The organism is Bacillus sp. R45 (assembly GCF_021729365.1).
In the GTDB taxonomy this organism is placed as follows: domain Bacteria; phylum Bacillota; class Bacilli; order Bacillales; family Bacillaceae; genus Bacillus; species Bacillus velezensis.
The window spans coordinates 37,501-95,171 of record NZ_CP091421.1; the positions used below are offsets into that span (position 1 = coordinate 37,501).

Genomic DNA, 57,671 nt, shown 5'->3' on the forward strand with positions numbered 1-57,671 from the left:
GGTAAACCCCGATGATCTGCAGGTAAAGAACAAAGGGTTTTTCGCCCGGCTGTTTAAAAGGGTATCCGGATCTGTGCAGGAAGTGCTTTCGAAATATCAAAAGACAAGTGTGCAGATTGACCGTATCAGCAGAAGGCTGGAACATTCTAAAAATGTGCTGTTGAGTGACAATAAATGGTTAGATCAGCTGTACGTCCAAAATAAACAATACTTTTCTGATTTAACTATGTATATAGCAGCGGGTGAATTAAAATTAGATGAGCTGAAAACAAAGCTTATTCCCGAAGTGGCAAGAAAAGCCGAATTACGAAAACACAATCAAATGGCCGCGCAGGAAGTGAATGATCTTCGCCAGTTTGCCGACCGTCTGGATAAGAGGGTGCATGATCTGCTGCTGAGCAGGCAGATTACGCTTCAGAGTGCGCCGCAAATCCGTCTGATTCAAAACACGAATCAGGCACTGGCAGAGAAAATTCAGTCCTCCATTGTTACGGCTATTCCTTTATGGAAGAATCAAGTCGCCATCGCGCTGACGCTTATGAGGCAGCGGAGTGCGGCAGATGTGCAGCAGAAGGCGGCGGATACGACAAATCAATTGCTGCTGAAAAACGCCGAACTTCTGAAAACAAGCACAGTCGAGACGGCCAAAGCCAATGAGCGCGGGCTTGTTGAGGCAGACACCCTCAAAAAAGTGCAGGAAAGCTTAGTCAGCACACTTGAAGAAATCATGTCTATTCAAGAAGAAGGCAGGATGAAACGCAGGCGTGCCGAGGAGGAGCTTGTTATCATGGAGGGCGATTTAAAAAAGAAACTGCTTGATATGAAGTCCGGCCGGGATAATGGCTAGATGGCAAAAAGTCTTAGCTTTAAGTTGGCTCGCAGGCACGATATAATAAGAAAGACAGGCAAAGGATTTGTTTAAAAATGGACACACCTTTATATACAGCGCTGATGAAGCATGCGCACCGAAATACGTATTCTTTTCATGTTCCGGGACATCACAATGGAGATGTCTTTTTTGATGAAGCGAAATCTGTATATCAATCTCTTTTATCTATTGATATGACTGAGATCACGGGTCTTGATGACTTGCATCACCCGACAGGGGTCATTAAGGAAGCGCAGGATTTGGTGAGCAGATTGTACGGCTCTCAGGAAAGCTTCTTTCTCGTCAACGGAACGACCGCCGGCAATCTGGCGATGATTTTAGCTGTTTGTGAACCGGGTGAACCCATTCTGATCCAGCGTAATTGTCACAAGTCTGTTTTCCATGCGGTGGCATTGGCCGGAGCCAAGCCGGTTTATTTGGCGCCGGAAATCGATGAAAACATGCATGTGCCGGCACATGTATCCCTTTCAGTCATCGAAAAAGCGCTGGCGTCATATCCGAACGCGAAAGGACTTGTTTTGACCAATCCGACTTATTACGGACACGCCGCCGATTTGACTGCGGCAGTTAAAAAAGCCCATTCATACGGTGTTCCTGTGCTGGTGGATGAGGCTCATGGAGCTCACTTTGTGTTAGGGCAGCCTTTCCCGCCTTCATCATTGGCTATGGGGGCGGACGCCGTTGTTCAATCGGCTCACAAAACGCTTCCTGCTATGACGATGGGATCTTACTTTCATTTAAACAGCACCCGAATTGACAGAGATCGATTAACTTATTATGTAAGCAGTTTGCAAAGCAGCAGCCCGTCATACCCGATTATGGCATCTTTAGATACGGCGCGTGCTTATGTGCAGGATATTGCTGAAAAAGGGACACTTCCCGTCCATATGGAGCACATTGAGAAAATCAAACGAAGGTTCGCATCAATTTCTTCTATTGAAATAATCGAGCCTTCCGGATATGGGCTGCGGGCGGACCCGTTAAAATTAATACTTCGGTCAAAGCTCGGACATTCCGGCTATTCATTACAACGCATTTTGGAGAGTGAGGGCATTGTTGCCGAGCTGGCTGACGAGTACCAAGTATTGCTCGTACTGTCGATAGGCGGCCGGCGGATGATAGAACAGGCAGCCGTAAGAAACATACAGCAGAAACTGGAGAATACACCGCCCGATAAATTGCCGGATGCCGTGAATTGGACATTTCCGTCCATTTCGACACTTGAATATCCGCAAAATGAGATGCGGAAGTTTACAAAAGAGCCTGCAGATATAAATAAGGCGGCCGGGCGCTTGCATGCGGGGAACATTATTCCTTATCCGCCGGGAATTCCGCTGATCATGGACGGCGAACGGATAACAGAAGAGATCGTACAGAAGCTTTCCCGTTTAATCGGCATGGACGCGCATATTCAAGGCTTGTTAAACGGGGAACAATTACTTGTCTATATAGAAGAGGAGAAATCATGAGCGGTTTATTTATAACATTTGAAGGTCCTGAAGGTGCAGGGAAAACGACTGTGCTTCAGGAACTGAAAGAGATTCTGTCGGCAGAGGGGCTCCCGGTGACAGCGACAAGAGAACCGGGCGGCATCGACATTGCGGAACAGATCAGAGAAGTGATCTTAAATAAAAACAATACACTGATGGATGCAAAAACGGAGGCGCTGCTTTACGCCGCGGCGAGAAGACAGCATTTAACCGAAAAGGTGCAGCCTGCATTGAAAGAAGGGCGCATTGTGCTGTGTGATCGTTTCATCGACAGTTCGCTGGCTTATCAAGGCTATGCGAGAGGGCTCGGCATTGATGAAGTTCTTTCTATCAACCAGTTTGCAATCGGCGATACGATGCCTGATGTCACCATCTATTTTTCTATTGAGCCTGAAGAAGGGTTGAAACGGATTACGTCGAATGATTCAAGAGAAAAGAATCGTCTCGATCTTGAGGCTCTGCACTTTCACACGAAAGTACGGGAAGGATACCAAAAGGTTATGCAGCGTTTTCCGGAAAGATTCCATACAATCGACGCATCGAAAAAGAAGGAACTCGTCATTCAGGACGCACTTCAAGTGATAAATGAAGCATTGAAAAAAATTCAGTTGTGACCTGTTTCTCATAAGTTGCTATAATGAATGTAACGACAATGTTCTTTCCAACCTAAAGGGGGCCTAGAGAATGAAATTAATAGTGGCAGTGGTGCAGGATCAGGACAGCAACAGGCTTTTGAAAGTATTAACCGACCACAACTTCAGGGTGACGAAGCTTGCGACAACAGGCGGATTCCTTAAATCAGGCAATACGACGTTTATGATCGGGGTGGAAGATATCCGTGTCGATAAAGCGCTCAGCCTCATTAAAGAGAATGGCTGTAAACGTGATCAGATGATTGCCCCGGTATCCCCGATGGGCGGGAATGCGGATTCCTACGTTCCATATCCCGTCGAAGTGGAAGTCGGCGGAGCGACGGTCTTTGTCCTCCCGGTCGATGAATTTCATCAATTTTAAGGATTTGACGACGTGAAAATAAATTCTGACTTACGTACATTTATTGAGAAAAAGCAGCAGCCTGCTTATAAAGCGGCAGAGCTTTCCGGAACGTTTAAAAGTTCAATGGACAGCCAAAGCAGCAAGCTGAAATTTGATCAGCTGAGCAGGTTCTTAACGGATATAGAAACGTTCGGGAAAAGGCTGACGAAGTCGAGAAACTTCAAAGACTTAGCGAAGTTCAAAGGATTGGTAAAACGTTTTGTAAAAGAGGCCGTAGACAGCGGATTATCGCATGAGACGGAGAAAAGCTTTGACCTGTACGGCAGCAGCCGGACCCTGGGGCTTGTGAAAGAAATAGATGAAAAACTGCTTCAGCTGACGGAAGAAATGTTAGATCAGGAAAAACCGGCAATTGATTTGCTGGATCGAATCGGAGAAATAAAAGGTTTATTGATTAACCTTTACACATAGAGAGTGATACAATGGCAATATCATGGAAGGAAATGACCGGGCAGCAGCCCAGAGTGATGCGGCTTTTGCATAACAGCATTGAAAAGAAAAGGCTTTCTCACGCATATCTGTTTGAAGGCAAAAAAGGTACGGGCAAATTGGATGCCGCACTGCTTCTCGCAAAAAGCTTTTTCTGCCTTGAAGACGGGACTGAGCCTTGCGGAGAGTGCCGGAACTGTAAGCGTATCGAATCCGGAAACCATCCCGACCTGCATGTGGTTCAGCCCGACGGATTATCCATTAAAAAGGCTCAGATCCAATCGCTTCAGGAAGAGTTTTCCAAAACGGGGCTGGAATCGCATAAAAAGCTGTACATTATATCCCATGCGGATCAAATGACCACAAATGCGGCAAACAGTCTGCTGAAGTTTTTAGAGGAGCCGAGTCAAGACACCATCGCAATTCTGATTACTGAGCAGCTCCACCGAATACTGGATACCATCGTTTCGAGATGTCAGGTTCTCCCGTTCCAGCCGCTTCAGCCGAAAGCCATAGAAGAAAGACTGATTGAACAGGAAGTGAGCCCTCACATGGCCCGGCTCTTAGCAAATATGACAAATAATATTGCGGAAGCAGTCGAATTAAGTCGAAATGATGAGTTTGCAGAGTCCAGAGCGAAAGTGATAAAATTGTATGAAGTCTTACATCAGCGGAAAGGACATGCCTTTTTCTTCATTCAGGATCAGTGGGTGCCCTTTTTCAAAGAAAAAACCCATCAAGAAATGGGTCTTGATATGCTCTTATTGATATACCGTGATGTATTATCCATCCAAATTGGAAATGAAGATAAACTGATTTATCAAGACTTATTCCAATCAATAAAACAGCATGCGCTGCAATTTACACAACAAAGCGTTACGAACCAAATTCTCGCTGTTTTAGAAGCAAAAAAACGGCTTCATTCCAATGTGAATGTGCAGGGATTAATGGAGCACTTGGTGTTAACGTTGCAGGAGGGATAAGCTTGTACAACGTAATAGGCGTCCGCTTTAAAAAAGCGGGGAAAATTTATTATTTTGATCCGAACGGATTTGATATAGAACAAGACAGCTGCGTCATTGTTGAAACCGTAAGAGGTGTAGAATACGGGCAGGTTGTCATCGCAAATAAACAAGTGGACGAGCATGATGTTGTGCTTCCGCTTCGAAAGGTTATTCGCGTTGCTGATGAACGCGATCTTCTCATTGTAGAAGAAAACAAACAGGAGGCCCTGTCCGCTTTTGAAGTCTGTCAGAAAAAAGTGGCTGACCACGGCTTAGATATGAAGCTGGTTGATGTTGAATTTACGTTTGACCGCAATAAAGTCATTTTTTACTTTACGGCAGACGGACGGGTTGATTTCAGGGAATTGGTCAAAGACTTGGCTTCTATCTTTAAAACGAGAATCGAATTGCGCCAAATCGGGGTAAGGGACGAGGCGAAAATGCTCGGCGGTATCGGACCATGCGGGAGAATGCTTTGCTGCTCCACGTTCCTCGGTGATTTTGAACCGGTGTCCATCAAAATGGCGAAGGATCAAAATTTATCGTTGAACCCAACGAAGATTTCCGGTCTGTGCGGCCGTTTGATGTGCTGTTTGAAGTATGAAAATGATGAGTATGAGACGGCAAAAGAACAGCTGCCGGATTTAGGCGAAATGATTACGACGGCAAACGGCCCCGCAAAGGTTGTCGGTCTTAATATTCTGGAACGGGTGCTTCAGGTGGAACTGAAGAATCGTGAAAAAGTGATAGAATATACTTGGGAAGAGCTCTTGGAAGAGGGCGTCGTATCCGCACAAACCACAGATTAACGAGGTGTGGAACCTTGGATAAAAAAGAGTTATTTGATACTGTCATAAACCTGGAGGAACAAATCGGTTCGCTGTACCGTCAGCTGGGTGACTTAAAGCAGCATATCGGCGAAATGATTGAAGAGAATCACCATCTTCAGCTTGAAAATAAGCATTTGCGTAAGCGGCTTGATGACACGACGGAGCAAATTGAGAAGTTCAAAGCCGATCAGAAAGAAACAAAAACACAGAAGGCAGAGCAGAGTGATATAGGAGAAGGGTACGACAATCTGGCCCGGCTGTATCAAGAAGGCTTTCATATTTGCAACGTCCATTATGGGAGCGTCCGCAAGGGAGATTGCCTTTTTTGTCTGTCCTTCTTAAATAAAAAATAAGGAAAAGGCTTCCGCTGATGTCGGAAGCCTTTTTCAAAGAGTGCCGAAAGGAATAAGATTATGGTTTCATTACGTGATGATGAAAGATTGGATTACTTATTAGCAGAGGATATGAAAATAGTACAGAGTCCGACGGTTTTCGCTTTTTCATTAGATGCCGTGCTGCTGTCTAAGTTTGCATACGTTCCGATTCAAAAGGGGAACATTGTTGATTTATGCACGGGGAACGGCATTGTGCCGCTTTTGCTCAGCACAAGGTCAAAAGCCGATATCACCGGAGTTGAAATTCAGGAACGCTTGTATGATATGGCGCTTCGAAGCGTGGAATACAACGGGCTGGGCGGTCAGATCAGTCTCATTCATGATGATCTGAAAAATATGCCGGAAAGACTCGGACATAATAAATATGATGTTGTCACCTGCAATCCGCCTTATTTTAAAACACCGAAAGAGGCGGAGCAGAACCTGAACGAGCATCTCAGAATCGCAAGGCACGAAATCCTTTGCACGCTTGAAGATGTGATTTCCGTCAGCAGCAAACTGCTGAAGCAAGGAGGAAAAGCGGCTCTCGTTCATCGGCCGGGGAGGCTTCTGGAAATCTTTGAACTAATGAAAGCATACCGAATAGAACCGAAACGGGTTCAGTTTATTTATCCGAAACAAGGTAAAGAAGCGAATACCATTTTGGTTGAAGGAATTAAAGGCGGCCGCCCTGATCTCAAAATTCTTCCCCCGCTCTTTGTATATAATGAACAAAATGAATATACGAAAGAGATCCGCACGATTTTATATGGAGACAAATAGTCATTTCTTTTATGTGCTGCTGTGCAATGACAACAGTCTGTATGCCGGTTATACAAATGATCTGCAAAAACGGCTGAAAACCCACAATGAGGGAAAGGGCGCGAAATATACAAGGGCGAGAAGGCCGGTTTCGTTATGCCATGCGGAATCATTTGAAACAAAACGGGAAGCGATGCAGGCGGAATACCGTTTTAAGCAGCTGACCCGAAAGAAAAAAGAGCAATATATAGAAGAAAAACGACGCAGCAAGGAGGCTGTATATGTTAAGACGTCAGATGAGTTTTAACGGAAAATCTGAAATGGGGACTCTGTACCTTGTTCCTACACCGATCGGCAATTTGGAGGACATGACCTTTCGTGCAGTAGAGACGCTGAAATCGGCCGATGTCATAGCTGCCGAAGATACGAGACAGACGAAAAAGCTGTGCCATGTTTATGACATAGAAACATCTCTCATCAGCTATCATGAACATAATAAAGAAAGCAGCGGCCATAAAATCATTGAATGGCTGAAAAGCGGAAAGAATGTGGCATTGGTCAGTGATGCCGGTATGCCGACAATTTCCGACCCGGGGGCTGAGATTGTGAGAGATTTCACCCAAATCGGCGGATATGTCGTGCCGCTTCCGGGTGCAAATGCGGCATTAACCGCGCTGACTGCATCAGGGATCACCCCGCAGCCGTTTTTCTTCTACGGATTCTTAAACAGACAAAAAAAAGAAAAGAAGAAAGAACTCGAAATCCTGCAAAAACGGCAGGAAACGATGATATTTTACGAAGCGCCGCACAGATTAAAAGAAACATTAACAGCAATGCATGACGTTTTGGGTAATCGAACCATCGCCGTCACGAGGGAATTAACGAAAAAGTATGAGGAATTCATCAGAGGAACCATCGCCGAGGTGCTTGAATGGGCAAATGAAGATCAAATCCGCGGTGAGTTTTGTCTCGTTGTCGAAGGCAATCAAGGCGCTGAACCGGACGAAGAGGAAAAGCCTTGGTGGGCGGAGCTTTCTGAGAAAGAACATGTGGAGCATTACATAAATGAAGGATCTTCTTCCAAACAGGCCATAAAACAAACAGCGGTAGATCGGGACGTACCGAAACGCGAGATTTATGACGCTTATCACATTCAATCATAAAAAAAACCGTTCTTGTGTCATAACAAGAACGGTTTTTGTATGAAATAGCTTATTTTTGGTTTTGAAGCTGGTTTTGAATTTCAGAGATGATTTGCTCAGCGCCTTCTTTGCTGAGTACCAATTTGCCGCCGGCAAGTTTAAGGTTATCATCAGAAACTTCACCAGTTACTTGGCAAGTCATGTTTGGTTTATATTTTTTAAGGATGATTTTTTCATCATCAACATAAATTTCAAGAGCGTCTTTTTCTGCGATGCCCAGTGTACGGCGAAGTTCGATAGGGATAACGACGCGTCCAAGTTCATCAACTTTACGTACGATACCAGTAGATTTCATTAACAGTCTCCTCCCGAGAGATAATTATTTGTAGTTTATATTTTTCTTCGTCATTATTCGACAAAATTCCTTACATTCCTAGCATAACAAGGTTTCCAATAATCGTCAATCTTTTTGTTTGCTATTGTTTGTAAGAATTAGTTCTTATAGTAAGTAAAGCCTTGGAAATCCTGAAATAACAGGCTTTTTGACTGCTTTTTCGAACCTATTATCCTACTGAAAATCCTTTTAAATCAAGACTTTCGAACCAAGATGTTTTATATTAGTAGATTATATACGACAAATTTCGACATGTTAAGACTTTTTTTAATTTCAATAAAAATTTTTAATTTTATTTACTCTTTTACGCGCAGTACGTATATATCCTTGATCTTAAAGGCTAAGATGGTATCATAGATAGAGGACAAATATCAATATTGTATATCAAATAAAACCGCTCTCGTCCTTTGGGCGTGAGCTTTTCGACATTCTGAATGGGAGGTTGCAACATGCCGCAAGACAATAATACTTTTTATATTACGACCCCGATATATTATCCGAGCGGAAAATTACATATCGGCCATGCTTATACTACCGTGGCCGGCGATGCGATGGCGCGTTACAAAAGATTAAAAGGATTTGACGTACGCTACTTAACCGGAACGGATGAGCACGGACAGAAAATCCAGCAGAAAGCGGAGGAAGAGAATATCACGCCTCAAGCTTATGTGGATCGCGCAGTTGCTGAAATCCAAAAGCTATGGAAGCAGCTCGACATTTCTCACGATGATTTCATCCGGACGACGGAAAGCCGGCACAAAGAAATTATCGAGAAAGTGTTTCAAAAACTTCTTGATAATGGTGACATTTACCTGGATGAGTATGAGGGCTGGTACAGCATCCCTGATGAAACATTCTATACGGAAACACAGCTGGTGGATGTGGAACGAAATGAGAAGGGTGAGGTTGTCGGCGGAAAAAGCCCTGACAGCGGCCACCCGGTCGAATTAATCAAAGAGGAGTCATACTTCTTCCGCATGAGCAAATATGCAGACCGCCTGCTGAAGTTTTATGAGGAAAATCCTTCTTTCATCCAGCCTGAATCACGCAAAAATGAAATGATTAACAACTTCATTAAACCGGGGCTTGAAGATTTGGCCGTTTCCAGAACGACGTTCGACTGGGGCGTAAAAGTACCGGGAAATCCGAAGCATGTCGTGTATGTATGGATTGACGCACTGTTCAACTATATTACAGCGCTCGGTTACGATACGGAAAATGATGAGCTTTACAAAAAGTACTGGCCGGCTGACGTCCACCTTGTCGGTAAAGAAATTGTCCGTTTTCATACCATTTACTGGCCGATTATGCTGATGGCGCTTGATCTCCCGCTGCCTAAGCAAGTATTCGCGCATGGCTGGTTATTGATGAAAGACGGAAAAATGTCGAAATCAAAAGGAAATGTCGTTGATCCGGTAACGTTAATTGAACGCTACGGCTTGGATGAACTTCGCTATTACCTGCTTCGCGAAGTACCGTTCGGTTCAGACGGTGTCTTTACGCCGGAAGGTTTCGTAGAACGGATTAATTATGACTTGGCGAACGACTTAGGAAACCTTCTGAATCGTACAGTCGCAATGATCCAAAAATATTTTGACGGCGAGATTGGTTCATATGAAGGAAATGTGACCGATTTTGATTCAGAGCTTTCTTCCGTAGCAGGTGAAACGGTTAAAGCTTATGAAAAGGCAATGGAAAACATGGAGTTTTCAGTCGCTTTATCAACGCTATGGCAATTAATCAGCCGTACGAACAAATATATTGATGAAACTGCTCCGTGGGTGCTTGCTAAAGATCAGGAAAAAGAAAAAGAATTACGTTCTGTCATGTATCATTTAGCTGAATCATTGCGTATTTCGGCCGTATTGCTACAGCCTTTCTTGACGCAGACGCCTGAAAAAATGTTTGCCCAGCTCGGAGTTGAGGATCAGTCTCTTAAAGCTTGGGACAGCATTCAGACATTCGGCCAATTGAAGAATGTGAAAGTGAAAAAAGGGGAACCGCTTTTCCCTCGTCTTGAAGCTGAAGAAGAAGTAGCTTACATCAAGCAAAAAATGCAAGGAACTGCTCCTGCTAAAGAAGAAAAGGCGGAAGAGCCGCAAGAAGCAGAGCGTCTTCCTGAAATTACGTTTGATCAATTTATGGATACAGAACTTCGCGTCGCAGAAGTCTTGTCCGCAGAACCGGTGAAAAAAGCAGATCGGCTGCTGAAATTGCAAATTGATCTGGGCTTTGAACAGCGCCAAGTTGTATCAGGTATCGCGAAGCATTACACACCGGATCAGCTTGTGGGAATGAAGATCATCTGTGTAACGAATTTAAAACCGGTAAAACTGAGAGGCGAGCTTTCTCAAGGAATGATACTGGCGGGAGAATCGGACGGCGTTCTCAAAGTTGTAGCTGTCGACCAGTCATTACCGAAAGGCACTCGAATTAAATAATAGGGGCAAAAGGTGTTTCACGTGTAACATTCCGTCGAACACCTTTTGTTTTTCAACAAGAAAGGAGTTTTTATGATGCTTTTTGATACACATGCGCACTTAAATGCCGAGCAATTTGACACAGACTTAGAGGAAGTCATTGCGCGTGCAAAGGCTGAAAAAGTTGAACGAATTGTCGTTGTCGGATTCGACAAACCCACTATCACGCGTGCGATGGAGCTGATTGAGGAATATGACTTTATATACGCTGCGATCGGCTGGCATCCGGTAGACGCAATTGACATGACAGAGGAAGATTTATCATGGATTAAGGAACTGTCCTCTCACGAAAAAGTCGTGGCGATCGGAGAGATGGGCCTTGATTACCACTGGGATAAATCACCAAAAGACATTCAGAAAGAAGTATTCCGGAAACAAATCGCTCTCGCCAAAGAAGTGAACCTTCCAATTATCATTCATAATCGTGATGCAACGGAAGATGTTGTCACAATTTTGAAAGAAGAGGGAGCGGAAGAAGTCGGCGGCATTATGCACTGCTTTACGGGGAGCACGGAGGTTGCACGGCAGTGTATGGATATGAATTTCTATATTTCATTCGGCGGACCGGTTACCTTCAAAAATGCGAAGAAACCAAAAGAAGTAGCAAAGGAAATTCCGAATGACCGTTTGCTGATTGAAACGGACTGTCCTTTCCTGACACCGCATCCTTTCCGCGGCAAACGAAATGAGCCAAGCTACGTAAAATATGTTGCTGAACAGCTCGCTGAATTAAAAGGGCTGACATATGAAGAAATTGCCTCAATTACAACCGAAAACGCAAAAAGACTTTTCCGCATGAACTGACAGAATGCGCTGTCATAACGTGTAAAAGTTTGTCCGATTCAGTGGATATGTAAAACGGTTCTACAAGCTTCCTTCTCCTCATAAGATAGGTTGTCGATATGTCTCTCTTCCTTTTTTTGCTTTGTTTTTGCATAATGAGGGATACGCTGAAGGTTTTTCATCTTCAAGATGGGAGGGTTGACAGCATTTTAGATACTCTATATAATCTCTCCGAGGAGAAGGAGGCGTTTTTCATCACACAAAAAATGAAAAAACTGTTTTCCGTAAAGCTTGGTAAAAGCAAGGTTATTCTGATTGCAGCTATTATTCTGCTGGGCGGAACCGGGACTGCATACGGGGCACATGAGCTCTCAAAACAATCAGTTTCTGTTTCCATCAACGGCAAGAAAAAGCAAATACGCACTCATGCAAAAACGGTTGGGGAACTTCTGGAAGATTTACATATAGAGACGAGAAATGAAGACCGGATTACCCCGTCTAAGCAGACAGCATTGGCAGACAACATGAATGTCGTGTATGATGCTGCAAAGCAGATCCGTGTGACAAGAGGCGGAGAAGAAAAGACTTTATGGTCAACGGCAAAAACAGTCGGCGCATTTCTGAACGAACAGCATACACCTGTGAATCAGCACGATAAAATAGATCCAGCAGCAGATACGAAAGTGACAAACGGCATGAAAGTCACGGTCGACCCGGCTTTTCAGGTCACTGTAAATGATGCGGGAAAGAAAAAGAAAATATGGACGACTTCGACTACGGTCGCTGACTTTTTAACGCAGCATAAGATGGACATGAAAGACGAAGATAAAGTAAAACCGGCATTACACGAAAAGCTCACAAAAAATCAGGCCGGCATACAAATCACTCGTATCGAAAAAGTCACCGATGTAGTTGAGGAAAAAATAGCGTATCAAGTGAAAGAAAAAGAAGATGCGTCTCTCGACAGCGGGAAAGAAAAGATCGTTCAAAAAGGAAAAGAAGGCAAACTTAAAAAGCATTTTCATGTTGTCAAAGAAAATGGAAAAGAAGTATCAAGAAAGCTTGTCAAAGAAGAAACATCTGAAAAAAGCAAAGATCAGATCATTGCGGTCGGCACAAAGCGGCACAGTCCCAAGATTGAGCAGCTCAGTGCACCTGTGAAGGCATCTTCGGGCGAAACCGGATCTTCCGGTAAAGTGATTACCGTGTCTTCCACGGCTTATACCGCAAGCTGCAGCGGCTGTTCCGGCCAAACGGCTACAGGCGTTAACCTGACAAGCAATCCGAATGCCAAAGTCATTGCGGTAGACCCAAGCGTCATCCCGCTCGGCACAAGAGTCCACGTAGACGGATACGGGGATGCCGTGGCCGCTGATACAGGCTCAGCCATTAAAGGAAGACGGATTGATGTCTTTTTCCCTGAAAAATCTTCAGCTTACCGCTGGGGAAAGAAACAGGTCAAAATAAAAATCTTAAATTAATTCCGATTCATTCAGAGGGTTTTGCGCCCTCTGTTTTTTTCGTTATAATAGGTAAAGTGTATTTTCAGTATATTAGACGTGACATGCAAGCAAAGGTTTCGTTTTGGATATAAAAAGTTTTTTTGGAGGAAGTAATGAAAATTAAAGAAATTATTGTAGTCGAGGGACGCGATGACACTGCGCGCATAAAACTTGCCGTTGATGCGGATACGATCGAGACAAACGGTTCCGCAATCGGAGACGAAGTCATCAGGCAGATTCGGCTGGCGCAGGAAACGAGAGGGGTCATCGTGCTGACGGACCCGGATTTTCCGGGGGAGAAGATCCGGAAATCCATTTCTGAAGCAGTACCCGGCTGTAAACACGCATTTCTGCCCAAACATCTTGCCAAACCGAAAAACAAGCGCGGCATTGGCGTTGAGCACGCATCCATTGAAAGCATCAGAGCATGTCTGGAAAATGTGCATGAAGAGATGGAGGCAAAGCCGAGTGAGATTTCAGCTGAAGATGTCATACAGGCCGGTCTGATCGGCGGAACGGCTGCCAAAAGACGGCGCGAACGATTGGGTGACCTGCTGAAGATCGGCTATACAAACGGCAAGCAGCTTCAAAAACGGCTGCAAATGTTTCAAATCAAAAGAAGTGATTTTATTGATGCGCTCGATGCTATGAGGCAGGAGGAACAGGATGAACAATAAAGATATCGCGACACCTATCAGAACGAAGGAAATTCTGAAAAAGTACGGTTTCTCTTTTAAAAAGAGTCTGGGACAGAATTTCTTAATTGATACAAATATATTGGACAGAATTGTGGACCATGCGGAAATTACGGATCGGACCGGAGTCATTGAAATCGGACCCGGAATCGGCGCGCTGACAGAGCAGCTTGCCAAACGGGCGAAAAAGGTCGTCGCGTTTGAAATTGATCAGCGTCTGCTGCCCATTCTCAATGATACGCTGTCTCCGTATGACAATGTAACGATTATTCATCAAGATGTGCTGAAAGCAGACGTCAAATCCGTCATTGAAGAGCAGTTTCAGGATTGTGATGAAATTATGGTGACGGCGAATCTCCCATATTATGTGACGACGCCGATCATCATGAAGCTTTTGGAAGAACATCTTCCGTTAAAAGGAATTGTCGTAATGCTGCAAAAAGAGGTCGCTGAGCGGATGGCCGCTGATCCTTCCTCTAAGGAGTACGGATCGCTTTCCATTGCGGTTCAGTTCTATACGGAGGCCAAAACCGTCATGACCGTACCGAAAACGGTGTTTGTGCCTCAGCCTAATGTCGATTCCGCCGTCATCCGTCTCTTGCTTCGTGACGGCCCGGCGGTTGACGTCGATAATGAACCGTTTTTCTTCCAGCTGATTAAAGCAAGCTTCGCACAGCGCCGGAAAACCTTGCTGAACAACCTTGTGAACAATCTTCCGGGCGGAAAAGAGAAAAAAGCTCAAATTGAAGAAGTTCTTCAAGAAACGAATATTGATGGAAAGCGGCGCGGTGAATCCCTGTCCATAGAAGAATTTGCGCTCTTGTCCAACGGATTGCATAAAGCCCTTTTCTAAGAGGGCTTTTTGTTTTGCGTCACCACTTGGACTGCCGCTACATAGGCTAGAGGAGAACCTTATTCATTCAACTGCAAGAAAAGCTTGAAACATCAAGCGCCGCAGCGGAAAGAGGTTTTGCCAAGACTTCTTTCATGATGAGGCTTAGTCTATTTGTGGAGTGGGTAACGTGCAATTTCAAATAGGAGATATGGTAGCCAGGAAATCCTATCAAATGGATGTTTTATTTCGCATTATCGGTATAGAGCAAACAAGCAACGGAAATTCAATTGCCATCCTGCATGGTGACGAAGTCAGATTGATTGCGGATGCTGATTTTTCTGATTTGGAGCCTGTCAGAAAAGACGAACAGGCCATGAGAAAGAAAAGAGATGAAAGCAGGATGAATGAATCTCTCGAGCTGCTCCGCCAGGATTATAAGCTGCTTCGGGAAAAACAGGAGTATTACGCGACAAATCAATATCAGCATCAGGAGCACTACTTTCATATGCCCGGAAAGGTATTGCATCTGGACGGCGATGAGGCCTATTTGAAAAAGTGCCTGAACTTTTATGAAAAAATCGGTGTGCCGGTATACGGAATTCATTGCCATGAGAAAAAAATGCCGGCGTCAATTGACGAGCTGCTTGATAAATACAGGCCGGATATTTTAGTCATCACCGGCCATGATGCATATTCCAAGCATAAGGGAGGCGTGAACGATTTAAGCGCCTACAGGCATTCCAAACACTTTGTCGAAACCGTTCAGAGAGCGAGGCGTAAAGTCCCTCATTTGGATCAGCTGGTCATATTCGCGGGGGCGTGCCAATCTCATTTTGAGTCTTTAATCAGAGCGGGCGCGAATTTCGCAAGTTCGCCGTCACGCGTCAATATTCATGCGCTTGACCCGGTATATATTGTCGCGAAAATCAGCTTCACTCCGTTTATGGAGCGGATCAATGTATGGGATGTTCTGAGAAATACGCTGACGAGAGAGAAAGGGCTGGGAGGAATTGAAACGAAGGGTGTGCTGCGTGTCGGTATGCCGTATAAATCAAATGGATGAGTGATAAAACCCGCATATATTTCGCTATGCGGGTTAATTATTTTACATATTGATACATAAATTTCCGGAACTTGTGAAAAATAACGCAGAAATCAATAGAATTTTGTCAAAATAATTTTGTTGACAATGACTTATTAACGTTGATATAATTTAAATTTTATTTGACAAAATTGGGCTCTTGTTGTACAATAAATGTAGTGAGGTGGATGCAATGGCGAAGACGTTGTCCGATATAAAAAGATCGCTTGATGGGAATTTAGGTAAACGGCTTACGTTAAAAGCAAACGGCGGCCGCCGAAAAACGATTGAGCGTTCGGGCATTTTAGCTGAGACGTACCCTTCTGTTTTTGTGATACAACTAGATCAAGACGAGAATTCGTTTGAAAGAGTTTCATACAGTTATGCTGATATTCTGACTGAGACTGTTGAATTGACATTCAATGACGATGCGGCAAGCTCAGTAGCATTTTAATGGGCAGTGAACCTTTTGTTTACTGCTTTTTGTTTTGCCTTCTAAAGCTCTTCTAATTATTCCCTCGAAAGTTTCAGCCGATTAAACGGAAGCTATAGGTGTCACATGTTTTATCGTGGCGTGCACGAATGGTGATCAATTCTATAAAAGGGGTTGTTTCGTTTGGGCAGACGTCGTGGAGTTATGTCAGATGAGTTCAAATATGAGCTGGCGAAGGACCTTGGTTTTTACGATACGGTGAAAAACGAGGGCTGGGGAGGCATTCGGGCGCGTGACGCCGGGAATATGGTAAAGCGCGCGATCGAGATTGCCGAACAGCAGATGGCGGCTCAGAACCAAAATAACCGATAATGCAGTGGCCCGGGGGACAATCCGTTCCCCGGTTTTTTCTATCGGCTGTCAAAACCGGCGTCAATTTCGGATAAGTACCTCCGGGTCTCCAAATGTGATACAATGTTCATACTTATGTTTAGATGGAGAAGTAGGTGAAAGCTATGCGTATTTTAGAAAAAGCGCCGGCCAAAATCAATCTGTCCCTCGATGTGACGAGTAAACGCCCGGATGGTTATCACGAAGTGGAGATGATCATGACGACAATTGATTTGGCAGATCGGATTGAACTGACAGAACTGCCCGAAAACGTTATCAGAGTGGCGTCGCATAATCGCTTTGTTCCGGATGATCAAAGGAATCTGGCTTATCAGGCAGCCAAACTGCTTAAAGAACGGTTTCAAGTTAAAAAAGGCGTTTCGATTATGATTACAAAGGTGATCCCTGTAGCGGCAGGGCTTGCCGGCGGAAGCAGCGATGCGGCAGCTACGCTCAGAGGGCTGAACAGGCTTTGGGATTTAAAGCTTTCTGTCGAAGAGCTTGCAGAGCTTGGAGCTGAAATCGGTTCAGACGTGTCCTTCTGTGTATACGGAGGCACTGCCCTGGCAACCGGACGCGGTGAGAAGATCAGGCACATCAGTGCTCCGCCTCATTGCTGGGTCATGCTCGCCAAACCGACGATCGGGGTATCGACTGCCGAAGTGTACCGCCGGCTGAACTTACAGCAGGTTCGGCATCCTGATGTGCAGGCGATGATTGACGCGATTGAAGAAAAAAGCTTCCAAAAGGTATGCGGACAATTAGGAAACGTGTTGGAGTCGGTTACGCTCAGCCTCCATCCCGAGGTGGCGATGATTAAAAATCAAATGAAACGCTTCGGCGCTGATGCGGTGTTAATGAGCGGAAGCGGACCGACTGTATTCGGTTTGGTTCAATACGAATCAAAGGTGCAGCGGATTTATAACGGGTTAAGAGGTTTCTGTGATCAAGTGTACGCGGTGCGGATGATCGGCGAACAGAATGCTCTTGATTAAATCCGTATGTTAAGTTATATTATTTTTAAATTATTCGGATTTTGGGGGTAAGTTCATGAAGTTTCGTCGCAGCGGCAGATTGGTGGACTTAACAAATTATTTGTTAACCCATCCGCATGAATTAATACCGTTAACGTTTTTCTCAGAACGGTATCAATCAGCAAAGTCATCAATCAGTGAAGATTTAACGATTATTAAACAGACCTTTGAACAGCAAGGCATTGGGACGCTGCTTACAGTGCCGGGAGCTGCCGGAGGCGTCAAATACATTCCGAAAGTGAAACAGGCTGAAGCAGAAGCGTTTATACAGGAGCTGGGACAGTCTTTAGTAAATCCTGAGCGTATCCTTCCGGGCGGTTATGTATATTTAACGGATATCTTAGGAAAACCATCTGTCCTCTCTCATGTAGGCAGGCTTTTTGCTTCCGTTTTTGCGGAGCGGGAGATTGATGTGGTGATGACCGTTGCGACAAAAGGAATCCCTCTTGCTTACGCAGCGGCCAGTTATCTGAACGTTCCGGTTGTCATCGTGCGAAAGGACAATAAAGTGACTGAAGGCTCCACGGTGAGCATCAATTATGTATCAGGGTCGTCTAACCGCATTCAAACAATGTCGCTTGCGAAAAGAAGTTTGGCTACGGGTTCGAACGTTTTGATTATTGACGACTTTATGAAAGCCGGCGGCACCATTAACGGCATGATCAGCCTGCTTGATGAGTTTAATGCAAACGTCGCGGGGATAGGCGTCTTGGTTGAAGCCGAGGGAGTGAATGAACGGCTTGTCGATGAATACATGTCACTGCTCACGCTTTCAACCATCAATATGAAAGACAAAACGATTGAGATTCAAAACGGCAATTTTCTGCGATTTTTTAAAGAACAGCATTTAAAGAATGGGGAGACAGAAAAATGACTAAAGCAATCCATACGAAACACGCGCCGGCAGCGATCGGGCCATATTCACAGGGAATCATCGTAAACAACATGTTTTACAGCTCAGGCCAGATTCCTCTTACTGCTGAAGGAGAAATGGTAAACGGTGATATCACAGAACAAACGCATCAGGTGTTCAGCAATTTAAAAGCTGTGCTGAAAGAAGCGGGCGCTTCTCTCGAGACGGTTGTCAAAGCAACGGTATTTATTGCTGATATGGAGCAGTTTGCGGAAGTGAATGAAGTGTACGGACAATACTTTGATGTACATAAGCCGGCAAGGTCTTGTGTGGAAGTGGCGAGACTGCCGAAAGACGCTCTCGTGGAAATTGAAGTCATTGCGCTGGTAAAATCTTAAATCTCAGAAAAGTGGTTCCGGTCTCCGGGATCACTTTTTTTATGCAGTATATGATCCCCAAATATGGTTTATCACCTAATTGTGTATGTATATCCTATATTTTCAAAAAAACTTTTTGAAACGTGCAGGAATTTAAAAAGAATCGTGGAATTGTTAGACTAATGCTTTTATATAGGGAAAAGGTGGTGAACTACTGTGGAAGTTACTGACGTAAGATTACGCCGCGTGAATACCGATGGTCGCATGAGAGCGATTGCATCCATCACGCTGGATCACGAATTTGTCGTACATGATATTCGTGTGATTGATGGAAACAATGGTCTTTTCGTTGCGATGCCGAGTAAACGCACCCCTGATGGAGAATTCCGCGATATTGCTCATCCTATTAATTCCAGCACGCGGGGCAAGATCCAGGATGCTGTTTTAAATGAGTATCATCGTTTGGGTGATTCTGAAGCATTAGAATATGAAGAAGCCGGGGCTTCTTAAACATAACAAAATGTAAGGACTGCTGATAAAGGCTGACACAAGGCCTTTTCCGGCAGTCCTTTTTTAAATCTGATTTTTCAGTAATAAAGCGATTACATAGAAAATTCTTGCACTTTTTGATGTCTTCTTGAAATCAACAGCTATTTAGGATATATTTTTCTATGGATAAAAGGGATATTGGAGGCCATTAAATGGATAAGCGGTTTGCAGTGATTTTAGCTGCCGGAAAAGGAACGAGAATGAAATCGAAGCTCTATAAGGTCCTTCATCCGGTATGCGGAAAGCCTATGGTAGAGCACGTCGCAGACGAAGCTCTGAAATTATCTTTAGCGAAGCTTGTCACCATCGTAGGACACGGCGCCGAAGATGTGAAGAAGCAGCTCGGACAGAAAAGCGATTACGCTCTCCAAGCAGAACAGCTCGGTACGGCTCATGCGGTCAAGCAGGCAAAACCATTTCTTCACGGAGAAAAGGGTGTCACGATCGTTATTTGCGGCGATACACCGCTTCTGACGGCGGAGACGATGGAAGCCATGCTGAATGAACATACAGACAAAGGTGCAAAAGCCACGGTGTTAACGGCCGTTGCCGACGATCCCGCCGGATACGGAAGAATCATCCGCAGTGAAGACGGCGCCGTTCAAAAAATCGTGGAGCACAAGGATGCTTCGGAGCAAGAACGTCTTGTGAAAGAAATCAACACGGGAACGTACTGTTTTGATAACGAGGCTCTTTTTCGTGTCATCGAACAGGTTTCGAATGAAAATGCCCAAGGCGAGTATTATCTGCCGGATGTGATCGAAATCCTCAAAGACGAAGGCGAAACTGTTGCCGCTTACCAGACTGGTAACTTCCAAGAGACGCTCGGAGTGAATGATAGAGTCGCTCTTTCTCAGGCTGAAATGTATATGAAAGAGCGTATTAACAAACGGCATATGCAGAACGGAGTCACTTTAATCGATCCGATGAATACGTACATCTCACCTGACGCGCGTATCGGACAAGATACAGTTATTTATCCCGGAACTGTGTTAAAGGGACAAGCTGAAATCGGCGATGAATGTGTCATCGGCCCTCACACTGAGATAGAGGACAGTTCAATCGGCAGCCGCACTGTGATTAAACAATCCGTTGTCAACCGCAGCAAAGTTGGGAATGATGTAAATATCGGTCCTTTTGCTCACATCAGACCCGATTCCGCAATCGGCAATGAAGTGAAGATCGGAAACTTTGTTGAAATCAAGAAAACACAATTCGGCGACCGAAGCAAAGCATCTCATTTAAGCTATATCGGTGATGCCGAAGTGGGCACGGATGTGAATCTGGGCTGCGGCTCCATCACGGTCAATTATGATGGGAAGAAAAAATATTTAACCAAGATTGAAGACGGCGCTTTTATAGGCTGCAACTCCAATCTGGTCGCTCCTGTCACAGTGGGAGAAGGCGCGTATGTCGCTGCGGGTTCAACCGTAACTGAAGATGTGCCGGGCGAAGCGCTTGCCATTGCCAGAGCAAGACAAGTAAATAAAGAAGATTATGTGAAAAATATTCATAAAAAATAATCCTAAAATCGGAGGTTTACCATGTCTAACGAATACGGAGATAAGAATTTAAAGATTTTTTCTTTGAATTCAAATCCAGAACTTGCAAAAGAAATCGCGGATAATGTAGGGGTTCAATTAGGAAAGTGCTCTGTTACAAGATTCAGTGACGGAGAGGTCCAGATCAACATAGAAGAAAGTATTCGCGGCTGTGATTGCTATATCATTCAGTCTACAAGTGCGCCGGTTAATGAGCACATTATGGAATTGCTGATTATGGTTGACGCTCTAAAGCGCGCTTCCGCGAAAACAATCAACATTGTGATTCCGTACTACGGTTATGCGCGCCAGGACAGAAAAGCAAGATCACGTGAACCGATTACGGCAAAACTTTTTGCAAACCTGCTTGAAACAGCGGGTGCGACACGCGTGATTGCGCTTGATTTACACGCGCCGCAAATTCAAGGTTTCTTTGATATTCCGATTGACCACTTAATGGGTGTTCCGATTTTAGGCCATTACTTTGAAGGTAAAGACTTGAAAGATATCGTTATTGTTTCTCCTGACCACGGCGGTGTGACGCGCGCCCGCAAACTTGCGGACCGTCTGAAAGCGCCGATCGCGATTATCGACAAACGCCGTCCTAGACCGAATGAGGTAGAAGTGATGAACATCGTCGGTAACGTGGAAGGAAAAACAGCGATTCTGATCGATGATATTATTGATACGGCCGGCACAATCACACTTGCCGCTAACGCGCTGGTTGAAAACGGAGCTGCAGAAGTGTATGCATGCTGTACGCACCCTGTATTGTCAGGCCCTGCCGTTGAGCGGATCAATAACTCTAAAATCAAGGAGCTTGTCGTAACGAACAGCATTAAGCTTCCTGATGAGAAAAAAATCGACCGCTTTAAGCAGCTTTCTGTCGGACCGCTTCTGGCTGAAGCGATTATCCGCGTTCACGAGAAACAATCTGTCAGCTATTTATTCAGCTAAACCGAAACTTTAAGGTTTAAATCCCAGTTATTGTGGGTATTGTTCTAATAGGACGATAAAACGATAATTAGGATGGTGCTGAATATGGCAACTTTAAAAGCAAATGAAAGAACAGATTTTAAACGTTCGACGCTTCGGAAAATCCGTCATTCAGGACATGTTCCAGGGATTATATACGGTAAAGAAATAACGAATACGCCTGTCTCTTTAGACAGTGTCGAATTGCTTAAAACATTGCGGGACGAAGGAAAAAACACGATTATCACAATTGATGTCAACGGAAATCAGCAATCGGTTATGGTGACTGATCTTCAGACAGACCCGCTCAAAAACGAATTGACGCACGCCGATTTTCAAGTCGTGAATATGAGTGAGGAGCTCGAGGCCGAGGTGCCGATTCAGCTGACGGGAGAGGCGAAAGGAGTCAAAGACGGAGGCGTTATCCAGCAGCCGCTGCATGAGCTTTCGATCAAGGCTAAGCCGAAGGACATCCCTCAGACAATCAATGTTGATATTTCCGGGCTTGAAATGAATGATGTGCTGACCATCGCAGATCTGACTGCTGACGGCAATTATACATTTACAAACGACCCGGAAGAAGTCGTGGCTTCCATCCTTCCTCCTAAGCAGGAAGCATTCGAAGAAGATGCAGAACCGTCTCCTGAGGAAGAGCCCGAAGGAGAAAATCAATAAGTGCTTTAAGACGTAACCCGCCCGAGGTTACGTCTTTTGTGCTAGAATGAGAAGAATTACAGCGATGTTGAGGGAGGATTTACGATGCTTGTGATTGCCGGTCTCGGTAACCCGGGAAAAACCTATGAGAACACGAGACATAATGTCGGCTTTATGGCCATTGACGAACTTTCCAAAGAATGGAATATTGAACTGAATAAAACGAAATTCAACGGACTTTACGGAATGGGGTTTGTTTCCGGAAAAAAAGTTCTACTTGTTAAACCGCTTACATATATGAATTTATCAGGAGAATGTTTGCGGCCGCTGCTGGATTATTATGATGCCGATCATGAAGATCTGAAAGTCATATACGATGACCTTGATCTTCCGACGGGAAAAATCAGGCTTCGGACGAAGGGGAGCGCAGGCGGACATAACGGAATTAAATCGCTTATACAGCACCTCGGAACCCCTGAATTTGACCGGGTCAGAATCGGAATCGGCCGCCCCGTTAACGGAATGAAAGTCGTTGACTATGTACTGGGAGCTTTTACGAAGGAAGAAGCGCCGCATATCAATGATGCCGTCTCAAAAACCGTAAAAGCCTGCGAAGCTTCCTTAACGAAACCATTTTTAGAAGTCATGAACGAATTTAATGCAAATGTATAAGATAAATAATGGGAGACCATACTAGGGAAAAATGATTTTTTCACATCAGGAGGTCCAACGTATGGCTTTGCATTATTTCTGCCGCCACTGCGGCTTTAAGGTAGGGAGCCTGGAATATTCAACGGTGCCGACACAGTCACTTGGATTTCAGCACTTAACAAATGAGGAAAGAAACGATATGATTTCATATAAAGACAATGGAGATGTCCATGTTCTTACAATTTGTGAAGACTGCCAAGAGGCGCTGGAACGCAATCCGCACTACCATGAACACAACACATTTATTCAATAAGAAGCTTTGGTGTAGATTCTAGACCAAAGCGTTTTTCTGTTCTTGCAGAAAATAGAGAGGAGGGCCCATATGGACAACATTCAAACCTTTATTAAAGAAAGCGATGATTTTAAATCCATTGTCAACGGTTTACATGAGGGGCTGAAGGAACAGCTGCTTGCGGGTCTGTCAGGTTCCGCGCGTTCTGTTTTTACCTCCGCCCTTGCACAGGAAACGAAAAGGCCGATTTTCTTTATCACCCATAATTTATATCAGGCCCAAAAAGTGACGGAAGATCTGACGGCGCTTCTCGGGGATCAATCTGTTTTTTTATACCCCGTGAATGAATTGATTTCTTCAGAAATTGCGGTAGCGAGTCCTGAACTGCGCGCTCAGCGGCTTGATGTCATTAATAGATTAACAAACGGAGAAGCGCCGGTCGTTGTGGCGCCCGTTGCGGCAGTGAGAAGAATGCTTCCGCCGAAGGAGCTGTGGAAAAGCAGCCAGCTCGTCATTTCACTCGGAGACGATATAGAACCGGATCAGCTGTCCGCGCGCCTTGTAGAGGTGGGGTATGAGCGTTCCGATATGGTTTCTGCACCCGGTGAATTCAGTATTCGCGGCGGAATTATCGACATTTATCCGCTGACGTCGGAGCATCCGGTGAGAATTGAACTGTTTGATACGGAGGTCGATTCCATCAGAAGCTTCAATTCTGATGACCAGAGATCAATCGAGACGCTCAAACATGTGGCGATCGGACCGGCGAAGGAATTGATCATCAGGGCGGAAGAAAAAGCCCGGGCAATGGAAAGGCTCGATAAAGGGCTTGCCGACAGTCTGAAAAAGCTGAAGCAGGACAAACAAAAGGAAATGCTTCATATCAATATCTCACATGATAAAGAACGGTTATCAACGGGACAGACTGATCAGGAACTTGTGAAGTATCTCTCGTACTTTTACGAAAAACCTGCTAGTTTGCTAGATTATACACCGGCAGACACGTTGTTATTGTTAGACGAGGTCAGCCGCATTCATGAAATGGAGGATCAGCTGCAAAAAGAAGAGGCCGAATTTACGACAAGTCTGCTCGAGGAAGGGAAAATTCTGCATGACATTCATTTATCCTTCAGCTTTCAGGAGCTTATGAGCGAAAAGCGGCGTCCGGCTATTTATTATTCATTATTTTTGCGTCATGTCCAGCATACAAGCCCTCAGAATATCGTGAATGTGACAAGCCGGCAGATGCAGAGTTTTCACGGGCAGATGAATGTGCTCGCAGGTGAAATGGAGCGCTTTAAGAAATCAAACTTCACCGTCGTCTTTTTAGGCGCAAATAAGGACAGAACCGACAGATTGGCATCCGTGCTGGCTGATTACGAAATTGAAGCCGCAAAAACGGACAGCTCCAAAGCGCTTGTGCAAGGACAGGTCTATGTCATGGAAGGCGAGCTGCAATCCGGTTTTGAACTGCCGCTGATGAAGCTGGCCGTCATTACGGAGGAAGAGCTGTTCAAAAACCGAATCAAGAAAAAGCCGAGAAAGCAGAAGCTGACAAATGCCGAACGGATCAAAAGCTATTCCGAGCTTCAGGTCGGTGACTATGTCGTCCACGTCAACCACGGGATCGGTAAGTACTTGGGGATCGAAACACTGGAAATCAAAGGCATTCATAAAGATTACCTCAACATTCATTATCAGGGCAGCGATAAGCTGTATGTCCCTGTAGAACAAATCGATCAGGTGCAGAAGTATGTCGGCTCTGAAGGAAAAGAACCGAAGCTTTATAAACTGGGCGGCAGTGAATGGAAACGGGTGAAGAAAAAAGTTGAAAACTCCGTTCAGGATATTGCCGATGATCTGATTAAGCTTTATGCGGAACGGGAAGCAAGCAAAGGCTATGCGTTCTCGCCCGATCATGAAATGCAGCGGCAGTTCGAATCTGCTTTCCCTTATCAGGAAACAGAGGACCAGCTCCGTTCCATTCAGGAGATTAAAAAGGATATGGAAAGAGAGCGCCCGATGGACCGTTTGCTTTGCGGTGATGTGGGATACGGGAAGACGGAGGTAGCCATCCGAGCGGCCTTTAAAGCGATCGCAGACGGAAAGCAGGTCGCGCTTCTTGTGCCGACGACAATACTCGCGCAGCAGCATTATGAAACCATTACGGAGCGTTTTCAGGACTATCCGATTAACATCGGTCTTCTCAGCCGATTCAGAACGAGAAAAGAATCCAATGAAACGATTAAAGGCCTGAAAAACGGAACGGTAGACATCGTAATCGGAACCCACAGGCTCTTATCTAAAGACGTCGTCTATAAAGATCTCGGCTTGCTCATCATTGATGAAGAGCAGCGCTTCGGCGTAACACATAAGGAAAAAATCAAACAGATCAAAGCCAATGTCGATGTACTGACTCTTACAGCGACGCCGATTCCGCGTACGCTTCATATGTCCATGCTCGGTGTGCGGGACTTATCCGTTATTGAAACGCCGCCGGAAAACCGTTTCCCTGTTCAGACATATGTCGTGGAATACAACGGCGCGCTTGTACGAGAAGCTATCGAAAGAGAACTGGCGCGCGGAGGACAGGTATATTTCCTGTACAACCGCGTGGATGACATCGAGCGGAAGGCTGATGAAATTTCCATGCTTGTTCCCGATGCGAAAGTGGCATATGCCCACGGAAAAATGACCGAAAATGAATTGGAAAGCGTCATGCTCAATTTTCTGGAAGGGGAATCAGACGTCCTTGTCAGCACGACTATTATTGAGACAGGCGTAGATATACCAAATGTCAATACCTTGATTGTGTTCGACGGAGACAAAATGGGGCTGTCTCAGCTGTATCAGCTGAGAGGACGGGTCGGCCGTTCCAACCGCGTCGCTTACGCTTATTTTACGTACCGCAGAGACAAAGTGCTTACTGAGGTGGCGGAAAAACGGCTGCAGGCGATTAAAGAATTTACCGAGCTGGGATCAGGCTTTAAAATCGCCATGCGTGACTTGACGATCAGGGGAGCGGGGAACCTTCTCGGCGCCCAGCAGCACGGCTTTATCGACTCAGTCGGTTTTGACCTGTACTCGCAAATGCTTAAGGAAGCGATTGAAGAGCGGAAAGGCGATATTCCGAAAAGCGAACAGTTTGAGACAGAAATCGATATCGAGCTTGACGCGTATATTCCTGAAAACTATATACAAGACGGCAAGCAAAAAATCGACATGTATAAACGCTTCAGGTCAATCGCCACAATTGAGGAGAAAAATGAGCTCCAAGATGAAATCATCGACAGGTTCGGCAGCTATCCTAAAGAAGTTGAATGGCTGTTTACGGTTGCTGAGATGAAGGTGTACGGAAAATATGAACGCGTCGAACTCATCAAGCAGGATAAAGACGCGATCAGATTTACCATTTCTGAAGAGGCCAGCGCACAGATTGACGGCCAGAAATTATTCGAACTCGGCAATAAATACGGCCGGCAGATCGGACTGGGAATGGAAGGGAAAAAGCTGAAAATCTCAGTACAGACGAAAGGCCGCAAAACGGAAGAGTGGCTGGAGACCGTGCTCGGCATGCTGAAAGGCCTTCAGAATGTGAAGAAAGAAACAATCGCGTCTTCATAAAAATTGTTACTCTCTGGTGTATATTACATTTGATGTGACGGATACTAATTTCAAGCGAGTGGCGGAAGCTACATAAAGTAAAGAGCTTTAGTACTTTCCCTTAAATATCATCACATGAAAGAGAGGCACCAGAGAGATGAAAGCTACAGGTATCGTACGTCGTATTGATGATCTAGGACGGGTCGTCATTCCTAAAGAAATTCGGAGAACACTGCGAATCAGGGAAGGAGACCCGCTTGAAATATTCGTTGACCGCGACGGAGAAGTTATATTGAAAAAATATTCTCCTATCAGTGAGCTTGGCGATTTTGCGAAAGAATATGCAGATGCATTGTATGACAGTCTCGGCCATTCCGTCTTGATTTGCGACCGTGACGCGTATATTGCCGTTTCGGGCAGTTCGAAAAAAGAATTTCTGAATAAAGCCATCAGCGATTTGCTCGAAAAAACGATGGATCAGCGCAGCTCAGTGGTAGAAAACGACGTGAAGTCCGCGCAGCTTGTGAATGACATTGATGAAGATATGAGCTCCTATACAATAGCTCCGATCGTGGCAAATGGCGATCCTATCGGTGCCGTGGTCATCTTTTCCAAGGAACAGGCACTTGGAGAAGTAGAACATAAAGCGGTAGAAACGGCAGCCAGTTTTTTGGCGAGACAAATGGAGCAGTAGGTCTTATTACCATTATTGAAATAAGAAAACGGGAAAAGAACAGCTCTTATACAAGTGCTGTTCTTTTTCATATTCATATGTGCTCTCTATCGGTTCGGCCGTTAGGATTGTGATATAATAAGCTCGTTTTATAGACGTAATTTTCTAGCGGCTGGAAGGAGCTTTTGGATGAACGATTCAGTTGGCGCCAAGCGGCAATCGGCATGGAAAGGTGCTTTTGTGCTCGTCGTTGCGGGCATCGTGACGAAGATATTAAGCGCCGTGTACAGGGTTCCTTTTCAGAATATTGTCGGTGACGTCGGATTTTACATTTATCAGCAGGTGTATCCGTTTTTAGGGATCGCGGTCATGCTGTCAACATCCGGTTTTCCGGTGATCATCTCAAAATTAATGAACGATTATAGCGATCATAAACAAAAAATAATGAAAATTTCCGCCCTTTATGTCACGGCGGCCGGACTTGTTCTGTTTGCGCTCATGTATGCCGGCGCGGCGCCGTTGGCCGGTTTTATGGGTGACGCCCGCCTTGTGATGCTGATAAGGGTCGCGGCGTTCGCTTTCATACTGTTTCCGTTTACGGCGGTTTTCCGGGGGTATTTCCAAGGCGTGCATGATATGATGCCGTCAGCCTTATCCCAGATTACGGAACAGCTTCTTCGGGTGGCGGTGCTTCTCGGTTTATCCTTCTGGCTTTTGAAAAGCGGCCGCTCGTTATACGCGGCGGGTGCGGGGGCGGCCTCGGGATCAATTGCCGGGAGCTTTGCGGCCCTTTGTGTATTGGCTGTTTTCTGGTATAAGCGGGAAGAAACAAAGAAAGACGGCGGACATATCGAAACGGCCGTCATTGTAAAAAAGCTGCTGCTTTATTCAGTCACCATCTGTATCAGCAGTGTACTCATGCTTTTGATTCAGCTTGTAGACGCTTTGAACTTATATTCACTGCTTTCAGACGGGACGGAGAGCCATGCCGCGAAACAGCTGAAAGGTATATATGACCGCGGACAGCCGCTCCTTCAGCTGGGAACCGTGTTTGCCGTCAGTATCGCCGCGTCCTTGGTTCCTTCAATTTCAAAAGCGGTGCATGAGAACAAGCCGTTTATCATAAAAGAGAAAGCGTCATCTGCCGTCAAGCTCTGCCTTGCGGTAGGGATCGGTGCATCAGCCGGGCTTTTTTGCATTTTAGAACCGGTGAATATCATGCTTTTCCAAAACAGTGAGGGGACGCAGACCTTACAAATATTCAGCTTATCTATCTTTTTTGCCTCGATTGCGCTTACGGCAGCCGCAATTCTGCAAGGAGCGGGACATACCGTTTTCCCCGCCGTATCCGTTTTGGCGGGAGGGGCGCTGAAATGGGTGCTGAATGTTTGGCTGGTCCCCGGCTGGGGTATTACAGGAGCGGCACTGGCGACCGTCTTGGCATTTGCCGCAGTTGCGTGCCTGAATCTCCGGAGAATTTGGTCGAAGGGATGGCTGACGAATATCGGAGGCGTGATTGCCCGTCTGTGCTGGTGCAGTCTGCTGATGGTCTTCTTTTTGGTCGTATATATGAAGCTTTGGCAGTTATTTGTTCCTGTCAGCAGGGGCGGAGCTGTATGTGAGAGTCTGTCTGCGTCAATCATCGGAGGGCTATTGTTTATTTATTGTATGATAAGAATGAAGATTTTCACGGACGAAGAGCTGAGCGGTCTTCCTTTCGGCAGTGCTTTAAGCAAATTGAAAAAGAGGAGAGAAAAACATGGCAGGTAATATTACGGTCGTCGGCCTCGGCGCCGGAGACATGGATCAGTTGACAGTGGGCGTACATAAGCTGCTGACTCAGGCGAAGCATTTATATATAAGAACGAAAGACCACCCTTTGATTTCGGAATTAGAGCAAGAGACGGAAGCGGACATCCGGTATTTTGATGATATTTATGAAAAACATGATCAGTTTGAAGCGGTCTATGAAGAGATCACGGACATTCTGTTTGAAAAAGCGAAGCAAGAGGATGTCGTCTACGCTGTACCCGGGCATCCGTTTGTCGCTGAGAAAACCGTTCAGCTGTTATTTGAACGCCGGGAAGAACAACAGATAGATGTTCATACCGCTGGAGGGCAAAGCTTTCTGGATGCCACTTTTAATGCGTTGCGAATTGATCCGATTGAAGGGTTTCAATTTACGGATGCGCAAACAATGACGCCGGATGAGCTCGAACTCCGGCATCACCTGATCATCTGCCAGGTTTATGACCAAATGACGGCCTCTGAGGTGAAGCTGACGCTCATGGAGAAATTGCCTGACGACTATGAAGTGGTCATCGTTACGGCAGCCGGGAGCAAGGGAGAAAAGATGATCAAGGTGCCTTTGTTTGAACTTGACCGCAATGTAGAAATAAATAACTTAACAAGCGTGTATGTTCCGCCGATTAAAAAAGAAGAACTCCTTTACCAGGAATTTTCTGCATTCCGAAGTATTATTCGCGAGCTTCGCGGGCCGAACGGCTGTCCGTGGGATCAAAAGCAGACACACCAGTCATTAAAGAAATATATGATTGAGGAATGCTACGAACTGCTTGAGGCCATTGACGAAGAGGACACGGATCACATGATAGAAGAACTCGGGGACGTCATGCTTCAGGTTATGCTGCACGCCCAGATCGGAGAAGACGAGGGGTATTTCTCAATTGATGATGTCATCAGAGACATCAGTGCGAAGATGGTCAGACGGCACCCGCATGTGTTTAAGGATGTTAAGGTTCAGGATGAACATGATGTCGTCGCCAACTGGGAAGAAATCAAAAAGGCGGAAAAGCAAACAACATCCTCTTCATTGCTGGATGCCGTGCCGAAAACACTGCCTTCTCTTGCGAAAGCCGCCAAGCTTCAGAAAAAAGCCGCAAAAACCGGCTTTGACTGGGATAATGTTCAGGACATATGGGATAAAGTAAATGAAGAGCTGAAGGAATTTTCTGCAGAGGCTTCCGCCGAATCAGCAGATGAAATCAGCTTAAAAGCTGAATTCGGCGATGTTTTATTTGCATTGGTCAATATCGGCCGATACTATAAAATTGAGCCTGAGGAAGCGCTCGCCATGACAAATGACAAATTCCGCAGACGCTTTGCTTATATTGAGAAAGAAGCGGCAGCAAAGGGCCTTGAATTGACCGCAATGTCACTTGAGGAAATGGACAAATTGTGGGATGAAGCAAAAGAAATGGAGAGGAGATTCTGATATGAGACTTGATAAATTTTTAAAAGTATCCAGATTAATTAAGCGACGCACATTGGCGAAAGAGGTCGCCGATCAAGGGAGAATCACCGTTAACGGGAATCAGGCGAAAGCCAGCTCAGACGTAAAAGCCGGTGATGAACTGAAGGTCCGCTTCGGGCAGAAGCTTGTCACCGTGAAGGTAAATGAATTGAAAGAAACAACGAAAAAAGAAGAAGCCGCGGGCATGTATACAATCGTCAAAGAAGAAAAACTCGGCGAATAGGCTTGTTCTAAACAAGGCTCCCGCCTCATACAATGCAGTAATAATGCTAAAAGTATCGAGGATATGGGGGCTGAATAGATGAATTCATATTATGAGCAAAAAGGTTCTTCTTCTGTTCCGGAACAGCATGATGTAACGATGAAAGGGAGAAAGCATTTAGACATTTCGGGCGTCAAGCATGTGGAAAGTTTTGATAACGAAGAGTTTTTGCTGGAAACGGTTATGGGAATGCTTTCCGTCAGAGGCGAGAATCTGCAGATGAAAAACCTTGATGTGGAAAAAGGGATTGTATCTATAAAAGGCAGGGTGTTTGACCTTGTATATTTAGACGAGCAGCAAGGGGATAAAGCTAAAGGGTTTTTTAGCAAGTTGTTTAAATGACGCTGACGACCCAATTTTATACGATGCTGGCAATGACCGGTATGGGCGCCTGGCTCGGAGCGTCGCTTGATACATACAGGCTGTTTGTCAGCCGCGCCAAAACGGCCAGATGGCTGTTATTCATTCATGACATTCTCTTTTGGATTGTACAAGGTCTGCTGTTTTTCTATGTGCTGCTCAACGTGAATGAAGGGGAACTCAGGGTATACATTTTCTTGGCTGTCTTACTGGGTATTGCGACGTACCAAAGCCTGTTTAAACGAATGTATATAAAAATACTGAAATTTGCCATTCATCTTGCGGTGTCTCTTTACCAATTCGCAAAAAAGCTCATTCAGCACGTGCTGTTCCGTCCGGTGCTTCTGCTCTTTAAGCTGCTCATCGGGCTGATCACGGTTATTTCTTTATACTCCTATCGGGTGAGTGCTTTTTTTGCGAAGTGTCTTTTTAAGATCGTAGCGTTTTTGCTGTATCCGCTGTTTTTCCTGTTGAAACAATTATTGAAACTTCTTCCTGAAAAGTGGCGTCTTACTTTCAAACGATATTTTCAAAAAAGTGCAGGATTTTTACAAAAGAGCAAGAAACTAATCATAACAATCAGATCGACCATGATACGTATTTTGAAAAGGTGAAAGGAGGACCGTCTGGTTTGAATCTATCTAGGGAACGTACAATAACTGAAATTCAAAACGACTATAAAGAGCAGGTTGAACGGCAATCCCAGCTTATGAAAAGAAGGCGGAAAGGGCTTTTCAGACGGTTGATCGTATTCGGCGCCCTTGTGTTGTTGACGGCTATTGTCTTAGCGGGTTCTCTGTGGTCACAGACCTCTTCCCTTAGCGCAAACGAAGAAAAAAAGGCTCGGCTGGAAAAACAAGTAAAAGAATTGAATGCGAAACAGGCTGATTTAAAAGATGAAATTTCCAAATTAAAGGATGAGGATTACGTCACAGAGCTTGCCAGAAGAGACTTGTTTATGTCAGGAAATGGTGAGATTCTCTTTAATGTAGAAAAGAAGAGCAAGTAGCCTTGTTGACACTTAAATTTTTATTTAGGTATAATTAAACAAACGATCTTTTTATAAGCCTAAGGAGGAGCACTTTTTTTATGTCGATTGAAGTTGGCAGCAAGTTGCAAGGGAAAATAACAGGTATTACAAATTTCGGAGCATTTGTTGAATTGCCTGGAGGCTCAACCGGTCTCGTTCATATCAGTGAGGTAGCCGATAATTATGTAAAAGACATTAACGAGCATTTAAAAGTCGGCGATCAAGTTGAAGTGAAAGTCATCAACGTTGAAAAAGACGGGAAAATTGGTTTATCAATTAAAAAAGCTAAAGACCGTCCGCAAGCCAGACCTAGAAATGATTTCCGTCCGAAAGAATCTTTTGAACAGAAAATGAACAAGTTTCTTAAAGATAGCGAAGACCGCTTATCATCTTTAAAACGAAACACGGAATCAAAACGTGGAGGGCGCGGAGCAAGAAGAGGATAACTTGCTGCTTTCTATAAATACATGGAGCATCCGTCTATCCCAGCGGGTGCTTTTTTTGTATACGCGCATGTAGTCAGAAAATTAAAACTTTAAAGTTTCTGTTGACGGAATGAAGAAACCTTTGTATTATATAACTTGTGCTTATAAGCACCTATATGGCGGTGTAGCTCAGCTGGCTAGAGCGTACGGTTCATACCCGTGAGGTCGGGGGTTCGATCCCCTCCGCCGCTACCATATATATCTGGCCCGTTGGTCAAGCGGTTAAGACACCGCCCTTTCACGGCGGTAACACGGGTTCGAATCCCGTACGGGTCATCAAGCGAATCGGCTTCTGTTGCAGAAGCCGATTTTTTCATATTTAGACAACTTTTTGAGAAATGTCGGAGGAAATACAAAAGGAAAGGGGAACAAGGGAGAAAGCGTCGAAGAGTTCTTTGGAATTGTTACCTTCTTTTGACAAAATCCTATCTGGGCTTTCATTTATAATGACAAGCAACGAATAAAACAGGTGGGGGATGAGAGCAATGGAAAAAGCGGAAAGAAGAGTGAACGGGCCGATGGCGGGACAAGCTCTGGAAAAACTGCAATCGTTTTTTGAAAAGGCGGCAAAGCTTACAGTCCATCAAGCGCATTCACTTTTTTTCTATAAGGGTTTCATTTATGTCGTGATCGGTTTTTTACTTGGACGGGCTTTCATATTATCTGAGGTTCTTCCGTTTGCACTGCCGTTTTTCGGAGCGATGCTTTTGATCAGAAGAGATAAAGCCTTCTATGCTTGTCTGTCTTTACTTGCGGGCGCTTTAACCATTTCGCCGAAACACTCTTTATTGATTCTCACAGCTTTGGCCGTCTTCACTCTATTTTCAAAAATCGGTACATATATCGTGCAGGACCGGGTGAAGATGCTGCCGATCGTGGTGTTTTTCTCTATGGCTGCCGCGAGAATCGGATTTGTTTATTTTGAAAGCGGCGCTTTTACCACCTATGATTATGTGATGGCTGTTGTCGAGGCGGGCCTGGCCTTTATTTTGACGCTGATCTTTTTACAAAGCCTGCCGATTTTCACGATCAAAAAAGTGAAGCAATCGTTAAAAATAGAAGAAATCATCTGTTTTATGATCTTGATCGCATCCGTTTTAACCGGGCTTGCCGGTGTTTCATTTCAGGGAATGCAGGCTGAACATATCCTGGCCCGCTATGTCGTGCTGAGTTTTTCCTTTGTCGGCGGGGCAAGCATCGGCTGTACGGTCGGTGTTGTGACCGGACTGATCCTCGGGCTTGCGAATATCGGGAATCTCTATCAAATGAGTCTGCTTGCGTTTTCCGGGCTTCTTGGCGGGCTGCTGAAAGAAGGAAAGAAAGCCGGCGCCGCAGTCGGATTGGTGATCGGCTCACTGCTGATTTCATTATATGGTGAAGGGTCTGCCGGATTAATGACCACTCTTTATGAATCTTTGATTGCTGTTGTATTGTTTTTGATTACGCCCCAATCGATTACGAAAAAGGTGGCGCGATACATACCGGGCACTGCTGAGCACAGTCAGGAGCAGCAGCAGTACGCGAGGAAAATCAGAGATGTCACCGCCCAGAAAGTAGACCAGTTCTCCAATGTGTTTCATGCCTTGTCGGAGAGCTTCGCCACCTTTCATCAGACGTCTTCCGATGAGCAGGCGGAAGAAGGGGAAGTGGATCTCTTTTTAAGCAAAATCACCGAGCATTCCTGCCAATCCTGCTATAAAAAAAGCAAATGCTGGGTTCAAAACTTTGATAAAACATATGACTTAATGAAACAAGTTATGCATGAAACAGAAGAAAAGCAGTATGCCTCAAACCGCAGATTGAAAAAAGAGTTTCAACAGCACTGTTCCAAATCCAGACAGGTGGAAGAGCTGATTGAGGACGAACTTGCCCACCATCACGCCCATCTGACACTGAAGAGAAAAGTTCAGGACAGCAGGAGGCTTGTTGCCGAGCAGCTGTTGGGGGTTTCTGAGGTCATGGCGGACTTTTCTCGGGAAATAAAACGGGAGAGGGAGCAGCATTTTATTCAGGAAGAACAAATGATAGAGGCGCTTCAGCATTTCGGAATCGAGATTCAGCATGTCGAGATATACAGCTTGGAGCAGGGCAATATTGATATCGAAATGACAATCCCGTTCAGCGGAGGACACGGCGAGAGTGAGAAAATTATCGCCCCGATGCTGTCTGACATTCTTGAGGAGCAGATACTTGTCAAAAGCGAACAGCACTCGGCTCATCCGAATGGCTACAGCCATGTTGCGTTCGGTTCGACCAAATCGTACCGGGTATCGACAGGCGCAGCTCATGCGGCAAAAGGCGGCGGTCTTGTCTCCGGCGACAGCTACAGCATGATGGAACTGGGGGCGAGAAAGTATGCGGCCGCGATCAGTGACGGCATGGGCAATGGGGCGAGGGCCCATTATGAGAGCAACGAAACGATTAAGCTGCTCGAAAAAATTCTCGAATCAGGTATTGATGAAAAAATAGCGATCAAAACGATCAACAGTATTCTGTCTTTACGGACGACAGATGAAATCTACTCAACTCTCGATCTTTCTATCATTGATCTTCAGGATGCAAGCTGCAAATTCTTGAAGGTCGGTTCAACGCCGAGTTTTATCAAGCGGGGAGATCAAGTCATGAAAGTGCAGGCCAGCAATCTGCCGATCGGCATCATCAATGAATTTGATGTGGAGGTTGTAAGTGAACAGTTAAAAGCGGGAGATCTGCTCGTCATGATGAGTGACGGTATTTTTGAAGGACCGAAGCACGTTGAAAACCACGACCTGTGGATGAAACGGAAAATGAAAGGGCTGAAAACCGAAGATCCGCAGGAAATCGCTGATATATTAATGGAAGAGGTCATCAGAACGCGTTCCGGCCAAATCGAAGACGATATGACGGTGGTTGTTGTCCGGATTGATCACAACACGCCGAAATGGGCTTCCATACCGGTGCCGGCGGTATTCCAAAATAAAAAGGAGATTTCTTAATCCTTTCGTATAAATCACTTTCCTTCTGGCGAAGATGGGACTAATCGTATCACCGGGAGGAATGTATGTGAATAAGGGACATTTAAATCAAGTTCTGCTGATTACAGATGGCTGCTCCAATCATGGTGAAGACCCGATTGCAATGGCGGCTTTCGCCAAGGAGCAGGGGATTACGGTGAATGTTATAGGGATTATGGAAGAAAACGCGATTGACCAAGAGGCAATGAAGGAAGTTGAAGGCATCGCCATGGCCGGTGGCGGTGTCCATCAAGTTGTATATGCGTCACAATTGTCTCAGACGGTTCAAATGGTGACGAAAAAAGCAATGACCCAGACGCTGCAAGGTGTCGTCAATCAAGAGCTTAAACAAATCTTAGGGAAAAACGTTGAAATGGAAGAGCTTTCTCCGGAAAAACGCGGCGAAGTGATGGAAGTGGTTGATGAACTCGGAGAAACAGTTCATCTGCAGGTGCTTGTGCTGGTTGATACGAGTGCGAGTATGGCGCCGAAACTGCCGACGGTGAAAGAAGCGCTGATTGATCTTTCCATCAGTTTAAATTCCCGGGCCGGACAAAATGAATTTGCCATGTGTATATTTCCCGGGAAAAGCCAGGAAGTTGAGCTTGTGCTGAATTGGACGCCGAAGCTTGAATCCCTTTCCGCGCTCTTTGCGAAGCTGTCGACCGGCGGTATCACCCCTACGGGCCCCGCTATCAGGGAAGCGACGCAGCAGTTTGAGAGAATCCGCTCAAGAAGGAGCATGTTGGCAGATGATGAACGACGCTTTAACGAGTTTGGCATGTAGTCTGGCACCGGGGACGGCAATTCAGGGCAAATGGAACGGCAAATCCTACAGATTGCTCAAACAGCTTGGAAAAGGGGCTAACGGTATTGTATATCTGGCAGAAGCATCAGACGGACAGGTCGCTTTGAAAATTAGCAGCGACAGCATGTCTGTTACCTCTGAAGTGAATGTCTTAAAATCCTTTTCAAAGGCCCGGTCGCAAACGATGGGGCCTTCTTTTTTTGATGCGGACGATGCGTTTATTCCGCAGCTGAATAAAAATGTCTCTTTTTACGTGATGGAGTACATAGAAGGGCCGCTTCTTCCGCAATATATCAGCAGTAAGGGAGCGGAGTGGATTCCGGTGCTGATGGTGCAGCTTCTTTCCAGCTTGTCAGTCCTTCATCAGCAGGGATGGGTTTTTGGCGACCTCAAACCGGAAAATCTTATTGTAACCGGACCGCCGGCTGCCATCCGCTGCATTGATGTAGGGGGAACGACAAAACAAGGCCGCGCGATTAAAGAGTATACGGAGTTTTACGACAGGGGCTATTGGGGGTATGGAACAAGAAAAGCAGAACCATCCTATGACCTGTTTGCTGTCGCAATGATCATGATCCACTGTGTCCAGAAGAAAGAGTGCAAAAAGTCAGGACAGCCGAAAGAACAGCTTCGTTCTATCATTGAAGGCCACCCGTTTCTGAATAAGTATAAGAAGGTTCTGTTTTCTGCTTTAAACGGCCAATATCCGTCTGCGGAAGCCATGAAGCATGACATCCTGACGGCGGGGCAGAGCGCCGGGAGTAAAAGGAAAGCCGCCGCCAAGCCTAAGCCGCCGCAATCAAAACCGCGGCAGGGCACTGTATCTCAAACGCGGTATAAACCTAAACAAAAACCCGCAAAGCACAATGGTTTGTTTGAAACAACGCTTATTTTAATCAGCGTTCTCGCCCTTTATTTCGCTTACATCGTCTTTTTTCTCATCTAATGCCGGCCGGACGCCTGCGCTCATGCTTCTTCTTTGCTTGGAGGGAATGAAAGTGATAGGATATGTATATCTTTAAAAAACCTGCTCATTGTGAGGGGGACATTGTGAAAAGCGTGGAAGATTTTTTCAAAACATATCATCTTCAGGCGGAGGGAGAAACGATTATTGCCGGGGTCTCCGGAGGCCCTGATTCAATGGCGCTTCTCAGTATGCTGAATAAGCACTTCGGGCATTCTTCCGTTATCATAGCGGCGCATGTCGACCATCAGTTCAGGGGTCCTGAATCTGAAGAAGATATGAAGTTTGTGCAGTCATATTGCGAAGCGGAACACATCCTCTGCGAAACGGTACAGATTGATGTTTCTGCATACGCAAAGAAGAATAAGCTGAACAAGCAGGCTGCCGCGCGTGATTGCAGATATCAGTTTTTCGAAGATCTGATGACAAAACACCAAGCGAAGTTTTTGACGCTGGCTCATCACGGCGATGACCAGGTTGAGACAATGCTCATGAGGCTTGCGAAAGGTACGCTCGGGGCAGGGCTCGCGGGAATGCAGCCCGTCCGCGAATTTGCATCCGGCTGGCTGATCAGGCCTTTCCTCTATGCGGAAAAGGATGAAATCCTAGAATACTGCCGTCAAGAAGGGCTCAGCTACAGAACGGATGAGAGCAATGCAAAAGACGATTATACAAGAAACAGATTCAGAAAGACCGTGCTTCCTTTTTTAAAACAAGAATCACCTGACGTTCATAAAATGTTTCAAAAGGTTAGTGAAGCACTGACAGAAGACGAACAATACTTGCAGTCATTAACGAAAGAACGAATGAATAAGGTTATTACAAGCAAGTCTGACACATCGGTTGAAGTCGATTCCTCTCAATTGCTTGCCCTTCCGATACCTTTACAAAGAAGAGGAGTTCAACTAATATTAAACTATCTTTATGAAAACGTTCCATCGTCGTTTTCCGCCCGCCACATACAGCAGTTTCTGGAATGGGCGGAAAATGGAAGCGCCTCGGGAGTGCTTGATTTTCCGAAAGGGCTGAAGGTGGTCAAATCATATCAGACATGTTTGTTTACATTTGAACAATGGCAATGTGAAAAGGTTCCCTTTGAGCTGCAGCTGCAAGGAGCGGAAGGCGAGACTGCTGTTCTCCCCAACGGCTTTATGATAGAGGTGGCCGATCAGGCTGACCCTCATATCAAAAATGGGAATGCTGTTTTTATGACAAGCAGAAATAAGGTGCAATTTCCTTTAACAATCCGGACGAGAAAAATCGGCGACCGGATTAAACTTAAAGGGATGAATGGCTCGAAAAAGGTAAAAGATATATTTATTGATCATAAACTGCCTCTGCGGGATCGGGACGAATGGCCGATTGTAACGGATGCGAGCGGTGAAATTATCTGGCTGCCTGGCTTGAAAAAATCCATCTTTGACGATCTTGTGATTTCAAACAGTGACCGCATTGTATTACAATATAGACAGCATGAAAAGTGTAGGGGGCAAGCATTAACATGAAACAGGATATCGAAAAAGTGCTGATCTCAGAAGATGAGATCCAGCAGAAAGTAAAACAGCTTGGAGAACAATTAACAAGCGAGTACAGCGACACGTTTCCGTTGGCAATCGGTGTGTTAAAGGGAGCGCTTCCTTTTATGGCTGATCTTATAAAGCATATTGATACATATTTGGAAATGGACTTCATGGATGTATCAAGCTACGGAAATTCCACGGTTTCTTCCGGAGAAGTCAAAATCATCAAAGATTTGGATACATCTGTAGAAGGCCGGGACATCTTAATCATTGAAGATATTATCGACAGTGGGTTAACCTTGAGCTATCTCGTAGAACTCTTCCGATATCGTAAAGCGAAATCAATTAAGATTGTTACCCTGTTGGATAAACCAAGCGGAAGAAAAGCGGACATTAAAGCAGACTTCGTAGGCTTTGAAGTTCCTGACGCGTTTGTTGTGGGTTACGGACTTGATTATGCCGAGCGCTATCGCAATCTGCCTTACATCGGAGTATTAAAACCGGCGATTTATGAAAGCTGATCGGCTGCCTGCTTCCGAGATGGTTATCGGTTGTATTGGAATGATTTTCTATGGTACTATTGAACATAGTTGTGCTTACTGTGGGAGGAGGTAAGGAATGAATCGGGTCTTCCGTAATACCATTTTTTATTTACTTATTTTATTAGTAGTAATCGGGGTTGTGAGTTACTTCCAGACCTCAAACCCGAAAACAGAAAATATGTCGTACAGTACGTTTATCAAGAACCTCGATGAAGGGAAAGTTGATAGCGTATCGGTTCAGCCTGTCAGAGGTGTTTATGAGGTAAAAGGACAGCTGAAAAAATACGATAAAGACCAGTACTTTTTAACACATGTTCCTGAAGGAAAAGGAGCAGACCAGATATTTGACGCAATTAAAAAGACGGACGTAAAAGTTGATCCCGCACAGGAAACAAGCGGGTGGGTGACGTTCTTAACGACGATCATTCCGTTTGTCATCATCTTTATTCTGTTTTTCTTCCTGCTCAATCAGGCTCAGGGCGGCGGCAGCCGTGTCATGAACTTCGGAAAGAGCAAAGCGAAGCTGTATACGGAAGAAAAGAAACGCGTGAAGTTTAAAGATGTAGCCGGCGCGGATGAGGAGAAGCAGGAGCTCGTTGAGGTTGTTGAGTTTCTGAAAGATCCCCGCAAATTCGCCGAGCTTGGCGCCAGGATCCCTAAAGGCGTGCTGCTTGTCGGACCTCCGGGAACCGGTAAGACATTGCTTGCGAGAGCCTCAGCCGGTGAAGCTGGCGTTCCTTTCTTCAGCATCAGCGGATCTGATTTCGTTGAAATGTTTGTCGGTGTCGGTGCTTCCCGTGTGCGTGATTTATTCGAAAATGCGAAAAAGAATGCGCCTTGCCTGATCTTCATTGATGAGATCGACGCGGTAGGACGTCAGCGCGGCGCCGGTCTTGGCGGCGGGCATGATGAACGCGAACAGACACTGAACCAGCTGCTTGTTGAGATGGACGGTTTCAGTGCGAATGAAGGAATCATTATTATCGCTGCGACAAACCGTGCGGACATTCTTGACCCTGCATTGCTCCGTCCGGGACGTTTTGACCGTCAGATTACAGTAGACCGTCCGGATGTCATCGGCCGTGAAGCCGTATTGCAGGTGCATGCGAGAAACAAACCGCTTGATGAGACGGTGAACTTAAAAGCAATCGCTTCAAGAACACCCGGTTTCTCAGGCGCAGATTTAGAAAACCTTCTTAACGAAGCGGCACTCGTTGCTGCCCGTCAAAACAAGAAGAAAATTGATATGCGCGACATTGATGAAGCAACGGACCGTGTCATTGCGGGTCCTGCGAAGAAGAGCCGCGTCATCTCGAAAAAAGAACGCAATATCGTGGCGTACCACGAGGGCGGTCACACCGTTATCGGACTTGTGCTGGATGAAGCCGATATGGTTCATAAAGTAACGATTGTTCCGAGGGGGCAGGCAGGCGGATACGCAGTCATGCTTCCGAGAGAAGACCGTTACTTCCAGACAAAACCTGAACTTCTCGATAAAATTGTCGGTCTTCTGGGCGGACGTGTTGCCGAGGAAATTATCTTCGGCGAAGTCAGCACGGGGGCTCACAATGACTTCCAGCGGGCAACGAACATTGCCAGAAGAATGGTGACAGAGTTCGGTATGTCAGAAAAACTCGGACCGCTTCAGTTCGGTCAATCTCAAGGCGGTCAAGTATTCCTGGGCCGGGATTTCAACAACGAGCAAAACTACAGTGATCAGATCGCTTACGAAATCGATCAGGAAATTCAGCGCATCATTAAAGAATGTTATGAGCGTGCGAAAACCATCCTGACTGAAAATCGCGATAAGCTTGAATTGATTGCTCAGACATTGCTTGATGTGGAAACATTAGATGCGGAACAAATCAAGCATCTCGTGGATCACGGTAAACTCCCTGAGCGCAATTTCTCAGATGACCATCTTCAAAAAGACGATGTGAAAGTAAACATCCTGTCTAAAACAGAAGACGAAAAGAAAGACGAGCCGAAAGAATAGTTCGCTTTCTGATATGAAAACCGCCGGCGTATACCGGCGGTTTTTTTACTGGTTCCGTTTTGTTTACAAAAGAGCCGCAGATCGTGTATGGTATTGTAGAATGTTGAAAATGTTATGATTAGAAACTATTCAAAAGTGGTGATAGAGGTTGTTACTGGTTATAGATGTGGGGAACACCAACACCGTGATTGGTGTATATCATGATGGGGAATTAGAATATCATTGGCGCATAGAAACGAGCAGGCACAAAACAGAAGACGAATTCGGCATGCTGCTCCGCTCCTTATTTGAACATTCCGGACTGATGTTTGAACAGATTGAAGGGATTATCATCTCATCCGTAGTGCCGCCGATTATGTTCTCTTTAGAAAGAATGTGCACAAAATACTTTCACATCGAGCCGCAGGTTGTCGGCCCGGGAATGAAAACAGGTTTAAATATAAAATATGACAATCCGAAAGAAGTGGGAGCTGACAGGATCGTCAATGCCGTTGCGGCGATCCAGCAGTATGGCGGCCCCTTAATTGTTGTTGATTTCGGAACGGCGACGACGTATTGCTACATTGATGAAAACAAACAATACATGGGCGGTGCGATTGCTCCCGGCATTACAATTTCAACGGAAGCGCTGTACTCACGCGCGGCCAAGCTTCCGAGAATTGAAATCGCCCGACCGGACAATATCATCGGCAAAAACACGGTAAGCGCCATGCAGTCCGGCATCCTTTTCGGCTATGTCGGACAAGTTGAAGGCATTGTAAAGCGGATGAAATGGCAGGCCAAACAAGAACCGAAAGTCATTGCGACAGGGGGGCTTGCGTCATTAATCGCAAACGAATCAGACTGTATTGATATTGTTGACCCGTTTCTTACTTTAAAAGGGCTGGAAATCATTTATGAGCGAAATCGCGTGGGTCACATATAGGAGGTAAACGATGGATTATTTAATTAAAGCAATTGCATATGACGGTAAAGTGCGGGCTTATGCAGCCAGAACGACAGATATGGTAAATGAAGCGCAAAGAAGGCATGACACGTGGCCGACGGCATCAGCCGCAATCGGCCGGACGATGACAGCGTCTCTGATGCTCGGAGCGATGCTTAAGGGTGAAGATAAGCTGACAGTCAAAATAGAAGGCGGCGGCCCGATCGGAGCCATTGTCGCAGATGCGAACGCAAAGGGTGAGGTAAGAGCATACGTATCAAATCCGCACGTTCATTTTGACCTCAATGAACAAGGGAAACTGGATGTCAGACGGGCGGTCGGAACTGACGGAACACTCAGTGTCGTAAAAGATTTGGGCTTGCGTGATTATTTTACGGGGCAAGTAGAGATTGTCTCGGGTGAACTCGGTGATGACTTCACGTATTACCTTGTTTCTTCTGAACAAGTCCCTTCATCTGTCGGGGTAGGTGTACTAGTAAATCCTGATAACACGATTCTCGCTGCGGGCGGGTTCATCATTCAGCTTCTTCCGGGGACTGATGAAGAAACCATTTCAACAATTGAAAAGCAATTATCTCAAATCGAACCGATTTCAAAATTGATTCAAAAAGGCCTGACACCGGAAGAAATCTTAGAAGAAGTTCTGGGTCAAAAACCGGACGTTCTCGAAACAATGCCGGTCAAATTTCACTGTTCTTGTTCAAAAGATCGATTCGAAACGGCCATTTTAGGACTAGGCAAAAAAGAAATACAAGATATGATAGAAGAAGACGGAAAAGCCGAAGCGGTTTGCCATTTTTGTAATGAGAAATATTTATTTACAAAAGAAGAACTGGAAGAGCTTCGTGACGAAACAACCCGCTAGCTCTTTAGCGGGTTGTTCTATTTTGTAAAAGGGATGGGGTAGATTTTGAAATCGAGAACACTTTTGACGATTATTGTAGCGGCGCTGTTGGTATGCAGTGTAGCAGTGGCGTATAAGTTAACAAAATCCCAAGCCGCGGGGTCATCTGAAGAATCCATCGCGACAATCGGTGATAAACATATCACACGGCAGGACTGGATGAAAAAGATGGAAGACGAGTACGGAAAATCAACTCTGGAGGATATGATTAATGCACAAGTAGTGGAAGAACTTGCGAAAAAGAATAAACTCACAGTTTCAAACACCGAATTGGAACGTGAATTTCTTTTAATCAAAGCGGTGAATAATTCATTTTATGAAGACAGCCATATTACCGAAAAAGAATGGAGAGACCAGATCCGTTACAACATTCTTCTTGAAGAACTGCTGACGAAGGACATCGATATATCGGATAAGGAAATGCAATCATTTTATAATAAAAATAAAGAACTGTACCATTTCGATGATTCCTACAGAATCAGGCACATTGTCGTCAAAAACAAGGAAGAGGCGGACAGGGTGCTTGCTGATTTGAAAGGCGGTTCCAGCTTTGAAGCCGTCGCCGCTGAGCGTTCCACGGACAGATACACGTCTCAGTACGGCGGAGACCTCGGCTTTGTGACAGAAAACCAGGAAAATATCCCGCAGGCATATATCACAGAAGCTAAAAATCTCAAAGAAGATGAATGGTCCGCTGAACCGATTAAAGTTTCTTCAGGATATGCCGTCATTCAGCTGAAAGAAAAGCTTAAAGCGAGAACTTTCTCATACAATGAAGTGAAGAGCCAAATCAGACGCCAGATCGCGATGGATCAATTAGGTGACAAGGCGACAGTCAAAACGCTGTGGAAAGAGGCGGGGGTCTCTTGGTTCTACGGGGAAAAAAGAACTAAATGATTGACAAAAAATTTTGAAATTGATAACTTATATTTATAATACCAATAAATTTAGTCGGAAATTGAGGTGTCCAACATGGTGCGTATTGCAAATTCTATTACTGAACTAATCGGAAATACTCCTATTGTGAAATTGAATCGCCTGACGGATGAAAACAGTGCAGATGTATATCTGAAGCTTGAATACATGAATCCGGGCAGCAGCGTAAAAGACCGTATCGGAGCGGCGATGATTGAAGCGGCTGAAAAAGAAGGAAAATTAAAAGCCGGCGACACAATCATTGAACCGACAAGCGGAAATACAGGAATCGGTCTTGCGATGGTGGCAGCGGCTAAAGGTCTCAGAGCCATTCTCGTTATGCCTGATACAATGAGTATGGAACGACGCAATCTGCTGCGCGCATACGGAGCGGAGCTTGTGCTGACTCCCGGCGCAGAAGGAATGAAGGGCGCCATTAAAAAGGCGGAAGAACTTGCGGAGGAACACGGATACTTTGTGCCTCAGCAATTCAACAATGCGGCAAACCCGGAAATTCACCGCCAAACGACGGGGAAAGAAATCGTAGAACAGTTTGGTGACGACCAGCTTGATGCGTTCGTGGCCGGAATCGGTACCGGCGGAACCATCACGGGAGCGGGCGAAGTGCTGAAAGAAGCATATCCATCCATCAAAATCTATGCGGTAGAGCCGGCGGATTCTCCAGTTCTTTCCGGCGGAAAACCGGGTCCGCATAAAATTCAGGGTATCGGAGCGGGATTTGTCCCTGAAACATTGAATACGGACATCTATGATCAAATCATTCCCGTCAAAAACGAGGATGCATTTGAATATGCCCGTAAAACGGCAAAAGAAGAAGGGATTCTCGGCGGTATTTCTTCCGGAGCGGCCATTTACGCGGCACTGGAAATCGCGAAAAAACTCGGGAAAGGCAAGAAAGTGCTTGCGATCATCCCTAGTAACGGAGAACGTTACTTAAGCACACCGCTTTATCAGTTTGAATAGAGACATACACACGGCTCCCGGCTGTATCCGGGAGTTTTTTTGTGCCTGAAGTATCGAAAATCCAAAAAACGTTTCGAATTTTATGGTTGGAAGTGAAATTCACTTTTTTCACCAGTGTGATTGCTTTAAAATAAAACTACAGTAAAACGAAGCAGAGGATTGATATGATGGCACAACGCAGACCGGCAGGAAGAAAAATACCTTTTACGAAACAAGCATTTTTACAGCGATATGAAAACCTTTCGAAATCGAGAAAACGGCATGTTCTGCTCGAAAGCGCGAGAGGGGGAAGATTCAGTATAGCCGGTCTAGATCCGATTGCGTCCGTCAGAGGGAAAGACGGAATTACAACGATCAAGCATGATGGAGAAACACTGTTTAAAGAAGGTGACCCGCTGCGGGCCTTTCATGAATGGTTTGGAACGCTCGGAACGGAAACAAACGTTGAGTTTCCGGACTTTCAGGGCGGTGCGATTGGTTTTATCAGTTACGACTATGCCCGATATATTGAGAATTTTAAGATGCTGTCGTTAGATGATCTGGAAACACCTGATATTTACTTTCTTATTTTTGATGATGTGGCCGTTTATGACCATGAGGAAGAGGCGTTATGGCTCATTACCCATACTGAAGCGGAAGAAGCGGATCTTGCGGAAGAAAAGCTGTCCGGCTTAGAGGACATGTGGTGTTCCCTCCAAACGGCGGACGAGCCTTTTTCACCGCTGAATCGGAATGGGGACGGATCGTACGCCGCTCCGTTCACCGAGGAAGGATTTTCACAGGCTGTAGAACAAATTAAACAATATATCGCGAGCGGCGATGTGTTTCAGGTTAATTTGTCCATCAGGCAGTCTCAGTCTTTATCCGTTCATCCGTATGAGGTGTATAAACACTTGCGAAACGTCAATCCGTCTCCTTACATGGCTTATCTCGAGACACCGGGGTTTCAAGTGATATGCGGGTCGCCGGAGCTATTGGTGACAAAGAAGGGGAAGAAGCTTGAAACGAGACCGATCGCGGGTACGCGTTCAAGAGGAAAAGACGATGCTGAAGACAAGGCTTTGGCTGATGAATTAATTCACAACGAAAAAGAACGTGCGGAACACGTCATGCTTGTTGATCTTGAGCGTAATGACCTCGGACGCGTATCGCGCTACGGCTCCGTGCGGGTTAACGAGTTTATGGCGATCGAAAAATATTCCCACGTCATGCATATCGTGTCAAACGTACAGGGAGAGCTGCAGGACGGATATGACGCGACAGACATTATTCATGCGGTGTTCCCGGGGGGCACCATCACGGGAGCGCCCAAAGTGAGAACGATGGAAATTATAGAAGAGCTTGAGCCGACAAGACGGGGGCTTTATACTGGATCTATAGGCTGGTTCGGATTCAACGGAGATTTGCAGTTTAACATTGTGATCCGGACGATCTATGCAGCCGGCGGACATGCTTTTATGCAGTCCGGAGCAGGAGTGGTTATTGATTCGGTTCCGAAGCATGAATACAAGGAATCGTTCAAAAAAGCTTTTGCGATGAAAAAGGCGTTAGAGCTGAGCGAAGAAGAGACAAAAAATCAGACGAGGTGAGCAGAGATGATTTTAATGATTGACAATTATGATTCATTTACGTACAACTTGGTTCAATATTTGGGTGAGCTCGGGGAGGAACTGATCGTCAGACGGAATGACGAGATTACGATTGAGCAGATTGAAGAGCTGGGTCCGGACTTCTTAATGATTTCTCCCGGGCCGTGCAGTCCTGATGAAGCGGGGATCAGCCTCGAAGCCATCAAACATTTTGCCGGCAGTATTCCTATTTTCGGCGTATGTCTCGGGCATCAGTCGATTGCGCAAGTATTCGGCGGCGATGTCGTCAGAGCAGAGCGGCTCATGCACGGCAAAACGTCAGAAGTTATGCATGACGGCCAGACGATTTTTAACGGCCTGCAAAATCCGCTGGTCGCCACCCGGTACCATTCACTTATTGTCAAAGCGGACACGCTGCCGGATTGTTTTACGGTATCCGCTCAAACCAAAGAAGGAGAAATTATGGCAATCCGCCATAATGAGCTGCCTGTTGAAGGTGTTCAGTTCCATCCGGAATCCATCATGACCTCCTTCGGCAAAGAGATGCTCAGAAACTTTATAGAGACACACCGCAAAAAGGAAGTATCGGTGTGATTATATATTTGAATGGTCAATATATAGAGGAGAAAGAAGCGGCGCTTTCTCCTTTTGACCATGGTTATCTGTACGGGATCGGAGCGTTCGAGACGTTCAGGCTTTACAGCGGCCGGCCGTTTCTGCCGGATGCGCATGTCGCCAGGCTCAACAGGGCGCTTCGGGATCTGCAGATTGCATTCGAGGTGAACAAACAGGAGCTGCTTGATATGCTTCGGAGACTGTTGCTTCTCAATGACATAAAGGACGGCAGCGCGCGTGTCCGGCTTAACATCTCGGCAGGCGTCAGCGATAAGGGATTTGCCGCGCAGACTTATGAAAAGCCGACCGTCCTTTGTTTCGTGAACCGGCTCAATCCGGAAACTCTGCCTGTTCAAAAAGAAGGCAGGCTTCTCTCTGTCCGGAGAAATACGCCTGAAGGATCTTTCCGGTTAAAATCCCATCACTATTTAAACAACATGTACGCTAAACGGGAGATCGGGAATGATCCCAATCTTGAAGGGATTTTCCTGACCGGAGAAGGAGATGTCGCGGAAGGCATTGTCTCCAACGTGTTTTGGCGAAAAGGAGACAAGGTCTTTACGCCATCTTTGGATACGGGAATTCTCGACGGTGTAACAAGACAGTTTGTCATTGATGAATTGAAACGGCAGGGGACAAAAGTCACCGAAGGCCGATTCCGTTTTCAATCAATGCGTGAAGCGGATGAAGCATGGTTGACAAACTCCGTGCTTGAAATCATCCCGTTTTCTAAAATAGAGGAAGTGCCGCTGCCCGGAATGAGCGGAAAAACGGTGCAATTGCTCCGTAAGCAGTATCAGCAGGAAATAAACAAAATGAATGTACAGGAGGAGGAACAAAATGGCGCAGCAAACAATTGAACAGCCTAAACTGATTCATACAAAAAAAGGCGCTCTGTCCTATAAAGAGAAGACGCTCGTTATGGGGATATTAAATGTAACGCCAGACTCCTTCTCTGACGGCGGCAAATACGACAGTACGGAAAGGGCGCTTCTGCATGCGGCGAAGATGGCTGAAGAAGGGGCGCATATCATAGATATCGGCGGCGAATCGACAAGGCCCGGCGCATCACTCGTTTCGGCTGATGAGGAAATGTCACGAGTCATCCCCGTCATAGAACGGATTACAAGCGAGCTGGACATTCCGCTTTCAATCGATACGTACAAAGCTTCCGTGGCAGACGAAGCGGTCAAAGCGGGAGCCTCTATCCTTAATGACATCTGGGGGGCGAAAGGTGACCCTGACATGGCGTCAGTAGCCGCCGCACACGGAGTTCCGATTATCTTAATGCATAATCGTATGGAAAGAAACTATAACGATCTTATTCCTGATATGCTTGCAGACTTGATGGAAAGCGTAAAAATTGCCGCAGAAGCCGGCGTCACAGATGAAAACATGATTCTGGATCCAGGGATCGGCTTTGCGAAAAACTATGAGGACAATCTGGCTGTCATGAACAAGCTGGAGGTGTTCAGCGGGTTAGGGTATCCGCTGCTCCTGGCGACATCGAGAAAAAGGTTCATCGGCCGTGTGCTTGACCTTCCCCCTGAAGAACGTGCCGAGGGAACGGGAGCGACAGTATGCCTTGGCGTCCAAAAAGGCTGCGACATTGTGAGGGTGCACGATGTCAAAGAGATCGCAAGAATGACTAAGATGATGGATGCTATGCTGAACAAAGGAGGCGCGCATTATGGATAAAGTATATGTGGAAGGTATGGAGTTTTACGGATATCACGGCGTGTTCGAGGAAGAAAACAAACTCGGCCAGCGCTTCAAAGTAGACCTGACTGCCGAACTGGATTTGAGCAAAGCGGGAAAAACGGATGACCTTTCTTATACCATTAACTATGCGGAATTGTACAGTGTCTGCCGCGGCATCGTTGAGGGCGAGCCCGTTAATTTGGTCGAGACCCTTGCGGAACGGATCGCAGACACCGTCCTTGAGAAATTTGAGCCGGTGCAGCAATGTACGGTAAAGGTTGTTAAGCCTGACCCGCCGATTCCCGGCCATTATAAATCAGTAGCCATAGAAATGACGAGAAAGAAATCATGAACAATACGGCATATATCGGCCTCGGTTCCAATATGGGCGACCGTGAACATTATTTGCGCCAGGCAGTGGCCATGCTCACCCGGCATGATGGCGTGACGGTGTCAAAGATATCCTCTATATATGAAACAGATCCCGTCGGTTATGAGGATCAGGATCAGTTTCTCAATATGGCGGTTGAAGTGAAAACGTCGTTATCTCCTTTTGAACTACTAGATGTAACGCAGAGCATTGAAGTTGAATTAGGCAGAACGAGAGAGATTCGCTGGGGACCGCGGACGGCAGACCTTGACATTTTGCTGTATAATCGTGAAAATATTGAAACAGAGCGGCTGATTGTTCCGCATCCGAGAATGTATGAGCGCTTATTTGTCCTTGCGCCGTTAAAAGAAATATGTCCGCAGGCGGATCATATCACGATAAGCGCTGAAACAAACCAAGAAGGTGTAAGAGTATGGAAGCAGAAATCTGGGGTAGGCGAATTCGTGCATTCAGAAAGCTGAAAGGTTATACTCAAGAAGGATTTGCAAAAGCATTAGGTATATCAGTTTCTATTGTCGGTGAAATTGAACGCGGAAACCGATTGCCGTCAGATGCCATCATTCAAGATGCGGCAGATGTTTTAAATATAAGTGCGGACGAATTGGCCCCGCCTGAAAAATAGACAAATGAAAGGAGGGGAAAAATGTTTAAAATCGGTGATATTCAATTGAAAAACCGGGTTGTGCTTGCCCCTATGGCCGGTGTCTGCAACTCAGCGTTCAGATTGACTGTAAAGGAATTCGGAGCCGGATTGGTATGCGCTGAAATGGTCAGTGACAAAGCGATCCTTTACAACAACGCAAGAACAATGGGGATGCTTTACATTGATGAACGTGAAAAACCGCTCAGCCTTCAGATTTTTGGAGGAAAAAAGGAAACCCTTGTGGAAGCGGCGAAGTTTGTAGATCAAAACACGACTGCTGATATTATTGATATTAACATGGGATGTCCCGTACCAAAGATTACAAAATGTGATGCGGGCGCCAAATGGCTTCTCGATCCTGATAAGATTTATGAAATGGTATCCGCAGTAGTAGATGCTGTTGATAAGCCGGTTACAGTGAAGATGAGAATGGGTTGGGATGAAGATCACATTTATGCGGTGAAAAACGCCCAAGCCGTTGAACGTGCCGGCGGAAAAGCCGTTGCCCTTCACGGCCGCACAAGAGTGCAAATGTATGAAGGCACTGCGAACTGGGATATCATTAAAGAAGTGAAGCAATCCGTCTCCATTCCCGTCATCGGAAACGGTGATGTCAAAACGCCTCAGGACGCGAAACGCATGCTTGAGGAAACAGGAGTTGACGGCGTCATGATCGGCCGGGCCGCACTCGGCAACCCGTGGATGATTTACCGTACGGTGCAGTACCTTGAAACCGGTGAGTTAAAAGACGAGCCGAAAGTCCGTGAAAAAATGTCGGTATGCAAACTGCACTTAGACCGCCTGATTAAGTTAAAAGGCGAAAATGTGGCAGTCAGAGAAATGAGAAAACACGCTGCCTGGTATCTGAAAGGTGTCAGAGGCAATGCGAATGTACGCAATGAAATTAACCAATGTGAGACGCGTGAAGAATTTGTGCAGCTTTTAGATGCATTTACCGCCGAAGCAGAGGCAAAAGAGCTTCAAGATGCAAAAGTAGGTTAATATACACCCTCTATTGCTGCTCACTGCCAGCTTACCGCTGGCAGTTTTTCTGCTTTTTCGTGAAATCAAAATGTAACGGAGTGATACCAATGAGTCAAGAAGAGCAAAATCATGAGGAATTGAACGACCAGCTGCAAGTCAGACGAGATAAAATGAACCAGCTGAGAGAAAACGGCATTGACCCTTTCGGCGAACGTTTCGAGAGAACGCATCAATCTCAACAAATCATTGACGCCTACCAGGAGCTTTCTAAAGAAGAACTGGAAGAAAAAGCGATCGAAGTGACCATTGCAGGCCGTATGATGACAAAGCGCGGAAAAGGGAAAGCCGGCTTTGCGCATCTGCAGGACTTAGAAGGTCAAATTCAAATTTACGTAAGAAAAGACAGTGTCGGCGAAGAACAATATGAAATCTTTAAATCTTCAGACCTCGGAGACGTTATCGGCATCACCGGGAAAGTTTTCAAAACAAACGTAGGCGAGCTTTCTGTCAAAGCGACATCTTTTGAACTGCTGACAAAAGCACTGCGTCCTCTTCCTGATAAATATCATGGGTTAAAAGATGTTGAACAGCGTTACCGCCAACGCTATCTCGATCTCATCGTAAACCCTGACAGCAAACAAACGTTTATCACACGCAGCAAAATCATCCAAGCGATGAGAAGATACTTAGATGACCATGGATACTTAGAAGTTGAAACACCTACGATGCACAGCATACCGGGAGGAGCGTCTGCACGCCCGTTCATCACGCACCATAACGCGCTCGACATGCCTCTTTATATGCGTATTGCGATTGAACTGCACCTGAAACGCTTGATTGTCGGCGGATTGGAAAAAGTCTACGAAATCGGCCGCGTGTTCCGTAACGAAGGTGTTTCTACACGCCATAACCCTGAATTCACGATGATCGAGCTGTATGAAGCGTACGCCGATTATAAAGATATTATGAGTCTTACGGAAAACCTCGTAGCACATATTGCGCAGGAAGTGCTTGGAAGCACCACAATCCAGTACGGCGAAGAGCAGATTGATCTGAAACCTGAGTGGAAACGACTCCACATGGTAGATGCGGTCAAAGAAGCGACAGGCGTAGATTTCTGGAATGAGATGACTGTTGAAGAAGCGCGCGGTCATGCAAAAGAGCATGGTATCGAGATCACAAACTCTATGACGGTGGGTCATATCATCAATGAATTCTTCGAACAAAAAATTGAAGAAACACTCATTCAGCCTACATTTATTTACGGCCACCCTGTAGAGATTTCTCCTCTTGCTAAGAAAAATCCGGAGGACCCTCGCTTTACAGACCGTTTTGAGCTGTTTATCGTCGGCCGTGAGCACGCTAATGCGTTTACGGAGCTGAATGACCCTATTGACCAGAGGGAACGCTTTGAAGCGCAATTAAAAGAAAGAGAAGAAGGAAACGATGAAGCGCATATGATGGATGAAGACTTCGTTGAAGCTCTTGAATACGGCATGCCGCCGACCGGGGGATTGGGTATCGGTATCGACCGCCTTGTCATGCTGTTAACAAATGCTCCGTCTATCAGAGACGTTTTATTATTCCCTCAAATGAGACAACGCTAATAAAAGGGAAGGCGCCGTTTTCTGCTTATCGCAGTACGGCGCTTTTTTAGAAACAAGCCGCTCGTAAAACTTTTTGATTTTCTTTAAAAAAACTATTGCACTATTATTTGTGAGGTGGTATATTATTATTCGTTGCCGCTAAACAAGGCGCTGACGAAAAAAAGAAATTTAAAAAGTTGTTGACTTCAAGAGATTGATAAGATATAATAATAAAGTCGCTTGAACGAAAGACAAAATGATCTTTGAAAACTAAACAAGACAAAACGTACCTGTTAATTCAAAGTTTTAAATAAATCGCACAGCGATGTGCGTAGTCAGTCAAACTACTTTATCGGAGAGTTTGATCCTGGCTCAGGACGAACGCTGGCGGCGTGCCTAATACATGCAAGTCGAGCGGACAGATGGGAGCTTGCTCCCTGATGTTAGCGGCGGACGGGTGAGTAACACGTGGGTAACCTGCCTGTAAGACTGGGATAACTCCGGGAAACCGGGGCTAATACCGGATGGTTGTCTGAACCGCATGGTTCAGACATAAAAGGTGGCTTCGGCTACCACTTACAGATGGACCCGCGGCGCATTAGCTAGTTGGTGAGGTAACGGCTCACCAAGGCGACGATGCGTAGCCGACCTGAGAGGGTGATCGGCCACACTGGGACTGAGACACGGCCCAGACTCCTACGGGAGGCAGCAGTAGGGAATCTTCCGCAATGGACGAAAGTCTGACGGAGCAACGCCGCGTGAGTGATGAAGGTTTTCGGATCGTAAAGCTCTGTTGTTAGGGAAGAACAAGTGCCGTTCAAATAGGGCGGCACCTTGACGGTACCTAACCAGAAAGCCACGGCTAACTACGTGCCAGCAGCCGCGGTAATACGTAGGTGGCAAGCGTTGTCCGGAATTATTGGGCGTAAAGGGCTCGCAGGCGGTTTCTTAAGTCTGATGTGAAAGCCCCCGGCTCAACCGGGGAGGGTCATTGGAAACTGGGGAACTTGAGTGCAGAAGAGGAGAGTGGAATTCCACGTGTAGCGGTGAAATGCGTAGAGATGTGGAGGAACACCAGTGGCGAAGGCGACTCTCTGGTCTGTAACTGACGCTGAGGAGCGAAAGCGTGGGGAGCGAACAGGATTAGATACCCTGGTAGTCCACGCCGTAAACGATGAGTGCTAAGTGTTAGGGGGTTTCCGCCCCTTAGTGCTGCAGCTAACGCATTAAGCACTCCGCCTGGGGAGTACGGTCGCAAGACTGAAACTCAAAGGAATTGACGGGGGCCCGCACAAGCGGTGGAGCATGTGGTTTAATTCGAAGCAACGCGAAGAACCTTACCAGGTCTTGACATCCTCTGACAATCCTAGAGATAGGACGTCCCCTTCGGGGGCAGAGTGACAGGTGGTGCATGGTTGTCGTCAGCTCGTGTCGTGAGATGTTGGGTTAAGTCCCGCAACGAGCGCAACCCTTGATCTTAGTTGCCAGCATTCAGTTGGGCACTCTAAGGTGACTGCCGGTGACAAACCGGAGGAAGGTGGGGATGACGTCAAATCATCATGCCCCTTATGACCTGGGCTACACACGTGCTACAATGGACAGAACAAAGGGCAGCGAAACCGCGAGGTTAAGCCAATCCCACAAATCTGTTCTCAGTTCGGATCGCAGTCTGCAACTCGACTGCGTGAAGCTGGAATCGCTAGTAATCGCGGATCAGCATGCCGCGGTGAATACGTTCCCGGGCCTTGTACACACCGCCCGTCACACCACGAGAGTTTGTAACACCCGAAGTCGGTGAGGTAACCTTTATGGAGCCAGCCGCCGAAGGTGGGACAGATGATTGGGGTGAAGTCGTAACAAGGTAGCCGTATCGGAAGGTGCGGCTGGATCACCTCCTTTCTAAGGATTTTAACGGAATATAAGACCTTGGGTCTTATAAACAGAACGTTCCCTGTCTTGTTTAGTTTTGAAGGATCATTCGATTCTTCGAGATGTTGTTCTTTGAAAACTAGATAACAGAAGTAATTCACATTCAATTAGTAATGCAAGATATCACGTAGTGATTCTTTTTAACGGTTAAGTTAGAAAGGGCGCACGGTGGATGCCTTGGCACTAGGAGCCGATGAAGGACGGGACGAACACCGATATGCTTCGGGGAGCTGTAAGCAAGCTTTGATCCGGAGATTTCCGAATGGGGAAACCCACCACTCGTAATGGAGTGGTATCCATATCTGAATACATAGGATATGAGAAGGCAGACCCGGGGAACTGAAACATCTAAGTACCCGGAGGAAGAGAAAGCAAATGCGATTCCCTGAGTAGCGGCGAGCGAAACGGGACCAGCCCAAACCAAGAGGCTTGCCTCTTGGGGTTGTAGGACACTCTGTACGGAGTTACAAAGGAACGAGGTAGATGAAGAGGTCTGGAAAGGCCCGCCATAGGAGGTAACAGCCCTGTAGTCAAAACTTCGTTCTCTCCTGAGTGGATCCTGAGTACGGCGGAACACGTGAAATTCCGTCGGAATCCGGGAGGACCATCTCCCAAGGCTAAATACTCCCTAGTGACCGATAGTGAACCAGTACCGTGAGGGAAAGGTGAAAAGCACCCCGGAAGGGGAGTGAAAGAGATCCTGAAACCGTGTGCCTACAAGTAGTCAGAGCCCGTTAACGGGTGATGGCGTGCCTTTTGTAGAATGAACCGGCGAGTTACGATCCCGTGCAAGGTTAAGCAGAAGATGCGGAGCCGCAGCGAAAGCGAGTCTGAATAGGGCGAATTGAGTACGTGGTCGTAGACCCGAAACCAGGTGATCTACCCATGTCCAGGGTGAAGTTCAGGTAACACTGAATGGAGGCCCGAACCCACGCACGTTGAAAAGTGCGGGGATGAGGTGTGGGTAGGGGTGAAATGCCAATCGAACCTGGAGATAGCTGGTTCTCTCCGAAATAGCTTTAGGGCTAGCCTCAAGGTAAGAGTCTCGGAGGTAGAGCACTGATTGGACTAGGGGCCCCTACCGGGTTACCGAATTCAGTCAAACTCCGAATGCCGATGACTTATCCTTGGGAGTCAGACTGCGAGTGATAAGATCCGTAGTCGAAAGGGAAACAGCCCAGACCGCCAGCTAAGGTCCCAAAGTATACGTTAAGTGGAAAAGGATGTGGAGTTGCTTAGACAACCAGGATGTTGGCTTAGAAGCAGCCACCATTTAAAGAGTGCGTAATAGCTCACTGGTCGAGTGACTCTGCGCCGAAAATGTACCGGGGCTAAACGTATCACCGAAGCTGCGGACTGTTCTTCGAACAGTGGTAGGAGAGCGTTCTAAGGGCTGTGAAGCAAGACCGGAAGGACTTGTGGAGCGCTTAGAAGTGAGAATGCCGGTATGAGTAGCGAAAGAGGGGTGAGAATCCCCTCCACCGAATGCCTAAGGTTTCCTGAGGAAGGCTCGTCCGCTCAGGGTTAGTCGGGACCTAAGCCGAGGCCGAAAGGCGTAGGCGATGGATAACAGGTTGATATTCCTGTACCACCTCCTCACCATTTGAGCAATGGGGGGACGCAGGAGGATAGGGTAAGCGCGGTATTGGATATCCGCGTCCAAGCAGTTAGGCTGGGAAATAGGCAAATCCGTTTCCCGTGAAGGCTGAGCTGTGATGGCGAGCGAATTATAGTAGCGAAGTTCCTGATTCCACACTGCCAAGAAAAGCCTCTAGCGAGGTGAGAGGTGCCCGTACCGCAAACCGACACAGGTAGGCGAGGAGAGAATCCTAAGGTGATCGAGAGAACTCTCGTTAAGGAACTCGGCAAAATGACCCCGTAACTTCGGGAGAAGGGGTGCTCTGTTAGGGTGCAAGCCCGAGAGAGCCGCAGTGAATAGGCCCAGGCGACTGTTTAGCAAAAACACAGGTCTCTGCGAAGCCGTAAGGCGAAGTATAGGGGCTGACGCCTGCCCGGTGCTGGAAGGTTAAGAGGAGCGCTTAGCGTAAGCGAAGGTGCGAATTGAAGCCCCAGTAAACGGCGGCCGTAACTATAACGGTCCTAAGGTAGCGAAATTCCTTGTCGGGTAAGTTCCGACCCGCACGAAAGGCGCAACGATCTGGGCACTGTCTCAACGAGAGACTCGGTGAAATTATAGTACCTGTGAAGATGCAGGTTACCCGCGACAGGACGGAAAGACCCCGTGGAGCTTTACTGCAGCCTGATATTGAATGTTGGTACAGCTTGTACAGGATAGGTAGGAGCCTTGGAAACCGGAGCGCCAGCTTCGGTGGAGGCATCGGTGGGATACTACCCTGGCTGTATTGACCTTCTAACCCGCCGCCCTTATCGGGCGGGGAGACAGTGTCAGGTGGGCAGTTTGACTGGGGCGGTCGCCTCCTAAAAGGTAACGGAGGCGCCCAAAGGTTCCCTCAGAATG

Annotated in this window: 57 protein-coding genes, 2 tRNA genes and 2 rRNA genes (2 of these 61 only partly in view); 60 read left to right on the forward strand and 1 reads right to left on the reverse strand. The window is 46.1% G+C overall.

Features of this window, described 5'->3' with window-relative positions; genetic code table 11:
* The 11 genes from L3V45_RS00195 to rsmI form a co-directional block, all read left to right on the forward strand.
* Positions 1–847, forward strand: partial view of a toxic anion resistance protein gene (locus L3V45_RS00195; RefSeq protein WP_236837212.1) — the 3' portion only. The gene continues 272 nt to the left of window position 1, outside the view; only the last 847 of its 1,119 coding nucleotides appear in the window; the start codon falls outside the window, past its left edge; its stop codon occupies positions 845–847.
* 77 nt (positions 848–924) lie between these two features.
* The gene (locus L3V45_RS00200) at positions 925–2,358 is read left to right on the forward strand and encodes an aminotransferase class I/II-fold pyridoxal phosphate-dependent enzyme (RefSeq protein WP_015388791.1); all 1,434 of its coding nucleotides are present in this window, start codon (positions 925–927) and stop codon (positions 2,356–2,358) included.
* Positions 2,355–2,993 (forward strand): dTMP kinase, encoded by a 639-nt coding sequence (tmk, locus tag L3V45_RS00205; RefSeq protein WP_004264737.1) that lies wholly within the window; start codon positions 2,355–2,357, stop codon positions 2,991–2,993. Before L3V45_RS00200 ends, tmk begins: the two co-directional genes overlap by 4 nt.
* A 70-nt stretch (positions 2,994–3,063) precedes the next feature.
* Positions 3,064–3,393 carry a cyclic di-AMP receptor DarA gene (gene darA, locus L3V45_RS00210; protein ID WP_004264734.1) on the forward strand — a complete coding sequence of 110 codons (330 nt, stop codon included), beginning with the start codon at positions 3,064–3,066 and terminating at the stop codon, positions 3,391–3,393.
* A gap of 12 nt (positions 3,394–3,405) precedes the next feature.
* Positions 3,406–3,846, forward strand: coding sequence for a YaaR family protein (locus L3V45_RS00215; protein WP_004264730.1), 441 nt, complete (start codon positions 3,406–3,408; stop codon positions 3,844–3,846).
* A gap of 11 nt (positions 3,847–3,857) precedes the next feature.
* Complete coding sequence (gene holB, locus L3V45_RS00220; RefSeq protein ID WP_007409919.1) at positions 3,858–4,847, forward strand: DNA polymerase III subunit delta'; 990 nt, start codon at positions 3,858–3,860, stop codon at positions 4,845–4,847.
* Positions 4,848–4,849: 2 nt separating this feature from the next.
* Complete coding sequence (gene ricT / locus L3V45_RS00225) at positions 4,850–5,677, forward strand: competence/sporulation regulator complex protein RicT (protein ID WP_004264723.1); 828 nt, start codon at positions 4,850–4,852, stop codon at positions 5,675–5,677.
* A 14-nt stretch (positions 5,678–5,691) separates the two neighbouring features.
* Positions 5,692–6,051 (forward strand): replication initiation-control protein YabA, encoded by a 360-nt coding sequence (gene yabA, locus L3V45_RS00230; RefSeq protein ID WP_004264720.1) that lies wholly within the window; start codon positions 5,692–5,694, stop codon positions 6,049–6,051.
* 60 nt (positions 6,052–6,111) lie between these two features.
* The gene (locus L3V45_RS00235; protein WP_004264717.1) at positions 6,112–6,855 is read left to right on the forward strand and encodes a tRNA1(Val) (adenine(37)-N6)-methyltransferase; all 744 of its coding nucleotides are present in this window, start codon (positions 6,112–6,114) and stop codon (positions 6,853–6,855) included.
* Entirely contained in the window at positions 6,842–7,141 is a 300-nt protein-coding gene (locus L3V45_RS00240) for a GIY-YIG nuclease family protein (RefSeq protein ID WP_004264714.1), read from the forward strand. Before L3V45_RS00235 ends, L3V45_RS00240 begins: the two co-directional genes overlap by 14 nt.
* Complete coding sequence (gene rsmI, locus L3V45_RS00245) at positions 7,116–7,997, forward strand: 16S rRNA (cytidine(1402)-2'-O)-methyltransferase (protein WP_236837213.1); 882 nt, start codon at positions 7,116–7,118, stop codon at positions 7,995–7,997. The genes L3V45_RS00240 and rsmI overlap by 26 nt, the downstream gene beginning before the upstream one ends.
* 49 nt (positions 7,998–8,046) lie before the next feature.
* Here the strand turns inward: rsmI and abrB are convergent, their stop codons facing one another.
* On the reverse strand, positions 8,047–8,337 hold the full coding sequence (gene abrB, locus L3V45_RS00250; RefSeq protein ID WP_169510469.1) for a transition state genes transcriptional regulator AbrB: 291 nt from the start codon (positions 8,335–8,337) through the stop codon (positions 8,047–8,049).
* Positions 8,338–8,819: 482 nt separating this feature from the next.
* Between abrB and metG the strand changes: the two genes are divergently transcribed.
* The 49 genes from metG to L3V45_RS00495 form a co-directional block, all read left to right on the forward strand.
* Positions 8,820–10,811, forward strand: a complete 1,992-nt coding sequence (gene metG, locus L3V45_RS00255; protein ID WP_044052728.1) for a methionine--tRNA ligase — start codon at positions 8,820–8,822, stop codon at positions 10,809–10,811.
* A gap of 75 nt (positions 10,812–10,886) precedes the next feature.
* Positions 10,887–11,654, forward strand: coding sequence for a TatD family hydrolase (locus L3V45_RS00260; protein ID WP_004264700.1), 768 nt, complete (start codon positions 10,887–10,889; stop codon positions 11,652–11,654).
* A 134-nt stretch (positions 11,655–11,788) separates the two neighbouring features.
* A complete protein-coding gene (locus L3V45_RS00265; RefSeq protein ID WP_236837214.1) occupies positions 11,789–13,114 on the forward strand; it encodes a resuscitation-promoting factor in 1,326 nt (441 codons plus the stop codon).
* 134 nt (positions 13,115–13,248) lie between these two features.
* Positions 13,249–13,812 carry a ribonuclease M5 gene (gene rnmV, locus L3V45_RS00270; protein ID WP_236837215.1) on the forward strand — a complete coding sequence of 188 codons (564 nt, stop codon included), beginning with the start codon at positions 13,249–13,251 and terminating at the stop codon, positions 13,810–13,812.
* A complete protein-coding gene (rsmA, locus tag L3V45_RS00275; protein ID WP_004264694.1) occupies positions 13,802–14,683 on the forward strand; it encodes a 16S rRNA (adenine(1518)-N(6)/adenine(1519)-N(6))-dimethyltransferase RsmA in 882 nt (293 codons plus the stop codon). Before rnmV ends, rsmA begins: the two co-directional genes overlap by 11 nt.
* A 169-nt stretch (positions 14,684–14,852) precedes the next feature.
* The gene (gene yabG, locus L3V45_RS00280) at positions 14,853–15,728 is read left to right on the forward strand and encodes a sporulation peptidase YabG (RefSeq protein WP_004264691.1); all 876 of its coding nucleotides are present in this window, start codon (positions 14,853–14,855) and stop codon (positions 15,726–15,728) included.
* Positions 15,729–15,939: 211 nt separating this feature from the next.
* A complete protein-coding gene (gene veg, locus L3V45_RS00285; RefSeq protein ID WP_003218330.1) occupies positions 15,940–16,200 on the forward strand; it encodes a biofilm formation stimulator Veg in 261 nt (86 codons plus the stop codon).
* A gap of 162 nt (positions 16,201–16,362) precedes the next feature.
* Positions 16,363–16,551 (forward strand): small, acid-soluble spore protein, alpha/beta type, encoded by a 189-nt coding sequence (locus L3V45_RS00290; RefSeq protein ID WP_011996172.1) that lies wholly within the window; start codon positions 16,363–16,365, stop codon positions 16,549–16,551.
* Between the two features lie 143 nt (positions 16,552–16,694).
* The gene (gene ispE, locus L3V45_RS00295; protein WP_004264668.1) at positions 16,695–17,564 is read left to right on the forward strand and encodes a 4-(cytidine 5'-diphospho)-2-C-methyl-D-erythritol kinase; all 870 of its coding nucleotides are present in this window, start codon (positions 16,695–16,697) and stop codon (positions 17,562–17,564) included.
* A 55-nt stretch (positions 17,565–17,619) separates the two neighbouring features.
* The gene (gene purR, locus L3V45_RS00300; protein ID WP_004264666.1) at positions 17,620–18,477 is read left to right on the forward strand and encodes a pur operon repressor; all 858 of its coding nucleotides are present in this window, start codon (positions 17,620–17,622) and stop codon (positions 18,475–18,477) included.
* Entirely contained in the window at positions 18,474–18,854 is a 381-nt protein-coding gene (gene ridA, locus L3V45_RS00305; protein ID WP_004264663.1) for a 2-iminobutanoate/2-iminopropanoate deaminase, read from the forward strand. The genes purR and ridA overlap by 4 nt, the downstream gene beginning before the upstream one ends.
* 195 nt (positions 18,855–19,049) lie before the next feature.
* On the forward strand, positions 19,050–19,343 hold the full coding sequence (gene spoVG, locus L3V45_RS00310) for a septation regulator SpoVG (RefSeq protein WP_004264660.1): 294 nt from the start codon (positions 19,050–19,052) through the stop codon (positions 19,341–19,343).
* A 191-nt stretch (positions 19,344–19,534) separates the two neighbouring features.
* Positions 19,535–20,905, forward strand: coding sequence for a bifunctional UDP-N-acetylglucosamine diphosphorylase/glucosamine-1-phosphate N-acetyltransferase GlmU (gene glmU, locus L3V45_RS00315; protein ID WP_004264658.1), 1,371 nt, complete (start codon positions 19,535–19,537; stop codon positions 20,903–20,905).
* A 21-nt stretch (positions 20,906–20,926) separates the two neighbouring features.
* Positions 20,927–21,880: a ribose-phosphate diphosphokinase gene (locus tag L3V45_RS00320; RefSeq protein ID WP_004264656.1), complete on the forward strand. Its 954-nt coding sequence runs from the start codon at positions 20,927–20,929 to the stop codon at positions 21,878–21,880.
* 84 nt (positions 21,881–21,964) lie between these two features.
* The gene (locus L3V45_RS00325; protein WP_004264654.1) at positions 21,965–22,573 is read left to right on the forward strand and encodes a 50S ribosomal protein L25/general stress protein Ctc; all 609 of its coding nucleotides are present in this window, start codon (positions 21,965–21,967) and stop codon (positions 22,571–22,573) included.
* Between the two features lie 84 nt (positions 22,574–22,657).
* Positions 22,658–23,224, forward strand: coding sequence for an aminoacyl-tRNA hydrolase (gene pth / locus L3V45_RS00330; RefSeq protein ID WP_004264652.1), 567 nt, complete (start codon positions 22,658–22,660; stop codon positions 23,222–23,224).
* A gap of 61 nt (positions 23,225–23,285) precedes the next feature.
* Entirely contained in the window at positions 23,286–23,516 is a 231-nt protein-coding gene (locus L3V45_RS00335; RefSeq protein WP_004264650.1) for an anti-sigma-F factor Fin, read from the forward strand.
* Positions 23,517–23,585: 69 nt separating this feature from the next.
* Complete coding sequence (gene mfd, locus L3V45_RS00340; RefSeq protein WP_025854078.1) at positions 23,586–27,119, forward strand: transcription-repair coupling factor; 3,534 nt, start codon at positions 23,586–23,588, stop codon at positions 27,117–27,119.
* Between the two features lie 136 nt (positions 27,120–27,255).
* Complete coding sequence (gene spoVT / locus L3V45_RS00345) at positions 27,256–27,792, forward strand: stage V sporulation protein T (protein WP_004264646.1); 537 nt, start codon at positions 27,256–27,258, stop codon at positions 27,790–27,792.
* 168 nt (positions 27,793–27,960) lie between these two features.
* The gene (locus L3V45_RS00350; RefSeq protein ID WP_014304198.1) at positions 27,961–29,541 is read left to right on the forward strand and encodes a putative polysaccharide biosynthesis protein; all 1,581 of its coding nucleotides are present in this window, start codon (positions 27,961–27,963) and stop codon (positions 29,539–29,541) included.
* The gene (mazG, locus tag L3V45_RS00355; protein ID WP_014304199.1) at positions 29,531–31,006 is read left to right on the forward strand and encodes a bifunctional methyltransferase/pyrophosphohydrolase YabN; all 1,476 of its coding nucleotides are present in this window, start codon (positions 29,531–29,533) and stop codon (positions 31,004–31,006) included. The genes L3V45_RS00350 and mazG overlap by 11 nt, the downstream gene beginning before the upstream one ends.
* 1 nt (position 31,007) lies before the next feature.
* The gene (locus L3V45_RS00360) at positions 31,008–31,268 is read left to right on the forward strand and encodes an RNA-binding S4 domain-containing protein (RefSeq protein WP_004264639.1); all 261 of its coding nucleotides are present in this window, start codon (positions 31,008–31,010) and stop codon (positions 31,266–31,268) included.
* A gap of 78 nt (positions 31,269–31,346) precedes the next feature.
* Positions 31,347–31,649, forward strand: coding sequence for a sporulation protein YabP (gene yabP / locus L3V45_RS00365; RefSeq protein ID WP_004264638.1), 303 nt, complete (start codon positions 31,347–31,349; stop codon positions 31,647–31,649).
* The gene (gene yabQ, locus L3V45_RS00370; RefSeq protein WP_004264635.1) at positions 31,646–32,281 is read left to right on the forward strand and encodes a spore cortex biosynthesis protein YabQ; all 636 of its coding nucleotides are present in this window, start codon (positions 31,646–31,648) and stop codon (positions 32,279–32,281) included. Before yabP ends, yabQ begins: the two co-directional genes overlap by 4 nt.
* Positions 32,282–32,298: 17 nt before the next feature.
* Entirely contained in the window at positions 32,299–32,676 is a 378-nt protein-coding gene (gene divIC, locus L3V45_RS00375) for a cell division protein DivIC (protein ID WP_032858294.1), read from the forward strand.
* 80 nt (positions 32,677–32,756) lie between these two features.
* Positions 32,757–33,143 carry a S1 domain-containing RNA-binding protein gene (locus L3V45_RS00380; protein ID WP_004264630.1) on the forward strand — a complete coding sequence of 129 codons (387 nt, stop codon included), beginning with the start codon at positions 32,757–32,759 and terminating at the stop codon, positions 33,141–33,143.
* A gap of 157 nt (positions 33,144–33,300) precedes the next feature.
* Positions 33,301–33,377, forward strand: a tRNA-Met gene (locus tag L3V45_RS00385).
* Between the two features lie 9 nt (positions 33,378–33,386).
* Positions 33,387–33,458, forward strand: a tRNA-Glu gene (locus tag L3V45_RS00390).
* Positions 33,459–33,667: 209 nt separating this feature from the next.
* On the forward strand, positions 33,668–36,157 hold the full coding sequence (gene spoIIE, locus L3V45_RS00395) for a stage II sporulation protein E (RefSeq protein ID WP_004264625.1): 2,490 nt from the start codon (positions 33,668–33,670) through the stop codon (positions 36,155–36,157).
* A gap of 67 nt (positions 36,158–36,224) precedes the next feature.
* On the forward strand, positions 36,225–36,962 hold the full coding sequence (locus tag L3V45_RS00400) for a vWA domain-containing protein (protein ID WP_004264624.1): 738 nt from the start codon (positions 36,225–36,227) through the stop codon (positions 36,960–36,962).
* Positions 36,928–37,929 (forward strand): protein kinase domain-containing protein, encoded by a 1,002-nt coding sequence (locus L3V45_RS00405; protein ID WP_004264622.1) that lies wholly within the window; start codon positions 36,928–36,930, stop codon positions 37,927–37,929. The genes L3V45_RS00400 and L3V45_RS00405 overlap by 35 nt, the downstream gene beginning before the upstream one ends.
* Positions 37,930–38,033: 104 nt before the next feature.
* A complete protein-coding gene (gene tilS, locus L3V45_RS00410) occupies positions 38,034–39,452 on the forward strand; it encodes a tRNA lysidine(34) synthetase TilS (protein ID WP_004264620.1) in 1,419 nt (472 codons plus the stop codon).
* Positions 39,449–39,988 carry a hypoxanthine phosphoribosyltransferase gene (hpt, locus tag L3V45_RS00415; RefSeq protein ID WP_004264611.1) on the forward strand — a complete coding sequence of 180 codons (540 nt, stop codon included), beginning with the start codon at positions 39,449–39,451 and terminating at the stop codon, positions 39,986–39,988. The genes tilS and hpt overlap by 4 nt, the downstream gene beginning before the upstream one ends.
* Positions 39,989–40,085: 97 nt before the next feature.
* A complete protein-coding gene (gene ftsH / locus L3V45_RS00420) occupies positions 40,086–42,005 on the forward strand; it encodes an ATP-dependent zinc metalloprotease FtsH (protein ID WP_004264608.1) in 1,920 nt (639 codons plus the stop codon).
* A 148-nt stretch (positions 42,006–42,153) separates the two neighbouring features.
* Positions 42,154–42,930, forward strand: coding sequence for a type III pantothenate kinase (locus L3V45_RS00425; protein WP_014304204.1), 777 nt, complete (start codon positions 42,154–42,156; stop codon positions 42,928–42,930).
* 10 nt (positions 42,931–42,940) lie between these two features.
* Positions 42,941–43,816 (forward strand): Hsp33 family molecular chaperone HslO, encoded by an 876-nt coding sequence (hslO, locus tag L3V45_RS00430; RefSeq protein WP_004264606.1) that lies wholly within the window; start codon positions 42,941–42,943, stop codon positions 43,814–43,816.
* Positions 43,817–43,861: 45 nt separating this feature from the next.
* A complete protein-coding gene (locus tag L3V45_RS00435; RefSeq protein WP_015388785.1) occupies positions 43,862–44,752 on the forward strand; it encodes a peptidyl-prolyl cis-trans isomerase in 891 nt (296 codons plus the stop codon).
* Between the two features lie 75 nt (positions 44,753–44,827).
* Complete coding sequence (gene cysK, locus L3V45_RS00440; protein ID WP_004264603.1) at positions 44,828–45,754, forward strand: cysteine synthase A; 927 nt, start codon at positions 44,828–44,830, stop codon at positions 45,752–45,754.
* Positions 45,755–45,921: 167 nt separating this feature from the next.
* Positions 45,922–47,343, forward strand: coding sequence for an aminodeoxychorismate synthase, component I (pabB, locus tag L3V45_RS00445; RefSeq protein WP_003150675.1), 1,422 nt, complete (start codon positions 45,922–45,924; stop codon positions 47,341–47,343).
* Positions 47,344–47,349: 6 nt separating this feature from the next.
* Positions 47,350–47,937, forward strand: coding sequence for an aminodeoxychorismate/anthranilate synthase component II (gene pabA, locus L3V45_RS00450; RefSeq protein ID WP_003150674.1), 588 nt, complete (start codon positions 47,350–47,352; stop codon positions 47,935–47,937).
* Positions 47,937–48,818 (forward strand): aminodeoxychorismate lyase, encoded by an 882-nt coding sequence (gene pabC, locus L3V45_RS00455; protein ID WP_077208632.1) that lies wholly within the window; start codon positions 47,937–47,939, stop codon positions 48,816–48,818. The genes pabA and pabC overlap by 1 nt, the downstream gene beginning before the upstream one ends.
* Positions 48,799–49,656 (forward strand): dihydropteroate synthase, encoded by an 858-nt coding sequence (folP, locus tag L3V45_RS00460; RefSeq protein ID WP_003150672.1) that lies wholly within the window; start codon positions 48,799–48,801, stop codon positions 49,654–49,656. The genes pabC and folP overlap by 20 nt, the downstream gene beginning before the upstream one ends.
* A complete protein-coding gene (gene folB, locus L3V45_RS00465) occupies positions 49,649–50,011 on the forward strand; it encodes a dihydroneopterin aldolase (RefSeq protein WP_003150671.1) in 363 nt (120 codons plus the stop codon). The genes folP and folB overlap by 8 nt, the downstream gene beginning before the upstream one ends.
* Positions 50,008–50,511 carry a 2-amino-4-hydroxy-6-hydroxymethyldihydropteridine diphosphokinase gene (gene folK / locus L3V45_RS00470; RefSeq protein ID WP_196616193.1) on the forward strand — a complete coding sequence of 168 codons (504 nt, stop codon included), beginning with the start codon at positions 50,008–50,010 and terminating at the stop codon, positions 50,509–50,511. Before folB ends, folK begins: the two co-directional genes overlap by 4 nt.
* Positions 50,463–50,672 carry a helix-turn-helix domain-containing protein gene (locus tag L3V45_RS00475; protein ID WP_003150668.1) on the forward strand — a complete coding sequence of 70 codons (210 nt, stop codon included), beginning with the start codon at positions 50,463–50,465 and terminating at the stop codon, positions 50,670–50,672. Before folK ends, L3V45_RS00475 begins: the two co-directional genes overlap by 49 nt.
* A gap of 21 nt (positions 50,673–50,693) precedes the next feature.
* Entirely contained in the window at positions 50,694–51,695 is a 1,002-nt protein-coding gene (gene dusB, locus L3V45_RS00480; RefSeq protein ID WP_014304210.1) for a tRNA dihydrouridine synthase DusB, read from the forward strand.
* Between the two features lie 89 nt (positions 51,696–51,784).
* The gene (lysS, locus tag L3V45_RS00485) at positions 51,785–53,284 is read left to right on the forward strand and encodes a lysine--tRNA ligase (protein ID WP_014416740.1); all 1,500 of its coding nucleotides are present in this window, start codon (positions 51,785–51,787) and stop codon (positions 53,282–53,284) included.
* Between the two features lie 328 nt (positions 53,285–53,612).
* A 16S ribosomal RNA gene (locus tag L3V45_RS00490) occupies positions 53,613–55,162 on the forward strand.
* Between the two features lie 175 nt (positions 55,163–55,337).
* Positions 55,338–57,671, forward strand: a 23S ribosomal RNA gene (locus L3V45_RS00495) (it continues 596 nt past the right edge of the window).
* Together the 16S and 23S rRNA genes form the textbook arrangement of a ribosomal RNA operon.

What these genes read in the sequence shown, in the direction of transcription:
- L3V45_RS00200 (WP_015388791.1), top strand. Translation starts at nt 925, where the DNA reads ATGGACACACCTTTATATACAGCGCTGATGAAGCATGCGCACCGAAAT.
- lysS (WP_014416740.1), top strand. Translation starts at nt 51,785, where the DNA reads ATGAGTCAAGAAGAGCAAAATCATGAGGAATTGAACGACCAGCTGCAA.
- hslO (WP_004264606.1), top strand. Translation starts at nt 42,941, where the DNA reads ATGGATTATTTAATTAAAGCAATTGCATATGACGGTAAAGTGCGGGCT.
- L3V45_RS00360 (WP_004264639.1), top strand. Translation starts at nt 31,008, where the DNA reads ATGAGACTTGATAAATTTTTAAAAGTATCCAGATTAATTAAGCGACGC.
- L3V45_RS00405 (WP_004264622.1), top strand. Translation starts at nt 36,928, where the DNA reads ATGATGAACGACGCTTTAACGAGTTTGGCATGTAGTCTGGCACCGGGG.
- pabB (WP_003150675.1), top strand. Translation starts at nt 45,922, where the DNA reads ATGGCACAACGCAGACCGGCAGGAAGAAAAATACCTTTTACGAAACAA.
- L3V45_RS00240 (WP_004264714.1), top strand. Translation starts at nt 6,842, where the DNA reads ATGGAGACAAATAGTCATTTCTTTTATGTGCTGCTGTGCAATGACAAC.
- tmk (WP_004264737.1), top strand. Translation starts at nt 2,355, where the DNA reads ATGAGCGGTTTATTTATAACATTTGAAGGTCCTGAAGGTGCAGGGAAA.
- ispE (WP_004264668.1), top strand. Translation starts at nt 16,695, where the DNA reads ATGCGTATTTTAGAAAAAGCGCCGGCCAAAATCAATCTGTCCCTCGAT.
- dusB (WP_014304210.1), top strand. Translation starts at nt 50,694, where the DNA reads ATGTTTAAAATCGGTGATATTCAATTGAAAAACCGGGTTGTGCTTGCC.
- L3V45_RS00335 (WP_004264650.1), top strand. Translation starts at nt 23,286, where the DNA reads ATGGCTTTGCATTATTTCTGCCGCCACTGCGGCTTTAAGGTAGGGAGC.
- folB (WP_003150671.1), top strand. Translation starts at nt 49,649, where the DNA reads ATGGATAAAGTATATGTGGAAGGTATGGAGTTTTACGGATATCACGGC.
- pabA (WP_003150674.1), top strand. Translation starts at nt 47,350, where the DNA reads ATGATTTTAATGATTGACAATTATGATTCATTTACGTACAACTTGGTT.
- ridA (WP_004264663.1), top strand. Translation starts at nt 18,474, where the DNA reads ATGACTAAAGCAATCCATACGAAACACGCGCCGGCAGCGATCGGGCCA.
- rsmI (WP_236837213.1), top strand. Translation starts at nt 7,116, where the DNA reads ATGTTAAGACGTCAGATGAGTTTTAACGGAAAATCTGAAATGGGGACT.
- pth (WP_004264652.1), top strand. Translation starts at nt 22,658, where the DNA reads ATGCTTGTGATTGCCGGTCTCGGTAACCCGGGAAAAACCTATGAGAAC.
- yabQ (WP_004264635.1), top strand. Translation starts at nt 31,646, where the DNA reads ATGACGCTGACGACCCAATTTTATACGATGCTGGCAATGACCGGTATG.
- hpt (WP_004264611.1), top strand. Translation starts at nt 39,449, where the DNA reads ATGAAACAGGATATCGAAAAAGTGCTGATCTCAGAAGATGAGATCCAG.
- spoIIE (WP_004264625.1), top strand. Translation starts at nt 33,668, where the DNA reads ATGGAAAAAGCGGAAAGAAGAGTGAACGGGCCGATGGCGGGACAAGCT.
- folK (WP_196616193.1), top strand. Translation starts at nt 50,008, where the DNA reads ATGAACAATACGGCATATATCGGCCTCGGTTCCAATATGGGCGACCGT.
- L3V45_RS00380 (WP_004264630.1), top strand. Translation starts at nt 32,757, where the DNA reads ATGTCGATTGAAGTTGGCAGCAAGTTGCAAGGGAAAATAACAGGTATT.
- L3V45_RS00235 (WP_004264717.1), top strand. Translation starts at nt 6,112, where the DNA reads ATGGTTTCATTACGTGATGATGAAAGATTGGATTACTTATTAGCAGAG.
- ftsH (WP_004264608.1), top strand. Translation starts at nt 40,086, where the DNA reads ATGAATCGGGTCTTCCGTAATACCATTTTTTATTTACTTATTTTATTA.
- glmU (WP_004264658.1), top strand. Translation starts at nt 19,535, where the DNA reads ATGGATAAGCGGTTTGCAGTGATTTTAGCTGCCGGAAAAGGAACGAGA.
- L3V45_RS00265 (WP_236837214.1), top strand. Translation starts at nt 11,789, where the DNA reads ATGAGGGATACGCTGAAGGTTTTTCATCTTCAAGATGGGAGGGTTGAC.
- purR (WP_004264666.1), top strand. Translation starts at nt 17,620, where the DNA reads ATGAAGTTTCGTCGCAGCGGCAGATTGGTGGACTTAACAAATTATTTG.
- L3V45_RS00325 (WP_004264654.1), top strand. Translation starts at nt 21,965, where the DNA reads ATGGCAACTTTAAAAGCAAATGAAAGAACAGATTTTAAACGTTCGACG.
- folP (WP_003150672.1), top strand. Translation starts at nt 48,799, where the DNA reads ATGGCGCAGCAAACAATTGAACAGCCTAAACTGATTCATACAAAAAAA.
- metG (WP_044052728.1), top strand. Translation starts at nt 8,820, where the DNA reads ATGCCGCAAGACAATAATACTTTTTATATTACGACCCCGATATATTAT.
- L3V45_RS00260 (WP_004264700.1), top strand. Translation starts at nt 10,887, where the DNA reads ATGCTTTTTGATACACATGCGCACTTAAATGCCGAGCAATTTGACACA.
- cysK (WP_004264603.1), top strand. Translation starts at nt 44,828, where the DNA reads ATGGTGCGTATTGCAAATTCTATTACTGAACTAATCGGAAATACTCCT.
- mfd (WP_025854078.1), top strand. Translation starts at nt 23,586, where the DNA reads ATGGACAACATTCAAACCTTTATTAAAGAAAGCGATGATTTTAAATCC.
- rnmV (WP_236837215.1), top strand. Translation starts at nt 13,249, where the DNA reads ATGAAAATTAAAGAAATTATTGTAGTCGAGGGACGCGATGACACTGCG.
- spoVT (WP_004264646.1), top strand. Translation starts at nt 27,256, where the DNA reads ATGAAAGCTACAGGTATCGTACGTCGTATTGATGATCTAGGACGGGTC.
- L3V45_RS00350 (WP_014304198.1), top strand. Translation starts at nt 27,961, where the DNA reads ATGAACGATTCAGTTGGCGCCAAGCGGCAATCGGCATGGAAAGGTGCT.
- mazG (WP_014304199.1), top strand. Translation starts at nt 29,531, where the DNA reads ATGGCAGGTAATATTACGGTCGTCGGCCTCGGCGCCGGAGACATGGAT.
- yabP (WP_004264638.1), top strand. Translation starts at nt 31,347, where the DNA reads ATGAATTCATATTATGAGCAAAAAGGTTCTTCTTCTGTTCCGGAACAG.
- veg (WP_003218330.1), top strand. Translation starts at nt 15,940, where the DNA reads ATGGCGAAGACGTTGTCCGATATAAAAAGATCGCTTGATGGGAATTTA.
- darA (WP_004264734.1), top strand. Translation starts at nt 3,064, where the DNA reads ATGAAATTAATAGTGGCAGTGGTGCAGGATCAGGACAGCAACAGGCTT.
- holB (WP_007409919.1), top strand. Translation starts at nt 3,858, where the DNA reads ATGGCAATATCATGGAAGGAAATGACCGGGCAGCAGCCCAGAGTGATG.
- L3V45_RS00475 (WP_003150668.1), top strand. Translation starts at nt 50,463, where the DNA reads ATGGAAGCAGAAATCTGGGGTAGGCGAATTCGTGCATTCAGAAAGCTG.
- L3V45_RS00320 (WP_004264656.1), top strand. Translation starts at nt 20,927, where the DNA reads ATGTCTAACGAATACGGAGATAAGAATTTAAAGATTTTTTCTTTGAAT.
- rsmA (WP_004264694.1), top strand. Translation starts at nt 13,802, where the DNA reads ATGAACAATAAAGATATCGCGACACCTATCAGAACGAAGGAAATTCTG.